We start from the raw sequence: 57,099 nt of genomic DNA on the forward strand, positions 1-57,099 counted from the left end.
GCGGGTGGCGGTCGAACGCTTCGCGGCCTGCACCAGCGGATCGGCGGGCCGCGAGGGCGCGCGCACCGGCTGTGTCGGCTTTTCCATCTTGCCGAAGAGGTCGTTGCTGTCGTCCATGCTGGGCCTAGCGTCCGGTAATGCGAATCATTCCTCGATACTGCCACGCTTTTGGCGGGCGAACGAGTTCCTGTTCCGTTCAGGGATCAAACTGTCTCTTATTCCAAAACCATTCGATAACCAAGCCGGCCGAAATAGGGCGATCGGCGGGTCGTGGGATTCCTGATTCTTTAACATTAACGCCTAGCGTGAGACCCAACTAACAAAAGGCCACGGGCGTCAGGGGTTTCGTTGTGAGGGGCAGGGCCATAACCATGATCGGCATCGCCGCCGTTTTCGGCGCGATCTCGATCTTTGCGGCGGATTTCTGGGTCAAGAGCCAGGCAAAGGCCCAGGCCGAGGTCAAGGTCGTCTCCGTCACGGCGCCGCAGCAGCCCAAGGTCGAGTTCAAGACCATCGTGGTGGCGCAAGCGCCGTTGCGTTACGGCATGGAGCTCGCACGGCCGCAGCTCGCCGAGATCCCGTGGCCGCAGGATTCCCTGCCGCAAGGCGCTTTCCCGACGATCGACAAGCTGCTCGCGGACGGCGGCCGGGTCGTGCTGTCGCCGATCGAGGTCAACGAACCGGTGCTGCTCACCAAACTGTCGGGACCGAACGGCCGCGCGACCCTTTCCAACATGCTGTCGCCGGGAATGCGGGCCGTCACCGTCCGCACCGACGAGATCGCCGGTGTCGGTGGCTTCATCACGCCGGGAGACCGCGTCGATGTCGTGCTGACGCGCGATGCCGGGGATATCCAGGAAGTGTCCAAGAATGCTCAAGGGGCCGCCGGCTCGACCGTCACGTCCGAGGTCGTCGTTGCCGACGTCAAGGTGCTTTCGGTCGGGCAGGGCGCCGACGAACGCAAGACCGAGCCGCAAGTCGCCAATTCGGTAACCATCGAGGTGACCAACGAAGGGGCGCAGAAAGTGGCGCTTGCCCGCACCGTCGGCACGCTGTCGTTGTCGCTGCGGTCGGCCGCCGACGCAACTGCCAGCAATGGCGGGCTTACGACCATCTCGTCCTTCGGCGGCTCGGTTGCCGCAAATGCGCAGGCGAGCGCCGCCTCGCTCGTCAATGCGGTGACGAAGGACCAGGACGAGCCGAAATTCAAGACGGTGATCGTGACGCGCGGCGACAAGGTCGAGGAATACAAGGTTCCTTCGCGGCAACCGCCGCAGGAACTGCAGCAATAGCCGGTGGGGACCGGCGGGACGGGGCAAGATGTTCGGGTTTGATGCATTTCGGACGACCGGGGGATGGCGTCTTCTCGGCGTGATCGCGCTGGCGGCGGCAATGCTTGCCGTCGCCGCGCCGGCAAGGGCTGGCAATGACGTCGTCTATGTCTCGGCGAACAAGAACGCCTCGATCAAGGTCGCCAAGGGCAAGCCGAAGACGATCATGACGAGCGCCGCCTTCTACCAGATCGTCATCGGCGATCCGGAGATCGCCAACGTCAACCCGCTGACCGACAAATCCTTCTATGTGCTGGGCAACAACCTGGGCACCACCGGCATCGCCCTGTTCGACCAGAACAAGCAGCTTGTCGGCACCATCGACATCGAGGTGACGCTGGATACCGATCAGCTGGCCAGCACCATCCGCGCCAGCGTGCCCGACGCCAAGATCAAGGTCGGCTCGGCGAACGGGCGCGTCGTGCTGTCGGGCGAAGCGGACGATGCGGTCGCCGCCGACAAGGCCAGCAAGATTGCGTCGCGCTTCTCCGGCAATGAGGAAGTCATCAATTCGGTCAATATCTCGTCCTCGCAGCAGGTTCAGCTCAACGTCCGTTTCGTCGAGATCAACCGCCAGGCCGGCCAGGACCTCGGCGCCAAATACGCCGCCAATTTCGCCTATGGCATCGGCAACCGCAAAGTCGTGCTGAACCCGGATGGAGGAGACCTGACGGCTGCGGGAACAGGCGAGATCATCGGCAGCCTGCTGTCGAACGGCGTTTCCATCGACATTGCCATCAAGGCGCTGGAGGAACGCGGCCTGGCGCGACGGCTGGCGGAGCCGAACCTGATCGCGCGTTCGGGCCAGACGGCGAGCTTCCTTGCCGGCGGCGAGTTCCCGATCCCGGTTTCCGAAGACAATGGCAAGATCAGCGTCACCTACAAGAAGTACGGCGTCGGCCTCGATTTTACGCCGACGGTGCTGAAGGACGGGCTGGTCAGCCTCGACATCGCGCCGGAAGTGTCCTCGATCGACGCGTCTGCTTCCATCCAGGTCAGCAGCGGCATTTCCATCCCGGCCTTCATCGTGCGACGCGCAAGGACATCGGTCGACCTCAAGAACGGCCAGAGCTTCATGATCGCCGGCCTCCTGCAATCGCAGAACGACATCACGACATCGCGGGTGCCGGGGATCGGCAAGCTGCCGGTGCTCGGCCCGCTGTTTTCCTCGAAGTCCTATCAGCGGCGCGAAACCGATCTGGTGATCATCGTCACACCCTACCTGGTCAAGCCCGTCGATCCCTCGAAGAAGATGGTCGAGCCGACCGACGGCACCCAGCCGGCAAGTCCCGCCGACTATTTCCTGAACAACACCGAGGAAGTGAACGCCTCGGCGTCAAAGCGTCCGGTGGCGCTGGCAGACGGCAGCGCCGCCCGCCCGGTGGCTGCCGCCACGTCCGGCCACTTCCTCGATCTGCCAAAGGATTAAGGCCATGCGCATCCCCGTTTGCATCGCTCTGCTGCTCGCCGGTTTCGCCGGCGGTTGCACCAGCGACGACTATGTACGCGCCGAAGGGGTGACCTTGGCGGCCGGCAACGCGCAGGCGTCCAACACCGCCATGCAGATGGTCGATCCCTGGAAGTACGGCGTCCAGAACACAAGGCTTCTGGTGCCGGCCCAGCGTCCGGGTTCCGAGAGCGCTGCCGTCGGTGCGAAGGCCGGCTCCGTGTCGTCACCGACGACATCATCAACAACATCGAATTGATGGGCTGGCGACGATGGCATCTGGTAGCAAGACCAAGAAGATCCTGCTCGTTTCGACGGACAGGACGTTCTTGCAAGATACGCGGACGGCTTTTGCGGCCTCCGAGGTCATCGAGCTCTTGACGCTGGAAAAGAGCGTCAACGAACTGCGCGGCGAGATCCTCGAGGCGGACTTTGGCACGGTCATCGTCGACATGGATGCAGCCAAGCTCGAGGAAATCGAGTCGCTGCAGCGCGTCATGCGGCGGCTGGAAGGTAGCATTCCTGTGGTCGTCGTCACCCAGGAATTCAACGCGGCGGCGGTGCGCATCCTGGTGCAGCTCAAGGTCGCCGATTTCCTGGTCAAGCCGATCACCACGGCCGACCTCGTGCGTTCCGTCATCCGTGCGCTGCAAGGACCGGGGCGGGAAGAGAACACCGAATCGCACATCTACACGTTCATGCCGGCAGCCGGCGGCGTCGGCACCACCACGCTCGCCTTGCAGACGGCTTTCCAACTGCATCATTCGGTGATGCGGGGCGCCTCGACCTGCGTCGTCGACCTCAATTTCCAGCAAGGCGCCTGCGCCGAATATCTCGACCTCGAACCGCGCTTCGACATCACCGAAATCGAGAACCAGCCGGAGCGCCTCGACCGGCAACTGCTTGACGTAATGCTGTCCAAGCATGCGAGCGGGCTGTGCGTGCTTGCCGCGCCGACGCGGCCCTCGGACATGCGCTCGTTCAAGACCGATGTCGTGGTGCGCATGCTCGACCTCGTGGCGGCCTATTTCGACAATGTCGTCATCGACATGCCGCGCACCTGGTTCCCCTGGACCGAGACGGTGCTGCTGGGTTCCAACAAGCTCTATATCGTCGCCGAGATGACGGTGCCCTGCCTGCGCCATACGCAGCGTCTCATCCAGGCCGTCTACGAGACCGCCGGCAAGGAAGTGAAGCCCAACGTCATCGTCAATCGCTTCGAGCAGAAGATGTTCGACAACGGCATCAAGCAGGCGGACGTCCAGGAGATACTCGGCGAGCATTTCGTCGGCGGCATCTCCAACAATTACCGGCTGGTGCGCGAGGCGGTCGACCGCGGCGTGCCGCTGCACGCCATCGACCCCAACGCCAATGTCGTCAACGACCTGAAGAAGATCATCCTGCCGGAGGAGGCCGTGCAGACGATGGCCAAGTCGAGGTCGCTGTTCGGCCTGGGCAAGGGCTTGCTGAAGAGGAAGGCAGGATGACCAGCCGTTTCTCCAACCTGCAGAGCCGCGACGTCCGCCCGCAGCGGGCGCCCGAACCCGCGCCGGTCACGCACAATGCAGTGATCATCCCGACGACCCGCAAACCGGCGCCGCCCAGGCCTGAGGCAGCCCCCGCAAAGAGCGCCAACAAGGTGCTGGACGCACGCGTGCGCATCCATCGCATGCTGCTCGAGGAGATCAACCTCGTGGCGCTGGAGCGGCTTCCCCGGGATGAAATGCGCCGGCAGGTGCATGATTTCGTCTCGGAAAAGACGCGCCAGGAGCGCATGGCGATCAACAATGCCGAGCTCGACGCCCTGGTCGACGACATCGTCGACGAGATGGTCGGCCTCGGCCCGCTGGAGCCGCTGCTCAAGGACCCCGAGATCAACGATATCCTGATCAATGGCCACCAGAACTGCTTCGTCGAAAAGCGCGGCAAGCTGCAGCAGGTCCACATCCCGTTCAAGGATGAGGCGCATCTGCTTAGAATCATTAATAAAATCGTCGCGGCGGTCGGCCGCCGCGTCGATGAATCGCAGCCCATGGTCGACGCCCGAATGCTCGACGGCTCGCGCTTCAACGCGGCGATCCGCCCCGTCGGCGTCGACGGCCCGCTGGTGTCGATCCGCAAGTTCTCCAAGAACAAGCTCGGCCTGCACAAGCTCGTCGAATTCGGCGCCATCACCCAGAACATGGCCGAAGTGCTGGCGGCGGCGGTGCATGCCCGCAAGACCACGATCATCTCCGGCGGCACCGGCACGGGCAAGACGACGATGCTCAACGCTTTGTCGGCCTTCATTCCGGAAGACGAGCGCCTGATCACCATCGAGGACGCGGCCGAGCTGCAATTGCAGCAGCCGCATGTCGCGCGCATGGAGACGCGTCCGGCCAACATCGAGGGCCACGGCGAATTGAAGCAGCGGGACCTGGTCAAGAATGCGCTGCGCATGCGCCCCGACCGCGTCATCCTCGGCGAATGTCGCGGCGAGGAAGCCTTCGACATGCTGCAGGCCATGAACACCGGTCATGAAGGCTCGATGGCCACCATCCATGCCAACACGCCGCGCGATGCCATCTCGCGTCTGGAGCAGATGCTCGGAATGACCGGCATGCCGATGACCGTGCAGTCGATCCGCAGCCAGATTTCCAGCGCCATCGACATCATCGTCCAGCTGACGCGCCTTTCCGACGGCAAGCGCAAGGTGACCAGCGTCGCCGAAGTGACCGGCATGGAAGGCGACGTCATCCAGATGCAGGAGATCTTCCGCTTCGTGCGCACCGGCATGGAGGCGGACGGAAAGATCCTCGGCCACTTCGAGGCGACCGGCATCCGCCCACGCTTCCTCGAGGACCTGCGCAACATGGGCATCGAATTCCCGGGCAAGTATTTCGAACCCGGCCGGCCGCAGGACTAGGCCGGTGTTCGAGGGATTCAGCCCGGTCTACGTCGTCTACGCCGCGGCGGCGCTCACCGGCATCATGATCGCCGAGGGCCTTTATCTGCTCTATGCCGGGCGCAGCGACAAGCGCACGGCCATCAACCGCCGCATGAAGCTCGCGGAGAATAAGATCAGCCAGGAGCAGGTGCTGATCCAACTGCGCAAGGAACGCGGGATCGACGGCGGCACCTCTGTCTTTTCTCTCGACCGCTTCCGTGCCCTGCGCACGCAGTCCGGCATAAGCACGCCGCTGCCGAAATTCCTGACGATCACATCGGGGATCGCTCTCGCCCTGGCGCTTGTGGCGATCTGGAAGGGCTTGCCGCTCCTGTTCGGCCTTATCCTGCTTCTCTTGCTGTTGCCGGTGCTGCCGGTCATGGCATTGCGCTGGATGCGCAAGCGCCGGCACAAACGCTTCGGGATGCAGCTGCCCGAGGCGCTTGAATTGATCACGCGCGGCCTGAAGGCAGGCCATCCGGTGCCGGTGGCGATTGCCATGGTGTCGCGCGAGATGGCAGATCCGATCGGCACCGAGTTCGGCGTCGTCGCCGACGAGGTGACCTATGGCTCCGACCTGGTCTCGGCGTTGAACAATCTTTTCGACCGGGTGGGGCATGAGGACCTGCCGCTGTTCGTCACGGCGGTGTCGATCCAGAGCAGTTCGGGCGGCAATCTGCGCGAGATCCTCGATGGTTTGTCGGCGACGATCCGCGACCGTGGCAAGCTGCGCCGCAAGGTGCGCGCCATTTCGACGGAAGGGCGCATGTCGGCCTACATCCTGACCGCGGTGCCGGTGCTTCTGTTCACCGCCATCATGGTGCTGATGCCGCAATTCTACCAGGATGTCTGGGACGTGCCGAAGACCTGGTACATGATGGGCGGCTCCATCATCTGGCTGCTGCTCGGCAACGCCATCATGTTCAAGATGTCGAATTTCAGGTTCTGAGATGGAAGACGTCATCCGCTTCCTCGCCTCGCTCGCGCCGACCTCGCTGGTGCCGGTCGCCATGCTGCTCCTTGTGCTGGGCGGGGGCGCCGTCGCCTGGCCGCTGGTGCTCGCCAAGGGGGATCGCGGCGAGGTCAAGCGCCGGCTGAAGGTGGAGACATCGCAGCCGGCCGAGCAGGCGGAGCCGGCACCCAAGAAGAGCACCAACGCCGTGCGCGAGAAGGCGGTGAAACGGGCGCAGGAGTTCTACGCCAAGAGCGATCCGGAAAATGTCGCGCGGCTGCGCCTGAAGCTCATCCAAGGCGGCTACATGGAACCGCGTGCCGTCGGCATGTTCTTCCTGATCCGTTTCGCCGCGCTGGTCGGCGCGGCGCTCGGCGCATTCCTGGTCAATCACTGGGCGGCAAGTGCGGAGTCGACCATGACCAGCCGCTGGACCTTCATCATCCTGTCGGCTGCCGGCGGCTATTTCCTGCCTGGCCTGGTGCTGACGCAGAAAATTCGGGAAAAGATGCGCGAATACCGCAACGGCTTTCCCGATTTCATGGATTTGATGATCGTCTGCTCCGATGCCGGCATGAGCATGGAGGCCGGCATCGAGCGGGTCTCCAGGGAGCTTGCCAGGACCTATCCGTCGCTCAGCCAAAACCTGATCCTGGTGTCGCTGGAGTTGCGGGCCGGGCGCAGTCTCGACGATGCGCTGAAGGCGCTTGCCGACCGCCTCAGCCTCGACGAGGTTCGCTCCTTCGCGACGCTGCTGCAGCAATCCAAGGAGCTCGGCACCAGCCTATCGGGCTCGCTGCGCGTCTTTTCCGACGAAATGCGGCACAAGCGCATGTCGCTGGCCGAGGAGAAGGCGCATGCCCTGCCGGCCAAGATGTCGGTCCCGGTGACGGTCTGCATCCTGCCGGTGGTGCTGATGATCGCGATCATTCCGATCATCGTGAAGCTGACCGCGCACTGAGTATTCAGGTGAGGCCGGCCTGCAAATGGCAGCTTCCTGCGCTCCGCCCCGGTGCTCGGAATCCGCCATTTTCGACTCGGCCTGACCTGAATCCAGGATATTGCCGTGGTTAACGCATCCTTGGCGCGCGACCGAATTTTATCTGCATTTCGGCACCGAAGCTTAATCGCTGTCCTGTATCGTTTTTCCTGAAGAACGACCCGGCAAATCGGGCGATGGGGCAGGGGCATGCGTCAGAGACTTCCCAGGGCAGCGGCGGCATTGGCGGCCGTCTTGATGATTACCGGCTGCACGACGAACAACAATGTCGACACGACCAAGACCACGGCGATCCAGCCGGTGGCCAAGGACGTCAGCGCCAACGACCTCGTTGAAGGCAAGGCGCAGTTCCGCGAGGCGAATTTCGGCCTTGCCGAACAGCATTTCCGCAAAGCGGTCGAGCTCAAGTCCGACAATGCCGAGGCCTGGATGGGGCTTGCCGCATCCTATGACGAGCTTGGCCGCTTCGACTTCGCCGATCGCGCCTATATGCAGCTGTTGAAGGTCGCCGGGCGCAAGCCGCAGATCGTCAACAATATGGGTTACTCGCAGCTTCTGCGCGGCAACAAGAAGAAGGCGCGCGCGCTGCTGCTCGAGGCGAAGGCCGGCATGGCCGACCAGACAGTGGTCAATGCCAATCTGGCGCTGCTCGACAAGGGCTGATCCTGCTCCCGGTTCGCGTATTCCGTGTGCCGTCATGGGATTTCGCCTCACATGTCGACGCTTTGTAAACCCTGTGTCGAGGTAGCGTTGGGTGTCCTCCGAAAACGGTTTGCGCCGAGCGCCGCCAGCCTACATTGAGGAGCGACGGGCACCCGCTAGAGGCAGTTCTTCAGGATGTTGGATTTCAGTTCGCTCCTGCTCGCGGCGGCGCTATCGGGCACATGCCTCAGCATCACCATGTTTGCGATCTGGCTCGCCACGCCGAGGGCTCGCTTCGTGCTCACGGTCGCTTGCGGCATCCTCGTGCTCGTCGCCCATGTCGTCGCGTTCTGGCGCTATACCAAGAATGCCGATCCATGGCTGTGCCAGGTCGTGCTCGCGCTGCTGACCCTGGGTTTCCTGGTCCTCTGCCTGTCGGCGATGCAGTATCTCGGCTTTCGCGACTACCGCCGCGCCATCGTGCCGACGCTGGCCGCGATAGCTGCCTGCGCGATCGTCACCTTTCTCGGTTTCGACGGCATCGGCTTTCAGATCACTTATGCGGCCGTGACGGCGTTGCTCGCGGCGATCGGGGCGATGTTCTGGATGAAGGGGGATCACGACCGCCGGATATTGCTCGTCGTTTCGTTCCTCAGCGGCGCCTGCGGCCTGTCTTTCGCGCTGTGCGGCCTGGCGTTGCTGACGCAAGAGCAATGGGTTCTCGGCGCCGCGCCCGACAATTGGGCGGAGCGATTGAACTCCGTCGTCGCGGTCGCCTGCATGACCGGCCTCGGCGCGCTGACGCTTTCACTGCACCATCTGCAGGCGCAGATCGAGCTCAAGGCCGAAACCATGACCGATCCGCTGACCGGCCTGATGAACCGCAGGGCGCTCACCGAGCTTTACGGCGAGCGCAGCTTCGGTCCGTTCATGGCGATCGCCATGTTCGATCTCGACCATTTCAAGATGACCAACGACCTCTTCGGTCATCCCGTCGGCGACCAGGTGCTTTGCCGCTTCGCGGCGGTGATCAGGAAATACGGCAGGACAGGGATCGACGCCTTCCGGCTGGGCGGCGAGGAATTCGCGCTCGTCATGTCGCGCGTGACACCGGAAAAGGCGCATGACATTGCAAGCCGGATCGGCGTCGCTTTCGGCACCGAGGTCGTCGCGACCCATCGCGGGCCGCTGCGCAGCAGCGTCAGCGGCGGCATGGGATTCGGCTCGATCGCGGGCTGTCCGCTCCATGAGGTGCTGGCGCAGGCCGACGCCGCGCTTTATGCGGCCAAGCGTGCCGGGCGCAACCGTGTCGTCGTTCAGGACAAAGCGGGCCAGCCCGATGCCGGGCCGGCCCTGAAGACTGCCTGAGCAGAGAGCAATTCCAGGAAAAGTGTGAACGGTTTTCCGTCCGGAATTGCGTTGAAACAAAGAGATAGAGCGGTTTGCCGTTTCCGTGAAACGGTGAACCGCTCTAGCGGTTACTCGGCGGCGCCGAGATATTCCGACAGCGGCGGGCAGGAGCAGACCAGATTGCGGTCGCCGGCGACGTTGTCGATGCGCGAGACCGGCGGCCAGTATTTCGCCGCCAGATCGGCGTCGCCCGCCGGATAGGCCGCCTCCAGCCGCGAATAGGGATGCTTCCACTCGCCGGCAAGCGCTTCCGCCGCGGTGTGCGGGGCATTGACCAGCGGGTTGTCGTTGGACGGCCACTCGCCCTTCGCCACTTTCGCCGCCTCGGCGGCGATGGCGATCATCGCCTCGCAAAACCGGTCGAGCTCACGCTTGGGCTCGGACTCGGTCGGCTCGACCATCAGCGTGCCGGCAACCGGGAACGACATGGTCGGCGCATGGAAGCCGTAGTCGATCAGGCGCTTGGCGATGTCATCGACGCTGATGCCGGCGCTTTCCTTGAGAACGCGCGTATCGAGGATGCATTCATGGGCGATGCGGTCGCTTCTGCCTTTGTAGAGCAGCGGGTAGTGCGGCGCGAGCCGCGTCGCCACATAGTTGGCCGAGACGATCGCCGTCTCCGTCGCCTGCTTCAGGCCGGTGCCGCCCATCATGCGGATATACATCCAGGTGATCGGCAGGATGGAGGCGCTGCCGAAGGGCGCCGCCGCCACGGCATGCGCCGAGCCTTCGGTGACGTGGCCTGGCAAATAGGGTTTCAGATGCGCCCTGACGCCGATCGGGCCGACGCCCGGACCGCCGCCGCCATGCGGGATGCAGAAGGTCTTGTGCAGGTTCATGTGGCAGACGTCGGCGCCGATGTCGCCGGGACGGGCGAGGCCGACCAGGGCGTTGAGGTTGGCGCCGTCGAAATAGACCTGGCCGCCATGCTCGTGGATCAGCGCGCAAAGATGACGCGCGCCTTCCTCGTAGACGCCATGCGTCGAAGGGTAGGTGAACATCAGCGCCGCGAGGTTCTTGGAATGCTCATTGGCCTTGGCGCGCAGATCGTCCATGTCGATATTGCCGTCGTCCAGGCAACGCACGACGACGACGCTCATGCCGGCCATCGCGGCGCTTGCCGGATTGGTGCCATGCGCGGAAGACGGGATCAGGCAGATCGTGCGGTGGCCTTCGCCGCGCGCGCGGTGATCGGCGCGGATGGCGAGCAGGCCGGCATATTCGCCTTGGCTGCCGGCATTGGGCTGCAGGCTGACGGCCTCGAAGCCGGTGATTTCCGACAGCCATGCCTCCAGGTCGGCGGCCATCTTGCGATAGCCCGCCGAATGGCCGGCCGGCGCGAAGGGATGCAGATTGGCGACGCTCGGCCAGCTCACCGGCATCATCTCGGCGGCGGCGTTGAGCTTCATGGTGCAGGAGCCGAGCGGGATCATGGTGCGGTCGAGCGCCAGGTCCTTGTCGGCCAGCCTGCGCAGGAAGCGCATCATCTCGGTTTCGGAATGATTGTCGTGGAAGACCGGCTGGGTGAGGAATTCCTTGCCGCGCGGCTTGCCCGGCATGGAGCTCCCTTCAGCCGCGCCGGGCTTGGCGCCAAACAGGGCCGCGATCGCCTCGAGATCGGCTTCCGTGGAGGTCTCGTCGAAGGCGATGCTGACATGGTCGGCATCGATGACGCGCAACAGCCGGCCGGTCTTCTCGGCGGCTTGCGCGATCGAAGCGGCCTTGCCCTTCACCTCGGCCGTGACCGTATCGAAGCGCCTCGCGCCGAGCACCGAAACGCCACTTGCCTTGAGGCCCGAGGCGAGGCGGCCGGCCAACGCGTGGATCTGCCCGGCAATCGCCTGCAGGCCGGCAGGGCCGTGCCAGATCGCATAGGCCGTCGCCATGTTGGCCAGCAGCGCCTGCGCGGTGCAGATGTTGGAGGTGGCCTTGTCGCGGCGGATATGCTGCTCGCGCGTCTGCAGCGCCAACCTGTAGCCCGGGCGGCCCTTGGTGTCGGTCGACTGGCCGACGAGGCGGCCGGGCATCAGGCGGGTCAGCTTGTCGGAAACGGCGCAATAGGCGGCGTGCGGGCCGCCGAATCCCATCGGCACGCCGAAGCGCTGCATCGGACCGACGGCGATGTCGGCGCCGAGCTTCGCCGGCGCATCCGTCAGCGTCAGCGCCAGCGGATCGGCGATGAAGACGACCAGCGCGCCGGCGGCGCGGGCCTTCTCGATCGCCGCCTTGTGGTCGCCATAGACGCCGAACGTGTCCGGCCAGGAGACGAGCAGGGCGGCGGTGTTGTCGTCGATCGTCTCGCCGTCGACCTCGATGTCGAGCGGCTCGGCGCGGGTGCGCACGACGTCCAGCGTCTGCGGATGCGGCGTGCCGGCAAGCGCCACCTTGGTGCGCTTGTCGCGGTGGTTGCGCAGCGCAATGCCGACGGCTTCGGCGACGGCGGTGGCTTCATCGAGCAGCGAGGCCGACGCCACCGGCAGGCCGGTGAGCTCGGCGACCAGGGTCTGGAAGTTGAACAGCATCTCCAGCCGGCCCTGGCTGATCTCGGCCTGGTATGGGGTGTAGGCCGTGTACCAGGCCGGGTTCTCGAACAGGTTGCGCTGGATGACCGGCGGCACGAAGACGCCGTGATAGCCGGCGCCGATGAAGCTCTTCAGCACCGTGTTCTTCGCCATGATCGCCGACAATTCGGCCAGCGCTTCGGCTTCGCTCGCCGGAGCGGGCAGGTTGAGCGGCAGGTCGAGGCGGATCGATCTCGGCACGGCCTGGCTGATCAACGTTTCGACGGATGGAACGCCGATGACGGCGAGCATTGCCCTGACGTCGTTGACGCTTGGGCCGATATGGCGGGCCGAGAAAGGAATAGGTGCTGCGGTCATTTCTAGGATCCTGATATCAGCCGATATGGGCTTTGTAGGCGGCTTCATCCATGAGGCTGTCGAGCTGGCTTTCGTTGGCCAGCCTCATCTTCCAGAGCCAGCCGTCGCCGGTCGCGGCCGAATTGACCAGCGAGGGGTCGGCCGACAGGGAGGCGTTGGCTTCGGTGATCTCGCCGTCGACCGGCGCGTAGACGTCCGAGGCCGCCTTGACGGATTCGACCACGACGGCGGTGTCGCCCTTGGCGAGCTTGCGGCCGATTTCCGGCAGCTCGACGAAAACGAGATCGCCGAGCTGTTCCTGGGCATAGTCGGTGATGCCGACCGTGGCGACGCCGCCGTCGACGCGCAGCCACTCATGGTCTTCCGTGAAATAGGTCTTTGCCATCTGGAAATCATCCTTTGCGGTAGCGGTGTGGGGTGAAGGGCAGGGGCGTAACGTCCACCGGGATTTTCGTCCCGCGGACATCGGCGAAGAGTTTCGTGCCGGCCTTGGCCAGCGCGGTGCTGACGTAGCCCATGGCGACCGGGTGGCCCGCCGAGGGGCCGAAGCCGCCCGAAGCGACATGACCGGCCGGATGGCCGCCGGCATCGATCAACGCGGCGCCCGCGCGCACCGGCTGGCGCCCGTCGGGCTTCAGGCCGACGCGCTTCTGCGGCGGCCCGCGCTCGATGATCGAGCGCAGCGCGTCGGCGCCGATGAAATTGCCGGAAGCGCGAACTTCCTTGGGAATTGCCCACATCAATCCCGCGCTTGCCGGGTCTATCTCGGGCGTCAGGTCCTGTCCGTGCAGGCAAAGCCCGGCCTCGAGCCGCAGGCTGTCGCGGGCGGCAAGGCCGATCCACTGCACGCGCTCGTCCCCCAGCAGCTTGGCGACCAGATCCCGCGCGTCCTTCTCCGGCAGGCCGATCTCGAAACCGTCCTCGCCGGTGTAGCCGGAGCGGCTCATGAACCAGTTTTGCCGGGGCTCGACCCCATGCATGAAGAGCAGCGAGCCGGTCTCGATGCCGGCCCGCGCCAAAGCCGCCCAGGCGTCCGGTCCCTGGATCGCCAGGAAAACCCGGTCGAGCGGCTCCACCCCGACGTCGAAAGCCGTGGCAAGCGCGCGCAGATGCTTCTCGTCCTCCACCGCGTTGCCGGCATTGGCCACCACCATGAACCTGTCATCGCCCAGGCGCGTCACGATGAGATCGTCGATGATGCCGGCAGCCTCGTTGAGGAAGAAGGTGTATTTGGACTGCGAGATTTCGAGCGCGCCGGCATCGAGCGGGCAGGCGCGGTTCAGCAATGCGGCGCTGCCCGGGCCAGCGACCTCGAACAGCTTCATATGCGAGATGTCGAACAGGCCGGCACGCTCGCGTGTGTGAAGATGCTCCTTCATCACGCCCGGCGGGTAGGTGAGCGGCATCGACCAGCCGGCGAAGGCGCCGAAACGCGCGCCCGCGGCCTGGTGCAAATCCTCAAGGGGCAAATGTCTGGTGTCGTCGCCTGTCATGTCTTCTCCAGAGTCGCACGCAATCGACCGCCATTCGCGGTCCAGTCCGTGCCCCTCTGTCTGAAGCCTGAGAGACTCGCGCCCCGCAACTCTGTCGGCAGCGCTTACACCTTCGGCGCGGGACGAATCCCGACTTTCCAGAGTTGTCTTTCCCGTCCACGGTTCTTTTGCCTGAGAGATTTCGGGCGATTTCCCCTTCGGCGACAGCTCGCGCTGCTCTCTCCCGCAAACAGGTAGGACTCAGTCGCCCGAGTCCTCGACATGTCATCCATAGCCCGTCGGCGACACCTTGTCACCTCCCAGCGACATTTTAGGCGCGCCCTGCTTTCGGCGACATGAATTGGCCGACAAGTCTTCGCTAACCACGCCGTTTGCCGGTTTCTCAAGACAATGCTGATAAAGCTCGGCGGGGTAATGCACGCAGCTCGCCGGCAACGTGGCGACGGACAGGGACGGCAAATGGGCGAATTGATCATGAGCGCTCCGGTCGCGGGGCTGACCTCGAAGAACAAGATCACGGCCGAAGACGTGACGATGCTGCGGCGCGACGTCTTCGCCGACGGCCTGGTAAGTCGCGGCGAGGCGGAGGCGCTGTTCGCGCTCGACCAGACGGCGCGCGACAAGTGCGGCGAATGGGCGCCGTTCTTCGTCGAGGCGGTGACCGACTACATCGTCCACCAGGAAAAGCCGGACGGCTATATCTCCGAGCAGAATGCCGATTGGCTGGTCCGCACCGTCTCGCGCGACGGCATAGTCGACGGCCGCACCGAGCTTGAACTGCTGGTGCATGTGCTGGAGGAAGCGAAGTCCTCGCCCAGCGAGCTCTCGGCCTATGCGCTGGAACAGGTCGCGCATGCGGTAATCGACGGCAAGGGTCCGCTGATGCATGGCGGCAGCCTGGTTCCCGGCCATATCGCGAAGGCCGAGGTCGATCTGCTGCGGCGCATCCTCCATGCCTATGGCGGCGACGGCAACATCGCCATCAGCAAGGCCGAGGCGGAGGTCCTGTTCAGGATCAACGACCGGACCGCGGCAGCTGACAACGATCCGTCCTGGAGCGACCTCTTCGTCAAGGCGATCGCCAACCACGTCATGTGCTCGACCGGCTACGAGCCGCCGACGCGGGAAGTGGCGCTGCGCCACGAGAACTTCCTCGACGAGGCAGCGCCGACGCTTGGCGGCTTCTTTAGCCGGATGGTCTCGGGTGGTTTCGCGGCGATCCTCGAAGCCTATCATTCGCCCGGCGATATCGAGGCCGAATGGGAAGCCAGGAACCGGGCCGCCGAAGCGCTTGCCCGCCGCGCCGAGACGATCGATGCCAGCGAGGCCGAATGGCTTGCCGAGCGCGTCGGCGGCGGCCAGCGGCCGCTGCGCGACAACGAGCGCGCGCTGCTGACGCTGATCAAGCATGCGGCGCCGGAAATCCATCCGACGCTGAAACCGCTGCTTGAGAAAGTGGCTTAGGCGTTTCCTGCAATCGTCTTGCAAAGAATGATGTTGGAATGGCCTTCGGGCCACCCGGCGAATTCGGCCATGCGCTCGAAACCGGCTTTTTCGTACAAGCCCGGCGCCTGGAAGTCGTGGGTCGAAACCCATATCCGCAGCGAGCCGCGCGCGGCAGCTTCCGCGACGAAGGCATCGAGCAGCTTCCTGCCGTGGCCGAGGCCCCGATAGGCTTCGTCGACCCACATCAGCGTGAGTTCGGCAATGCTCGCCCACGAATAGCCCGCGGCGACCCCGATGGCGCGGCCTTGCTCATCCCGCAGCGCAAAGACGATAGCGCGGTCGTCGCCACGACCGGTCAGCCGCCGGTTGTCTTTGTCGAGACGCTCCTCGATGACACCAAGCTCGGCGGCCGCTAGACCATGCTCGGCCTGCAGGCGAGGGCCGTCAAATCCCGCCATACCAGTCGTAGCCATTGTCCTCCCAATAGCCGCCGCGGCCGCCGCCGACATTGGCAAAACTGTCGACCAGCTCGATCTTGTAGATGTATTTCGGCATCTTGTAGCCGAGCTGGCGCTCGACCCGCACGCGCAGCGGCGCGCCGTTCTCGACCGGCAAGGGCTTGCCGTTCAGGCCGTAGGCCAGAATCGTCTGCGGGTGGCGGGCGTCGATCAGGTCGATGGTGCCGTAATATTTGATGTCGCCGGACAGGCTTTGCTCGATCGTGTCGAGGCAGTGGAACATGACATAGCGGGCCTGCGGCTTGACCATGGCCTGGTCGAGCACCAGCGACAGCGGCGTGCCGGTCCATTTGGCGATGCAGCTCCAGCCTTCGACGCAGTCATGACGGGTGATCTGCGTGCGGCTCGGCATGTTCTGCAACTGCTCGCGGGTCAGCGACAACGGTTTTTCGACGAGGCCGGCAACCTCCAGCCGCCAGTCCGCGAAATTGTTGGCGAGCAGACCCTTGTAGGTATCGTCGTCCGGCGCGGTAATGCCGTTCGGCCGTTGCGGCTGGCGGATGTCGGCCTCAGTGAATTCCGGCGCCAGCGCGTCCCGTCCGGCGAGCAGGCGCTGCGCGCGCCAGGTCAGGCCATTGGCGTTTTCGAGGAAGCTGCGCAGTCCGCCGCCGATGCCGAGACCGCTGTCGAAAACATCGCAGCCGGACAGCGCGATGCCGGACAGGCCGAGGCTGGCGGAGGTGAGGAATTTGCGGCGGCTGATCTGGAATTTTGCCATGTCAGGCGCTCCTCTCGGTCGGCTGGTCGTGCTTCGCAGGCGGGTCGGTGCGATACCAGCCGGTGATGATCGAGCGCAGCTCGTTGATCGGGCCGGCGGCGAGGATCATCAGGATGTGGACGATGAAGAAAAGCACGAGCAGCACCATGACGGTGAAGTGGATGGTGCGCGCCGTCTGCCTGCCGCCGAGGATTTCGTTGAGCCAGGGCAGCACCGAATTCATGCTCGGCGACATTGCGAGGCCTGTGACGATCATCAGCGGCAAAAGCACGAAGAGCACCCCGCCATAGGCCATTTTCTGCAGCGTGTTGTATTCGCGCGTGTGGTGGAACTTCAGCTTCGCGTGATCGACGATGTCGCGCGGCAGCTTGCGCAGGTCCGACACGCGAGGGGCGAGATCGCGATGGATATGGCCGTTGACCAGGCCGGCGATCAGCCAGATGAGCAGGGTCGTGGTCAGGATCCAGGCAAAGAAGAAATGCACGACACGGGCGGTGCCGAGGTCGTAATAGGACGGGATCGTCGCCCAGGAAGGGAAGGCGCGAGGCGTCTCTTGTCCCGGGGGACCCGACCAGCCGAGCACGCCGGTGGTGTCGAAGCGATGGCCGAAGATTTCAGTGAAGCCGCGCGGACCGTTGGCGGTGTTTTCGGCGCCGATCTGAAGGATCGTGTTGTTGAACTCGAAGCCGGACTGCTTGCCGACATAGAGCTGCGGCCGCGCGTTGAAGATCTGCAGGCCGGAAAGCAGCATGAAGAAGAGCGAGAAAGCCCAGATCCAATGGGTCAACCGCGTCCAGCGCGATTGCCGATAGATGAGGGTCGTGTCCTTGCCGTCCGCCTCGGCGGCGGAATGGTTGTTGGCAACAGTGTCCATCTTGCCTCCGGCCGCCTCAAGCAAGCGGCTTCTCAGGTCATTGTCTCCCCCTCAATACGTCGCCGCACAAGGCAATGTTTCATGCGATCACGGATTTATTACGGAGAGCCGAGGCTGACCGCGAGATTGACTGCCGCCGCGACGATCACCGTGTTGAAGAAAAAGGTCAGGATCGAATGAACAAGCACGACCAGCCGCATTTGCGAGGTGGTGACGGCCGTGTCCGCCGTCTGCGCCGTCATGCCGATGACCGTCGCGAAATAGAGGAAATCCCAGCCTTCCGGTCTTTTGCCGCCCGGAAAATCGAGGCCGCCGACCGGCACCTTCTTGTGGGTTTTCTCGTCGATGCCGTCGCCATCCTTCCAATAGACGTGCGCGTAGTGCAGCGACGCCATGGCGTGGATTGTGAACCAGCCGAGCGGGATCGACAGCATGGCGAAGGCGAGCTGCAGCGGATGCGCGGCATCCTTGCGGTTGATCAGCAGGAACAGCGAGACGATGGCCGCGCCGACGACAAAGAGCGTGATGGCAAAGATCAGCAGCACGGGCAGGTCGGTCGCGCGCGCATTCTTGCTGAGATAGCGGCCGGTAAGGCCCGGCATCAGGGTCAGCACCAGGGCGATATAGCTTGCAAAGAACACATTGGCGCCGATCGAGTAGGGGAGCGGCGCGCGCAGCAACAAGGCAAGCAGCAGTGCCACGATGCCGATGGCCGCGGCGAGGGCGAACTGGATGTGCCGATGCATCGGCGTCTTGAGATCGTCACCCATGGCCCGAGGCCCTTGAAGACGTTGGATCAGTCCGGTGTGACGGATTTGAGCGCGCGCCGCAAGATGCGGTCGAGCTCGCCGAGAAACTGCGAACGGTCCTTCGGTGTGAAGGAGGCATTGAAGCCCCGGCTTTCGCCGGTCTCGCGCAGATGCTGCTTCAAATCGCGCATCGCCACCGCCATGCCGATGGTTTCCGGGGTGAAGGGGCGGCCGGTAGGGCCGAGCACATGCGCGCCTAGCGCCACCGTGCGCGCGGCAAGCGGAATGTCGGCCGTCACCACGACGTCATTGGCCCTGGCGTTCTCGGCGATCCAGTCGTCGGCCGCATCCGCACCCTTGGAGACGACGACGTTGCGGATCATCGGATCGCGCGACGGCCGCAGGCCGCCATTGGAGACATAGGTGACGACGACGCCATGACGCTCCGCGACCTTCTCGACCTCGGCCTTGACCGGACAGGCATCCGCGTCGACGTAAATGATGGGGGCAGGCAACCTTATCTCCAAATGTACGAAAGGGCCGACATAGGCCGGCCCCTTCGCATGAAATGTCGCAATTGTCAGGCCGCCAAGGCTCCGGACTTCTTGGCGGTCCAGGTGGCCATATAGTCCATCAGGCCGGGATTGAGGCAGTCATAGGGCTCAAGCCCGATCGACTTCAGCTGGCCGCGGATGCCGTCCATGCGGCTCGGATCGACGCCGGATTCGATGATCGAGGAGACGAAGGCGGCGAAGCCCGGCGGCGACCAGCCATCCTCCTCGAAGCGCTCGGGATGGATGAAGGACAGGCCCTTGAAGGCATGGTCGCGCTCGACCGGGCCGTACATGTGGACGCCGCAGCCGGTGCAGGCATGGCGCTGGATCAGCGCCGCGGGGTCGACCACCTTCAGCTTGTCGCCATTCTCGGTGACGGTGACATCGCCAGTGCCGGCGACGGCCACGACCGAGAAGATAGCGCCGTCCGGCTTCCAGCATTTGGTGCAGCCGCAGGCATGGTTGTGGGCGATCTGGCCCTTGACCTTCACCTTCACCGGATTGCTGGTGCAGGCGCATACCAGCGTGCCGCCGGCAAAGCTCGCGCTCTCCTTCGGCAAGCCGTTGTCGATCTTCGGATGCAGTTTTTCAGGCATTGAGTTCCTCCCTTGTTGAACCTGTGCAACTTCAGTCGCTTGCCATAGGTCGGCGGCTTGTTTTCCTCAGTAAACCACGACGCTGCGGATCGACTTGCCCTCATGCATGAGGTCGAAGCCCTTGTTGATGTCCTCCAGCTTCAGCGTATGCGTGATCATCGGGTCGATCTGGATCTTGCCTTCCATGTACCAGTCGACGATCCTCGGCACGTCGGTGCGGCCGCGCGCGCCGCCGAAGGCGGTGCCCATCCAGGTGCGGCCGGTGACCAGCTGGAAGGGCCTCGTCGCAATCTCCTGGCCGGCGCCGGCGACGCCGATGATGACCGACTTGCCCCAGCCGCGATGCGAGGCCTCCAGCGCCTGGCGCATCACCTTGGTGTTGCCGGTGCAGTCGAAGGTGTAGTCGGCGCCGCCGATCTGGTCGGCGCCGCGCTTGGTCAGGTTGACCAGGTAAGGCACGATGTCGCCGTCGATCTCCTTCGGATTGACGAAATGCGTCATGCCGAACTTCTCGCCCCAGGCCTTCTTGTCGTTGTTGACGTCGACGCCGATGATCATGTCGGCACCGGCAAGGCGAAGACCCTGGATGACGTTCAAGCCAATGCCGCCGAGGCCGAAGACCACGGCGGTTGCGCCTTGCTCGACCTTGGCGGTGTTGATGACCGCGCCGATGCCGGTGGTCACCCCGCAGCCGATGTAGCAGATCTTGTCGAAGGGGGCGTCGGAATTGACCTTGGCCACCGCGATCTCGGGCAGCACGGTGAAGTTGGAGAAGGTCGAGCAGCCCATGTAATGAAACAGCTTGTCCTTGCCCATCGAGAAGCGCGAGGAGCCGTCCGGCATCAGGCCCTGTCCCTGCGTGGCGCGGATGGCGGTGCACAGGTTTGTCTTCCTCGACAGGCACGACGGGCACTGCCGGCATTCGGGCGTGTAGAGCGGGATGACATGGTCGCCCTTCTTGACCGAGGTAACGCCCTTGCCGACATCGACGACGACGCCGGCGCCCTCATGGCCGAGGATGGCCGGAAACAGCCCTTCCGGGTCGGCGCCCGACAGGGTGAACTCGTCGGTATGGCAGATGCCGGTCGCCTTGACCTCGACCAGCACCTCGCCTTCGCGCGGCCCCTCGAGGTCGACCTCCATGATCTCCAGCGGCTTTCCGGCGGCAACGGCGACTGCGGCGCGCGTTTTCATCAGGCACTCCTCCCAAGCGATCTGTCAGTTTCAGCTAACGGCAAGCTGTCAGTGGCGGATGCCCGCCTGCCATCCTTTTGGCTGACCTTAGCGAGTTCCGCGCTGGCGGCCAACGTCTCTTGCGACGTTTTTCGGCGCGGTTTCCGCAATCGGCATCAGTCCTGGGAGCCGGCCCGCGAGCACTTGAGGCGCGCCGGAATTGTCCATAGAACTGGACCGCTTCGCCGGAGGACGACATCCGAATGTTCAAGAAAATCCTGATCGCCAATCGCGGCGAGATCGCCTGCCGCGTGATCAAGACGGCGCGCAAGATGGGGATTGCCACCGTCGCGGTCTATTCGGATGCCGATCGCGATGCCGTGCATGTCGAGATGGCCGATGAAGCGGTGCATATCGGACCCTCGCCGGCGGCACAGAGCTATCTGCTGCCTGAGAAGATCATCGCCGCCTGCAAGCAAACCGGCGCGGAAGCCGTGCATCCGGGCTATGGTTTCCTGTCGGAGCGCGCCTCTTTCTGCGAGGCGCTGGAGAAGGAAGGCATCGTCTTCATCGGGCCGAAGCCCAAGGCCATCAAGGCGATGGGCGACAAGATCGAATCGAAGAAGTTCGCCAACGAGGCCAAGGTCTCGACCGTGCCCGGATGGCTGGGCGTCATCGAAGACGCCGACCATGCCGAAAGGATCGCCGGCGAGATCGGCTATCCGGTCATGATCAAGGCCTCGGCCGGCGGCGGCGGCAAGGGAATGCGCATCGCCTGGAGCAAATCGGAGGTGCGCGACGGCTTCGAGCGGGCGCGTTCGGAAGCGAAAAGCTCCTTCGGCGACGACCGCGTCTTCATCGAAAAGTTCGTCGTCGATCCCCGCCATATCGAAATCCAGGTGCTGGCCGACGCGCATGGCACGGCACTTTATCTCGGCGAGCGCGAATGCTCGATCCAGCGCCGCAACCAGAAAGTGGTGGAAGAAGCGCCGTCGCCATTCCTCGATGCTAAGACCAGAAAGGCGATGGGCGAGCAGGCGTTGGCCCTGGCCAAGGCCGTCGACTACCAGAGCGCCGGCACCGTCGAGTTCATCGTCGACAAGGACAAGAATTTCTATTTCCTTGAAATGAATACGCGATTGCAGGTCGAGCACCCGGTGACCGAGCTGGTCACTGGCATCGATTTGGTCGAACAGATGATCCGCGTTGCCGCCGGCGAGAAGCTCGGCATCAGGCAGAGCGACGTGAAGCTCAACGGCTGGGCAGTGGAAAGCCGCCTTTACGCGGAGGATCCCTTCCGCAATTTCCTGCCGTCGATCGGCCGGCTGACGCGATACCGGCCGCCGGAAGAAGGCAGGTTCGGCGATGTCGTGGTCCGCAACGATACCGGCGTCGCCGAAGGGTCGGAAATCTCGATGTTCTACGATCCCATGGTGGCCAAGCTCTGCACCTGGGCGCCGACAAGGCTCGAGGCGATCGACGCCATGTCGGAGGCGCTGGACAGCTTCGTCGTCGACGGCATCGAGCACAACATACCGTTCCTTTCGGCGCTGATGCAGCACCCGCGCTGGCGCGAGGGGCGTCTGTCGACCGGTTTTATCGCCGAGGAATATCCGGACGGTTTTGCGCCGGTTGGGCCGGATGGCGGGGAGAGGGCGGTGTTCGCCGCCGTCGCAACGGCGATCGAGCTGCTGCGCCGCGACCGGCTCGACCGCCTCAGCGGCAGGCTGGCGCCGCATTCCGGCCATCTCAAGCGCGACTGGGTAGTGAAGATCGGCGCGGACTATCTTCCGGTCGAGATCGTCGACGGCATGATTTCCATCCCTATGGAGGTCGATTTGTCGATCGACGGCGGCAAGCCGCTGACCGTCGCCTCGGACTGGCGGCCGGGCGACGCGATCTGGCAGGGCACGGTCGGCGCCGACAAGATCGCGGCGCAGATCCGTCCGACGCTGAACGGTTTGCGCATCGCCTGGAAAGGCATGTCGGTGACGGCGCGCGCCATGCTGCCGCGCATCGCGGAGCTCGAAAGGCTGATGCCGGAGAAGCTGCCGCCCGACACCTCGAAGATGCTGCTTTGCCCGATGCCTGGCCTCGTCGTCTCGATCGCCGTCGCCGAGGGCCAAGAGGTCAAGGCCGGCGAGACGCTGGCCGTGGTCGAGGCGATGAAGATGGAAAACGTGCTGCGCGCCGAACGCGACCTCACGATTGCCAAGCTCAACGCGAAGCCCGGCGACAGCCTGGCGGTCGATGCGGTGATCATGGAGTTTGCCTGAGAAAGGGCGTTGCGGGACGCAAAGCCTCTGGTCGCGGTCGATTGTGCTGGACTGGCATGGCCCCGTCCGGGACAATACATCTGCACCGATGAGTCTTGGCACAGCGTGAAAAAACATGGCGGATGAACGACTTCCACGCGATCCTTTGCAGCGCGAAGCGGCAGTGAAGGCCAGCCGGCCCGAAACGCCGGTGCGTAGGTTCATCCATCTGCGCGTGCATTCGGCCTATTCGCTGCTCGAGGGGGCCTTGCAGCTTGGCGCGATCGTCGGCCATGCCGTCAAGGACGAGGCGCCGGCGATCGCCGTCACCGACACCAACAATCTGTTCGGCGCGCTGGAATTCGCCCAGAAGGCGGTCAAGGACGGCATCCAGCCGATCATCGGCTGCCAGATCGACCTGGCCTTTTCCGGCGAGTCGAGCGACGGCCAGCGCGATCGCCGCCGCCACGGCCCGGAGATGTCGCCGGTCGTGCTGATCGCCGCCAGCGAGGACGGCTACAGCAATCTCGTGCGGCTGATCAGCAAGGTCTATCTGGAGACGCCGCCAGGCGAGCCGGTGCATCTGACCAGCGCTATGCTGGAAGATCGGTGCGACGGGCTGATCTGTCTGACCGGTGGGCCGCGCGGTCCGATCGGCAGTGCGCTCAAAGCGGACCGGCGCGACCTCGCCGAACAGCGGTTGCTGTTCCTCAAAGGCCTGTTCGGCGACAGGCTTTATGTCGAGCTGGAGCGGGTCGCAGGCTACGACCGCATGGTCGAGAAATCGACCGTCGATCTCGCCTATACGCATGACCTGCCCCTGGTCGCCACCAACGAGGCCTTCTTCTCCAAACGCGAGGATTACGAGGCGCATGACGCGCTGATTGCGATTGCCGAAGGCTCGGTGGTCGCCGCCGACAACCGCCGGCGGCTTTCGCCCGACAATTTTCTGCGCGGCCAGGCCGAGATGGCGCGGCTCTTTTCCGACTTGCCCGAAGCGATCGACAACACGGTCGAAATCGCGATGCGCTGCTCCTACTATCCGAAGACCCGCAGCCCGATCCTGCCGCGCTTCACCGGCGCCGACGCCGCCGACAAGGACGCGGCCGAGAAGGCGGAGGCGGCCGAGCTTGCCCGCCAGGCGCGCGAAGGCCTGGAGACGCGGCTGGCCGCGCACGGGCCGACGCCGGGCTACACGGTCGAGCAATATCGCGAGCGGCTCGAATTCGAGCTCGGCATCATCGAGAAGATGAAGTTCCCGGGCTACTTCCTGATCGTTGCCGACTTCATCAAATGGGCGAAGGCGCAAGGCATTCCCGTCGGGCCGGGGCGCGGTTCGGGCGCCGGCTCGCTGGTCGCCTATTCGACCACCATCACCGACATCGACCCGCTGCGTTTCTCACTGCTGTTCGAGCGCTTCCTCAATCCGGACCGGGTGTCGATGCCGGACTTCGACATCGACTTCTGCCAGGACCGGCGCGAGGAAGTGATCCGCTACGTCCAGCAGAAATACGGCCGCGACCAAGTCGGGCAGATCATCACCTTCGGAACGCTGCAGGCGCGCGCCGTGCTGCGCGATGTCGGCCGCGTGCTGCAGATGCCTTACGGCCAGGTCGACAAGCTCTCCAAGATGGTGCCGCAGAATCCGGCCAACCCGGTCAAGCTGGCGGACGCCATCGCCAACGAGCCGCGCTTCGCCGAGGAGGCGGAGAAGGAGCCGATCGTGCAGACGCTGCTCGACACGGCGCAGAAGCTCGAAGGGCTCTATCGCCATGCCTCGACGCACGCCGCGGGCATCGTCATCGGCGACCGTCCGCTGTCCGAGCTGGTGCCGATGTACCGCGATCCGCGCTCGGACATGCCGGTCACCCAGTTCAACATGAAATATGTCGAGCAGGCGGGGCTGGTGAAGTTCGACTTCCTCGGCCTGAAGACGCTGACGGTGCTGGAAACGGCGGTGAAGCTGATCCGCCGGCGCGGCGTCGACATCGATCTCGCCACGATCCCGCTCGACGACCCCGACACCTACGCGATGCTGTCGCGCGGCGAGGTGGTCGGCGTGTTCCAGGTTGAAAGTGCCGGCATGCGCAAGGCGCTGATCGGCATGCGGCCGGATTGCATCGAGGACATCATCGCGCTGGTGGCGCTCTATCGGCCCGGCCCGATGGAGAACATCCCGACCTACAACGCAAGAAAGCATGGCGAGGAGGAGATGGCCTCGATCCATCCCAAGATCGACCATCTGGTCAAAGAGACCCAAGGCGTCATCGTCTACCAGGAACAGGTGATGCAGATCGCGCAGGAGCTTTCCGGCTATTCGCTCGGCGAAGCCGACCTCCTGCGCCGCGCCATGGGCAAGAAGATCCGCGCCGAGATGGACAAGCAGCGAGAGCGCTTCGTCACGGGCGCGGTCGACCGCGGCGTCTCAAAGCCGCAGGCCGATTTCATCTTCGACCTCCTGGCCAAGTTCGCCGACTACGGCTTCAACAAGTCGCACGCAGCCGCCTACGCGGTCGTTTCCTACCAGACCGCCTATCTCAAGGCGCATTACCCGGTCGAGTTCCTTGCGGCGTCGATGACGCTCGACATGAGCAATACCGACAAGCTGGCCGATTTCCGCCAGGACGCCATGCGCCTCGGCATCGAGGTGGTGGCGCCGTCGGTGATGTCGAGCTTCCGTCCCTTCGAGGTCGGCGAGAATAAGATCTTCTATTCGCTGGCGGCGCTGAAAGGCGTCGGCGACGCGGCGGTCGAGCACATCGTCGAGAAACGCGGCGAGAAGCCGTTCAAGAACCTTGCCGATTTCTGCGAGCGGGTCGATCCGAAGATCGTCGGCAAGCGCGTCTTCGAAAGCCTGATCATGGCGGGCGCGCTCGATTGCTTCGGCCACGACCGCGCGCAGATGATGGCCGGCGTCGAGCGGATGATGGGCCTTGCCTCGCTGGCGCAGCAAAACGCCATTTCCGGCCAGGCCGACATTTTCGGCGCTTCGCTTGGGAGCCAGTCGCAGGCGCTCAACCTGCCGGCGACCGATCCGTGGCTTGCCGCCGACAAGCTGCACCGTGAATTCCAGATCGTCGGCTTCTATCTTTCGGCGCATCCGCTCGACGAGTACAAGGCAGCGCTGCAAAAGATGCGGGTGCAGAACTGGGCGGAATTCTCGGCTGCGGTCAAACGCGGCGCCGCCGCCGGGCGCCTCGCCGGCACAGTCACCTCCAAGCAGGAGCGCAAGACCCGTACCGGCAACAAGATGGGCGTCGTGCAGTTTTCCGACACGACGGGACAGTATGAGGCCGTACTGTTTTCCGAAGGCCTGGCGCAGTATCGCGACATGCTGGAGCCCGGCAGTTCGGTGGTGATTATGGTTGCGGCCGAAGACAGGCCTGAGGGCGTAAACCTGCGCATCAACTCGGTGCAATCACTGGACGATGAAGCCAGCCGCATCCAGAAAGCGCTGCGCATCTTCGTCAGGGACGATGGACCATCGTCGATCATTCAATCGCAGCTCAAACAGCGTGGCGACAGTCAAGTCAGCATCATCGTTCTCAAGGGAGAGGCGCAGGGCGAGATTGAGATCGGCCTGGGTAATTATCGTGTCTCGCCGCAGATCGCCTCCGCCATGCGCGCGGTGCAGGGCGTGGTGGACGTGGAGTTGGTCTAGGGTGTGTTGATATTCAGGTGATGCCAGCCTGCAAATGATGGCTTTCTGCGCTTCCGGTGCTCACGGACCCGAATGTCCGCTCCGCTCCGGCCTTCGCCGGCCGAAGCCCTCATAAGTTAAGTGTCTCCGCTCAATGAAGGCTACGGCCGGCGTAGGCCGGTTCTCGAAAGCCAGCATTTTCGGCTTGGCCTGACCTGAATATCAACACACCCGAGCTCAGGGCGTTGCCGCTTCCGCCTCCACCACCCGAGGCGTCTTCTTCTGCAGGTTGAGCAAATTGCCGGCGAGAATCAGAGCAGCACCGCCGGCGGTGAAGACGTCGATCTGCTCATGGTATAGCAGCCAGCCGACCAGCGCCGTCAGCGGCACGCGCAGGAAATCCATCGGCGAGATGATCGTGGCATCGGCATGGACCAGCGCACGGGCCAGGCAGAAATGCGACGACATGCCGGTGAACGCGATGACGAAGATCCACGGCCAGAGCCCTGGCGAAGGGTTTTGCCAGCTATAGAGAGCCGGGATCAGGCCAACCACCGACTGGATGATCAGCATCCAGAAGATGATGCGCACCACGCTTTCGGTTTTGGTCATCGACTTGACCAACACCATCGAGATGCCGAAACAGACCGCGGCGCCCAGGACGACGAGGTGGCCCGGGTCCATCGAGCCGGCGCTGGGGCGCACGATGACAACCACGCCGATCAGGCCAAGCACGATCGCCGTGAGCTTCGACCGAGACAGCCTTTCCCCCAGAAAGCTGACCGCCAGGATCGCCGTCCAGATCGGCGTGGTGAACTCGATGGAGATCAGCACGGCGAGCGGAATGAGCGTCAGCGCGTAGAGCCAGGCGGCCTGGCCGGTATAGTGGATCATGTTGCGGGCGATATGAGCGAACGGGCGCTCACTGCGCATCGCGGCAAAACCGCCGCTCATCATCACCAGCGGCAAAAGGATGAAGAAACCGATCACCGAGCGCAGCTCCAGCACCTGGAAGACGTTGAGCTCGGCCGTCGTCTCGCGGCCGGCAACCGACATCGCCAGCATCGAGGCGATTGACAGAGCCATCCAGAACGCGGCTTTGGGGATTGAGGGAGCGGGCGCCATTTGGGGCCCTATGTCGCAAGCCCGGACCCGGGCCGCAACCGTTAGCGGCGTCATTCCGCTGGGCCAGCGGAGCGGGCGTCAAAAAACCGTCATCGCCGCGGCGGAACCTGGTGGCTGGGCATCCGTTAAGTCCACGCCTTCCGTCGGAGGGCGCATAAATCGCGAGAGGGAACGTCTTGATGAAATCGACCGCCGCTTTGCTGGCCGCCGCCTGTCTTTCCTGCGCGACCGGCGCGCATGCCGACGAGGCGGCTTTCCTGCGATCGCTGCAGGGAAAGTTCGCCGGTAAGGGGACGGTCAGGATCAGAACGAACACGCCGGTGATGAACATCAACTGCAACTTCAGCTCGGACGCGACGGCGGACTCGCTCTCGCTTGACGGCACCTGTCGTGCGTTGTTGATCATGTCGCGGGAAATCCGCGCCGACCTGAAAGTCGACGGGGCGACCTACACCGGCACTTACATAGGTTCGCGCAGCGGACCTGCCGGGCTCAGCGGAAGCCGCAAGGGCGACGCAATCAACCTCGACATCCACTGGGCGAAAGTCGTCAATGGCGACCGCAATGCGGAGCTGACCGTAGAAAAGATCGGGCCGGACAATATGCGCATGACGGTGACCGACATGGATCCGGCAACCGGCAAGATGGTGGTGACGAGCCGGATCGACCTCAAGCGCACCTGACGCTTCAATCTTCCAGCGGCTCGGGCGGATTGGCGGCGCGGCCCTTGCCGAATGTATAGCCGGTCTCGACGGCTTTCCTGCCGAACTTGTCGCGCAGCGTGTCCATCGCGCCTTCGGCAAGCGCGCGCTTGCGCGACTGCACGTCGACCAGATCCGGCGGATCGGCCTTTTCGTCGTCGGAGAGGTCGCTGACGCCGATGCCGAGCAGGCGGAATTTTGTGCCGTCGGCCTCGCGGCGCAATAGGTCGAGCCCGGTCTGGAAAATGCGGTCGGCGAGGCGCGTCGGGTCGCCGAGCTGGCGGTTGCGGGTGCGGGTCTTGAAATCCTGGGTCTTCAGCTTCAGCACCACGGTGCGGCCGGCGATGCCGGATTTCTTCAGCCGCGCCGAGACCTTTTCCGAGAGCCCGCGCAGCACCGGCATCAGCTCCGCCAGAACTCCGATGTCGTTGTCGAAGGTGGTTTCGGCCGAGACGCTCTTGGCATCGCCGTCGGGATCGACCGGGCGGTCATCCTCGCCGCGCGACAGGCGGTAGAGCCGGTCGCCCATCACGCCATAGCGGCGCATCAGGTCGCCGCGCTCCATGCGCTGCAGCTGCGCGATCATGCGGATGCCGTCGCGCTCCAGTGTCGCGGCCAGCGCCTTGCCGACACCCCAGATCATCGTCACCGGCTGCGCGGCGAGGAAGCTTGGCGCCTCGGCTTCGCCGATCACGGAAAAGCCGCGCGGCTTGCGGAAGTCCGAGGCAATTTTCGCCAGGAACTTGCAGTAGGAGAGGCCGGCCGAAACGGTGATGCCGAGCTCCTTTTCGACCGTCTGCGCGAAGCGCCCCAGCACCAGCGCCGGCGGCATGCCGTGCAGCCGCTCGGTACCGGCGAGGTCGAGAAAGGCCTCGTCGATCGACAGCGGTTCGACCTGCGGCGTCAGCGCCTGCATCAACGCGCGCACCTGGCGGCCGACGCCGACATATTTCTCCATGTTGGGCGGGACCACCACCGCTTCGGGGCACAATTCGAGCGCCTTGAACATCGGCATGGCCGAGCGGACGCCCTGGATGCGGGCGATATAGCAGGCGGTGGAAACGACGCCGCGCCGGCCGCCGCCGATGATGACCGGCCTGTCCTTCAGCGCCGGATTGTCACGCTTTTCGACCGCCGCGTAGAAGGCGTCGCAATCGATGTGGGCGATCCGCAGCCGGTAGAGCTCGGCGTGACGGACGAGGCGCGGGCTGCCGCAGCGATCGCAGCGACGCGTCTCGCCGCGCTGGAAAGCCAGGCAGTCACGGCAAAAACCGTGTTCGGGATTGTTGACAGGAGCCGCCATCGCTGCGAACATAAAGAGAACAAATGCAATGGTACGACAGCGCAAGGCTGGCAACAAGCTTGGCCTGGGGAGAACGCATGAGCACGACCATAGCACCGCTGACTCCTGAACGCTGGCCCGATTTCGAGGACCTGTTCGGCAAGCAGGGCGCCTGCTACGGCTGCTGGTGCACGCATTTCCGGTTGTCGCCGGCGGAGCGCCGCGTCAGCGACAAGGAGCGCAACAAGGATCTCATCAAGGCGCGAATCGAAACGGGCCCGCCGCCGGGACTCTTGGCACTCGAGGAGGGCAAGGCCGTCGGCTGGATGCAGGTCGGCCCGCGCGCCGACATCCCCGAATGGAACAATCAGGGCAGGGGCTCGGCGCCGGTCGATCCCGCCGATGCCGGCGACCCGGCCGTCTGGGCGATCTCCTGCTTCTTCATCCGCGCCAGGGCGAGGGGCCGGGGCATCACGCATCGCCTTGTCGAGGGCGGCATCGCTTTCGCCCGCCAAAATAAAGCGAGGCTGCTGGAAGCCTGTCCGATCGACCTGTCGCGCGATTCGCGCTCGATCGGGCTTTTCGTCGGCTCGTCGCGGGTATTCGAGAAAGCCGGTTTCGAGAGGCTGGTGGAGCGCAAGCCCGGCCGGCCGCTGATGCGCCTTGTGCTTTAGGCGGCTGATGCGTCTGGTGCTTTAGCCGGATGAGCTTTTGGCCTACAGTCGGCGTCTTGCGGCTGTTACGCTTCTTGCCTACCAGAAGCATGAATATTTCGTCTTCCGAAATCACGGAGAACTGACGTGAAGCGTATTTTGCCATTTGCCTTTGCCCTTGCGCTCAGCGCGCCGGCTTTTGCCCAGACCGTCGACAATCAAGGCGCCAAAGATTTGTCCGACAATCTGGCGCGCTATTTCGGCAAGCAGGCGTTCGATAAAGGCGTGCTCAAGGTTTCGGTCGAGGGCGACGCCTACAAGATCGCGCTTGACGTCAAGGCGCTCGTCAATGCGCTGCCGGAACAGAAGCTCGTTAAATTCGACATGGCGCCATACGCGCTGATGGTGAAGCCGCGCAGCGACGGGTCCTGGGATGTCTCGTCGAATTTCTCGCAAGGCGCATCCTTCGAGTTCGAAGGACCGGAAGGCCGTCAGAGCATGGAGTTCACGATCAAGGACGGCAAGCTGACCAGCGTCTACGATCCGGCCCTTGCCGCCTTCACCAGCGCGACCAGCTCATTGGCCGGAATGACCATGACGTCGCGGCAAGCCAAGCAGCAGGCAGATGTCTCGACCGGCGCCGGCACCGCCAACGTTACCGCGACCAAATCCGCCAATGGCGGCGTCGACTTCACGGCTACGCAGAAAGTCTCGGACTTCGTCGAGATGATCAAGGTGAACGACCCCGACAGCGGGATGAACTTTCCGCTCACCTTGAAGACGCCGGAACTTTCGGTGGACGCACACGGCAAAGGCCTGCGGACGAAGCCGCTGCTCGACCTGCTTGCCTTTGCCGTGGCCAATGAAGACGAAGCCAAGCTGAAGGCCAGCCAGGCCGAGCTCAAATCGTTGATGCTGGCCGCGCTGCCCATCTGGGAAAGGGTCGACGGCAATTACGGCTTCAAGAATTTCGAGGTGGACAGCCCGGTCGGCAAGTTCGGCGCCACGCAATTCAGCACCGCATTCGGCATGGATGGCGTCTCCCAGAACGGCAAGGTCGATTACGCGATCAAGGCTGCCGGCCTGACGATCCCGCATCAGACCCTGCCGGAATGGACCACCCCATTGCTGCCCACGGACATCGATCTGAACTTCGGCGGCGCGAATATCGATCTCGATACAATGGCGAAAAAGGCGATCGAAGCCTTTGATCTCAATAAGAATCCGCCGCTGTCGGACGAATTCGGCAAAGCTTTGGTCGCTGATTTCAAGGCCAAGAATCCGAAGGTCGTGATAGGGCACAGCACGGTGAAGAACGGCAATATCGAGGTTGCGCTGGAAGGCGAGATGACCTTTCCCGGCGAGAAACCCGATGCGACCGTGACCGTCGATGTCGCTGGCTATGACAAGATCGTCGATGCCTTGAAGGAAGCCGCCAAAAGCGATGAGCAGATGGCGCAGGCCTTCCCATTTGCGTTGGCCGTCAAAGGTTTTGGCAAGACGCTGCCGGACGGCCGGCTGGAGTGGATGATCAACACCAAGGCCGATGGATCAGTCACGGTCAACGGCGCCATGCTGAAGGGACCGGACGCCGCCCAGGACGACAGCGCGGGCCAGGATGACAACTCAGGCGATGACGGCGCGGACGGAACGGATGATTCCACCGGCGGCGATGATTCGGACGGCGGTGACAATGGGGGGGCCGGAGCGAAGCTGAAGCCCTGAGCACTTGGCTTAAAGCCCGAGCGCGGCTGCGATCTTTGGCGCCGCATCGCGCCAGTCGTCGACCGAGATGATGTCTTCCGGCGTCGGCGGCAGGAAGGCGCGCAGCGAGTTGTCAGCCATCAAATGGAAGAGGTGGGCATCGGCCACGGAATTGCGCGCCGAAACCAGGTTGGAAGGCTGGTCGTCGACGAAGGCGACGGGCCGGCCCTTGACGCCGCGCAGTTTCGCGATGGCAGGTCCCTTGGCCATTTCCGTCGTCAGCAGCGGATAATTGAGTCCCAGCGCATCGAGATGCGCGCGGCGCACGGCGCGGTGCTTGTGCGGCATGGCCGTCAGCAGGACGATCTCGGCGCTTCGGCCGAGCATCGCCAGCGCGTCCGCCGCACCCTCTGCGATGCTTTGCCAATCCGCCTGGGCGTCGAAGAAATCGCCGAGCAGCGCCGTCACTTCCGGCTGCTCGATCAACCGTCCGCTCGCCGTCTCGGCGATGTTGCCGGTGAGGCGGAAGGAAGCCAGCGTCAGCCCGAAGCCGCGCGACTTCAGGAAATGCGGGAAAGGCCGGACGAATTCGAGCACGACATCGTCGACATCGAGCACCAGCAGCGGCCGGTCATCGGCGGCAAGCTCTTCGATCTGCCGCGCCGTCTCGGGATCGTCGCTCATGTCGAGCGCTCGTGAGCGTCGTCGCCCAGCGGAAGGGCGCGCAGCGCCTTGCCGACGGCGGCTGGCGGCGTGCCGGTTTCCTCGGCGAAGCGCAGAAGCGTCGGCTCGTGCGCCAGGACGAATTGCAGAACGCCGGCAAGGAAGCCTGGCTCAGCTGCCGCCCTGCGGATCGAATTCGCCTCGATGCCGGTGATCGCCAGGAAGCGGGGCAGAAGCTCCGGGTCGGCGGCGACGAAGGCCAGGGCCTTGACGGCAATGGTTTCCGCTTCCTCGCGCATTGACGCTGCGTTCGCCATCGTTACCTTTGCAATGGTGGATTTTTTCGAGTCTCCTTCCGCAGTAACGGCAAGCGTCGCTTGCGGCAAGCCTCCGCTCTTTCCCACGCAACGTCCGAAGGTGGAATTGGTGCAGCTTTCCAACCTCCGGTTTCCGTTTCGTCAATCATATTGGGCTAGAGTGAAAATGGGTTGGGTGCGGTCCGAAGGGGACGCATTGCGACGGCCTTCGGCTTCGAGGGCGGTCGGGACGGGAAACTGATGGCTAAGAAGGTGATGATCGTCGAGGACAATGAGCTTAACATGAAGCTCTTTCGGGACCTCATCGAAGCCAGCGGTTACGACACGGTTCGCACGCGCAATGGCCTGGAGGCGCTCGATCTCGCGCGCCAGCACCGGCCGGACCTCATCCTGATGGACATCCAGCTGCCGGAAGTGTCCGGCCTGGAAGTGACCAAATGGCTGAAGGAAGACGACGAATTGCATTCGATCCCCGTCATCGCCGTCACCGCCTTCGCCATGAAGGGCGATGAGGAGCGCATCCGCCAGGGCGGCTGCGAGGCCTATATCTCCAAGCCGATCTCGGTGCCGCGCTTCATCGAGACGATCAAATCCTATCTGGGCGACGCCTGATGCCCGAGACCAGCAGAACCGGAGTTTTGAGATGACCGCGCGGATCCTCGTCGTCGACGATATCCCCGCCAATGTGCGGCTGCTGGAGGTTCGGCTGCTTGCCGAGTATTTCGAGGTGCTGACGGCCAATAACGGCCCGGATGCGATCGAGACCTGCGAGAACGGCAAGGTCGACGTCGTGCTGCTCGATGTGATGATGCCGGACATGGACGGGTTCGAAGTCTGCAAGCGCCTGAAGAGCGATCCGGCGACCTCGCATATCCCTGTCGTCATGATCACCGCGCTCGACCAGGTGTCGGACCGGGTGCGCGGCCTCGAGGCGGGCGCTGACGATTTCCTGACCAAGCCGGTCAACGACCTGCAGCTGATGACACGCGTCAAGAGCCTGGTCAGGCTGAAGTCGCTGACCGACGAGCTCAGGCTGCGCGCCTCGACCACGCGCAATATCGGCATCGAGGAGCTTCTGAGCCGCGATTTCGCGACCGAAGACGCCAAGCCGCGGGTGCTTCTCATCGATGAGCGCAAAACTTCCGTCGAACGCATCCAGAAGATGCTTCGCAACACCGCCGAGCTCGATGTCGCGACCGACCCGAATGCGGGGTTCTTCCAGGCGGCCGAGACGGCGTATGAATGCGTGCTGATCTCGACTGCCTTCTCCGACTTCGATGCGCTGAGACTCTGCTCGCAGCTGCGTTCGCTCGACCGCACCCGCTTCCTGCCGATCATGCTGCTCGCCGACGAGGGCGAGGAGGGCCGCATCTTGCGTGGCCTGGAACTTGGCATCAATGACTACCTGATCCGGCCGATCGACCAGCACGAGCTGACGGCGCGCCTGCGCACACAGGTGCGGCGCAAGCGCTACAACGACCAATTGCGCGCCAGCGTCGCCCAGACGATCGAGATGGCGGTGATCGACGGGCTGACCGGGCTGCACAACCGCCGCTACCTCGACAGCCATCTGCAGACGCTGTTCGATCGCGCCGTGGCGCGGCGGCGGCCCCTGTCGGTGATGATCACCGATCTCGATCGCTTCAAGTCGATCAACGACACCCATGGCCATGACGGTGGTGACGACGTTCTGCGCGAGTTCGCCCGGCGGCTGCGCAAGAATGTGCGCGGCATCGATCTCGCCTGCCGCTTCGGCGGCGAGGAGTTCGTCGTGGTTATGCCGGACACCGACGGCGCGGTCGCCGAGAAGGTGGCCGAACGCATTCGCGCCGAGATCGCGCAAGCGCCTTTTGCTATCGGTGCCGACGGCAAGGCGATCGAGGTCACGGTCAGCGTCGGCGTGTCGTCTCTCCTGAAAGGGACCGATAGCGTCGCCGCCCTGATGAAGCGCGCCGACCTGGCGCTCTATGAGGCCAAAAGCGGCGGCCGCAACAGGGTGGTCGCCAAGGCTGCCTAAAACGCGTCGCGATCTTTCAGATCCCGCACGCGCCTGTCTTTATCCCGAAACCGGTTTCCACTTTCGGAGACATGCTCCGGCAAAAAGGCGACGATTCCCGGCCGTCCCAACAGGGTTACGAATTTACCTTAACCCAAGCGATTCGTGAGCGGTGGTTAAGAAATGGTTGATTTTTATAAGGTCTTGCGCAAATCTGCGACGCATAGACAGAAGACGAGGCCGGCGCGAGGGTAGAGTAGCCGGCTCGATCCAAAAATACCCCATGATGCTCAGGTCCGCCGCATCTCCTGGGTCCGTGGGGTCGGCCGGCCGGCGCTGGCACATAGTGGCCTCCTCGTACCGCTGCCAACCGCCGACCGGCCCCCTTTTCTCAAAAACCGACATCGGGACCCCGTGCTTGATCGTGGCACGGCTCCTTTGTCGTCCGGGCGTGCCTAAAACAAAAACGCCGCCCCTCTGGGCGGCGTTTTTGGTTTCTCAGGATAACCAGATTACTTGATCTTGGTTTCCTTGAACTCGACGTGCTTCTTGGCGACCGGATCGTACTTGCGGAACGAGAGCTTGTCCGTCTTGGTACGGCTGTTCTTGCTGGTGACGTAGAAGAACCCGGTGTCGGCGGTCGACAGAAGCTTGATCTTGATGTTTGCGGCTTTGGCCATGATTTTCGTCCGTTAATGTTCGTGGAGTTTTGGCCGCTGAAGCACGGGGAAAACACCCGGACGCGGGAAACTTGGCGCGACACATAAAGAACGCGCCTGGAAAGTCAAGCCCGAGCGCCCTCCGAGCCCGCGAGCGTCCGAGGATCGTTCCGGATACGACGATGAGTCACGGCTCATGGAAGGATGGATGGCTGGTCGATCACCCAGAGCCATGTGCCGTCGCCTTGCCTGCGGGCGATTTCCGCGGTCACCGTGCCATCGGGAAGGCGCGTGGAGGTGAGAGCCAAATCTCCGTTGATCATAGCCGCACGCTGATCTCCAAGTTCAAACTTTGGCCCCGCCACCACCAACTTGGCGTAGAACGCGCGGATGGCGTCCCTGCCGCGCGCCAACTGCCCGCTGCCGATATCGAGGATGGCATCGGGCGCGTAGAGAGCGGCCATTCCTTCAGCGTCTCCCGCCTGCTGGCGCGCAACCAAAAGCCGCGCCAGGTCCTGAGGATCGCGTGCGGGCATGCGGGTTGCGTCGTCCTTCATCGGCGATTTCCAAGCGCTGCAAGGCTCCGGCTTTACTCCGCCGCGACCGATTCCGGGCGTGTCGCCTTGCCGAGTCGATCCTCTCCCGCCTTTTTCCAGTCGCCCGTGGTGTTCCACCAGCGGTTGGGATTGGCACGGTCGTCAAGGCCCTTGGAACGGCTGGCGAGCAGCGGCTGGATGCGGATGACGGGCTCCTGATAGGAATGGGCCTGGAATATCGCCTCGGCGACACGGGCGGCGAGCACCTGGTCGTCGGCGATCTCGAACGACACTTCGACGGTGCCGGGCCGTCGGCGCAGTTCGGTCTCAGCGCCGGCCGCGGCGCCTTCGAGCGGCCGGTAATGCTCGATGCCTTGCGCCGATTGATAGGCGTTGGCGTCATACGTGCCCATACGCAGCGGCGTGATCGCCACCACTGCCTCCATGATGCGCTCGACATCGGCGGCCGGCGCCTGGAACGTGACGAGCAGAAGCAGTTCCATCCTGAGGGACCTGGTTTCAAAGCCGCTGTCGACCATCGCAATTCTCCTACCTCGCGTCGGAGGCAGGTTATAGCAGGGGTGCTGCTGACACGGTGATGTCAGGATGCCCGACGCTTCAGCGGCATTGCCTAGAGAATCTTGCGCACTAGCCTGACCAGGATCAGAGCCATGTAGGCGGCGAAGAAGAAGGCCAGCGACCAGCCAAAGCCGGATGGGCCGAAGGCATCCATGCCGATGCCGATCGCCTGCGGACCCAGCACCATGCCGACGCCATAGCAAAGCACGAAGGCAGCGTTGGCGGATGCCAGTTCATGGCCGGACAGCTGCGAGCCGAGATGGGCAAGGCCGATCGTGTACATGGCGGCGACGACGCCGCCCCAGACGAACAGGAGGGCCGCCATCAGATGCCAGCTCTGTGCGAAGAACGGCATGAAGACCGTGCCGATGAGGCCGACCGTGGCGCAGGCCAGCAGCAGGTAGCGGCGGTCGGAAACGCGGTCGCTGATCATGCCGATCGGGATCTGCAGCAGCACATTGCCGAGTCCGATCATTGTCAGGAGCAGCGCGGCGTCGGCTTCCGAATAGCCGATGCGATTGCCGTAGACGGGGAAGAGCGAGAAACCGCCGGTCTCGACGGCGCCGAAAACAAGCACGGCGAAGGTCGCGGTCGGCACCAGCCAGATATAGCGCAGGAAGTGGCTGGTCTCGCTGTCGGCGACGATGGTAGGGCTCTCGTTGCGGGCGGCCAGCACCGGAATGGCAGCAAGCGTCACCAGCGCTATGGTGACGCCGAACGGCAGGAAGCCCGTGCTGCCTAGATGGGCGAACAGCCATGGTCCGGCGGCGAAGCCGAGCGACAGCACGGTGGCGTAGATGCCAAGCACAAGGCCGCGCCGGTTCGGCGGGGCGGAGGTGCTGATCCAGAATTCCGACAGGATGAACAAGACCGTCAGGGAGATATGCAGGGCGACGCGGAGCGGAAACCACATCCAGAAATCCGGCGCGAAATGGAAGCCGACGAAGGCGAGCGCGCCGATCGCAATCATCAACAGCATGGTCCAGGCGACGCCCAGCCGCATGGCAAGCGGCGTTGCAAGCGGCGCGCCGGCAATCGAGGCGAGACCGGCGACAGCGGTGTTGAGACCGATCATCGAAGCGGAATGGCCGCGGCTTTCCAGAATGACGCTGAGCAGCGGCATGCCTAAGCCTATGGCGATGCCGACGACGCTGATCGAAGAGATCGCCGCGACCATCGGCAGCCAGTGTACGCGTTCGTCGCCCTGTTGTTGGGTATCGACCGTCATGAGATCAAAATGCTCTGCTTCTAAAGGACTTCGCGGACGAAGCGGTTGCGGACGAGCCGGAAGAACGGCACGGCGCCCCCCGGCCGCAGCAATGGATCTTCGGCAAGCCGACTTTCCAGTTCTTCCAGGATCATGCCGGTGATGTCGGGGATGTCGGCCTTGCGGGCATCGGCAAGCGGCAGCCAGACGAGTTCTTCGAGTTCGTTCGTTGGACCGCCGCCGGGCAATTCCACGGCAACGTCGTGGCGCCAGGCGCTGAAAAAACGCGTGTCGAAACGGCGCACGCGATTGGGCGGAGTGATGGCGCGGGCGACGAAGCGGAGCACGTCCAGCGAGGGGACCACGCCATGTTCGGCGAAACCCTGCCAGTCGCGCTTTGCGGTCGAGAAGGCGCCCTTGCGGCCGATCAGCAGGCCGGCTTCCTCATAGGTCTCGCGAATCGCCGACAGGGCGATTGCGCGGGCCCGCGCCGCGCTCGCGCCGCCGGGGCCAGCGGCCAGCTTGCCTTCTTCTTCACCACGCAGAGGGGCAGCGACGGGAACGCGGCTGTCGGCGGGATCGGTGCGGCCGCCGGGGAAGACGAATTTTCCGGGCATGAAGGCGTGCCCGGCATGGCGCCGGCCCATCAGCACCAGAACGTCCTTGCCCCGTCGATCGAGCAGAATGAGGGTCGCGGCGTCACGCGGACGCAACGCCCGGCCGCTGCGTACGGCCAGGCCCTTATCGAGCTTGTCGACATCCGCCTTGGTCATTCCTTCCATGCGCTCGACCTAGCGGAAACTTCCTTGATGCGAAAGTGGCTTGCGCGTCGCGGCCTTTGCACCAGGGCCGACCGCGGTGCGGCCTGGCTTATCAATGGCTCTCGAATTCGTCCTTCTCGTCGCCGAAGCCGTGCATATAAAGCGCCCATTGCAGGCCGATGACAGCGCCCTTGACCGGCTGCAGCAGCGCAACGGCCAGAATGATGGTTAGCGGCACCCAGATCAGCGCGTGCTGCAAGGTCGACAGTGTGGTGGTCGCCTCAACCGCCATGAAGGAGCCGACCACGATGTGACCGACGATGACGATGACCAGATAGGCAGGCAGGTCGTCGGCGCGATGGTGGTGCAGCTCCTCGCCACAGACCTCGCACTTGTCCACGGGCTTCACGAAAGCGCGGAACAGCTTTCCCTTGCCGCAATGCGGGCAGCGGCCGAGTATCCCGCGCTTGATCGCCGTCCACAGCGGACGCGCGACGCGGCCCGAATGATGCTCGCCGCCGAAAACCTGTTCTTGCACTTGGACGTTACCTGGCATTATCGTCTCCTGCCGCGCGGACCGACGCGCGATTGCGACGCGCGGGCGCGGCCCTTGGCCTTGTGGAACGACCGCCTCGAGCCGGGCAGGGGCTTCGGGTCGGTCAGCATCTCGAAACGCATCGCACCGGCCATTGGCGCGACCTCGACCAGCCGGACTTCGACGCGATCGGCAAGCTGATAGCCCTTGCCGGTGCGTTCCCCGAACAGCGATCGGGCGGTTTCGTCGTAGATATAGTAGTCGCCGCCCAGAGTTGACACCGGAATAAAGCCGTCGGCGCCATACTGCGGCAATTGGACAAAGAGTCCCGCTTTGGTGACGCCGGAGATGCGCGCGTCGAACGTGTCATTGACGCGCTCGGCGAGATAAGCGGCTATCAGCCGGTCGACCGTATCGCGCTCGGCCGCCATGGCGCGTCGCTCGGTTGCCGAGATCAGCGCGGCGACCTCTTCCAGCCGGTCCGCCTCCTGCTGCGCCAGGCCGCCGGGCCCGAGGCCAAGCGCCGCGATCAGTCCACGGTGCACGATCAGATCGGCGTAGCGGCGGATCGGCGAGGTGAAATGGGCGTAGCGCCTGAGGTTGAGGCCGAAATGGCCGATGTTCTTGGGCGAGTACTCCGCCTGGCTCTGCGAGCGCAGCACCACTTCGTTGACCAGCGCCTCGTTGTCGGCGCCGCGCACCCGCTCCAGAATGCCGTTGAACTGGCTCGGCCGCATCTGCGCGCCGCGCGCCAACGACAGGCTGAGCGTCGCCAGGAACTCGCGCAGCGATTCCTGCTTGGCGAGCGACGGCGCGTCATGGATGCGGTAGACGAGCGGCTCTTTTTTGCCCTCCAATGTCTCGGCGGCCGCGACATTGGCCTGGATCATGAATTCCTCAATGAGCTTATGCGCGTCGAGGCGCTCCGGCACGACGACGCGGTCGACCGTGCCGTCGGGTTTCAGCAGGATCTTGCGCTCGGGCAGGTCGAGCTCAAGCGGCTGGCGGGACTGGCGGCCGCGCCTGAGCACGGCGTAGGCGTCCCACAGCGGCTTCAAAGCGCTGTCGAGGATCGGCCGTGTCTTGTCGTCGGGCGCGCCGCCGTCGATCGCGGCCTGCGCCTGCGGGTAGGCGAGCTTGGCGGCCGACTTCATCATGACGCGGTGGAAGGAATGCCTGAGCTTGCGGCCTTCCGAGGAGAAGGTCATGCGCACGGCGATTGCCGGCCTGTCTTCGCCCTCGCGCAGCGAGCACAGATCGTTGGAGATGCGTTCAGGAAGCATGGGCACGACGCGGTCTGGAAAATAGACCGAATTGCCGCGCTTCAAGGCTTCGCGGTCGAGCGGAGTGCCGTAGCGAACATAGGTTGCGACATCGGCGATCGCCACGGTGATGACAACGCCGCCGGGATTCTTCTCGTCCGTGTCGGGCGTGGCGAAGACCGCGTCGTCATGGTCCTTGGCATCGGCCGGATCGATGGTCACCAGCGGCAGACTGCGCCAGTCCTCGCGGTGATCGAGCGTCGCCGGCTTCACCGCTTCGGCCTCGGCAATCACGTCCGCAGGAAAGACATGGGGAATGTCGTGGGCGTGAATGGCGATCATCGAGACCGCCTTCTCGCTGCTCAGCGAGCCCAGCACCGCCAGCACCTTTGCCCGGGGCAGTCCGTAACGGGATGCCCGCGCCGGCTCCACCTCCACCAGATCGCCATTCCTGGCGCCGTTCTGGAATTCCTTGTCGACGATCAGTTCCGGCTGGCGCCGTTCGACAGGCTCGATGCGGAACGTTCCATCCTTCAGCACGCGGAAGACGCCGAGCACGGCGTCGCTGCGCTTCTCGAAGATCTTCATCACCCGCCCGGTATAGGCAGGGCCTGACGGATCGTCGGTCGGGAAAGTCTTGGCAAGCACGCGGTCGCCAATGCCGGGGACCGGGCCGCCGGCGGCGCGCGAGATGCGGATGGCGATGACGGGGGGCGAGCCGGCGCCGGTGTATTCGCTCGGATTCGCCAGAAGCACGCCGTCATCGTCGCGGCCAAAAATGTCGAGCACCGCGACATGAGGCACGGCGCCCGCGCGGGTGAGGCGCTTGCGCTCCTTGTTGAGGAGGCCTTCCTCCTGAAGGTCGCGCAACAGGTCTTTCAGCCAGATGCGGTCCTCGCCGCGCAGCGCGAAGGCCTTGGCGATCTCGCGCTTTCCGGAGCGATCGGGATTTTCGGCGATATAGCGCAGGACCTCGTCACGCGACGGACGATAGTCGTCCTTGACCTTGGCCCTGGTGTCGGCATTGCGCGGATCGCCGTGGCTTCTTCCGGAGATCCTGCGCGCCACGTCCTGCTATCCCTTCTTTGCCGCCCTGCGGAAGGGCTTCTTGCCGCCTCCGCCCTTGGCTTCCTTCTCGGCAATCAGGGCTAGCGCGTCTTCCATCGTCACCGATTGCGGATCCTTGCCCTTGGGCAGGGTCGCATTGACCTTGCCGTAGTTGACGTACGGACCATATTTGCCGTCGCGCACGACGATCTTGCCGCCGCCATCGGGATGGTCGCCCAATTCCTTGAGCGCCGCCGGCGTGGCGCCGTTGCGGCCACCCTTGCCCTTCTGCTGCTTCTCGGCGATCACCGACACGGCGCGGTTCAGGCCGATCGAGAACACGTCCTCGATGCTTTCCAGATTGGCATAGGTGCCATCATGCAGCACGAACGGGCCGTAGCGTCCGAGGCCGGCCGAGATCATCTTGCCGGTTTCCGGGTGCTTGCCGACGTCGCGCGGCAGCCCCAGCAGCGCCAGCGCCTTCTCGTGGTCGATCGAGTCGGGCGTCCAGCCCTTGGGCAGGCTCGAGCGCTTGGCCTCCTTGCCTTCGCCGCGCTGGATGTACGGGCCGAAACGGCCGCTGCGCAGCGTAATTTCCTCGGCGGTGTAAGGATCCTTGCCGAGCAGCTTGACGCCGTCCTCGCCATTGCCGTTCTCGCCATTGGGATTGGCGGCGTCGCCGAGCTGGCGGGTGTAGGAGCATTCGGGATAGTTCGAGCAACCGACGAAGGCGCCGAACTTGCCGAGCTTCAGCGACAGATTGCCGGTGCCGCATTTCGGGCAGATGCGCGGATTGGAGCCGTCCTCGCGCTCCGGGAAGACCAGCGGCGCGAGTTCTTCGTTGAGCGCATCGAGCACGTCCGTGACGCGCAGTTCCTTGATGTCGTCGACGGCGCCGGAGAAATCCTTCCAGAAGTCGCGCAGGACGTCCTTCCAGGCGAGCTTGCCATCGGAAATCTCGTCTAGCTTCTCCTCGAGCGAAGCGGTGAAGTCATATTCGACGTAACGTTCGAAGAAGCTTTCGAGGAAGGCCGACAGCAGCCGGCCCTTTGCCTGCGGCACCAGCCGGCGTCTGTCGATGGTGACGTAGTCGCGGTCCTCGAGCGTCTTCAGGATCGCGGTGTAGGTCGATGGCCGGCCGATGCCGAGCTCTTCCAGCTTCTTGATCAGCGACGCCTCGGAATAACGCGGCGGCGGCTCGGTGGTGTGCTGGGTGGCGTTGATTGCCTGGCGGGCGAGCTGCTCGCCGGAGCGGATCTCGGGCAGGCGGCGGCTTTCCTCGTCCTCGGCGTCCTCGTCCTTCTGGTCGGTATAGGCGGCGATGAAGCCATCGAAGCGGATAACCGAACCGACGGCGCGAAGCTCGGCAGCGCGAGCGCCGTTGACCGCCTCGATCTCGACCGTGGTGCGTTCGATCTCGGCCGGCTGCATCTGGCTGGCGATGGCACGCTTCCAAATCAGCTCGTAGAGGCGCGCCTGGTCGGCGTCGAGATACTGCCTGACCGATTGAGGCGTGCGCCCGAAATCGGTCGGGCGGATCGCCTCATGCGCTTCCTGGGCGTTCTTCGCCTTGGTGGTGTAGAAACGCGGCTTCTCCGGCAGGTATTTCGCGCCGAACTCGCTGACTATGGCGCTGCGGGCAGCCTCGATCGCCTCCGGCGCCATTTGCACGCCGTCGGTACGCATATAGGTGATGAGGCCGGCGGTCTCGCCGCCGATGTCCATGCCTTCATAGAGCTTTTGCGCGACCTGCATGGTGCGCGTGGCCGAGAAACCGAGGCCTGACGAGGCGGCCTGCTGCAGCGTCGAGGTGGTGAAGGGCGGGCCGGGATTGCGCTTGGTGGGCTTGGCCTCGACCGACAATGCCTTGAAGGTCGCGCCTTCGAGCATCGCCTTGATGTCGTCGGCCTGCGCCTTGTTGGCGATGTCGAGTTTTTGCAGCTTCTTGCCGGCAAAGGCGGTCAGCCGCGCCTCGAAACTGTCGTTGCGCGGGGTGCCGAGGATGGCTGCGATCTGCCAGTATTCCTCGCGGATGAAGCGCTCGATCTCGGATTCGCGGTCGCAGACCAGGCGCAACGCCACCGACTGCACGCGGCCGGCGGAGCGGGCGCCCGGCAGCTTGCGCCACAACACCGGCGACAGCGTGAAGCCGACGAGATAATCGAGCGCGCGGCGGGCCAGATAGGCGTCGACAAGCGGCGCGTCGATCTGGCGCGGATTGGCCATGGCATCCAGCACCGAGGCCTTGGTGATGGCGTTGAAGACGACGCGGCTGACCGGCTTGTCCTTCAGCGCGCGCTTCTGCTTCAGGACTTCGAGCACGTGCCAGGAAATCGCCTCGCCCTCGCGATCCGGGTCGGTGGCGAGGATCAGCCCATCGGCATCCTTGACCGCCTTGGCGATGTCGGCGAGGCGCTTGCCCGATGCGGTGTCGACCGACCAGGACATGGCGAAGTCCTCGTCAGGGCGCACCGAGCCATCCTTGGCCGGCAGATCGCGGACATGGCCGAACGAGGCCAGAACCTTATAGTTCTTGCCGAGATATTTGTTGATTGTCTTCGCCTTGGCCGGCGATTCGACGACGACGACGTCCATGAGGTCTCTTAATCAGCTGTGAGGTGGCGGAAGAACTCCGCGACGCGCGACGAAATCCCACTCTTTTCGTCGCTCACATGGCCGTGCTTTTGCGATCGGTCAAGGGGAAGCGGCCAATTTGGGAAGCGGCCGCTGGCAATACACTCTTAGAGTGTATGGCAAAGATCACATTTTTGGGGATGGAGGCATGCACGCCTCGAACCGGGCGGACGACCGGTAAAAGACGACCGGCTGCCGGATCAAGGGAACCGGCAGCCGGGGCATTCAACAGCGTTGCCTCAGTCGGCCTTGACCATGTGCCAGGCGCCGGCGACGCCTTCGCCGGTCATGTCGCCGGCCTTCTCGTCCTTGACGAAGGTATAGACCGGCTTGCCGTCATAGGCCCACATCTTGCTGCCGTCGGTGCGGTCAACGATCGTCCATTCATCGTCGGCCTTGGCCCCGGCCTCGGCCTTCAGCGGCGGCCAGTTGGCGGCGCATTTGTCGTAGCAATTGGATTTGCCCTTCTCGTCCTTGTCGAAGATATAGAGCGTCATGCCCTTGGCGTCGGTATAGATCTTGGTGCCGCCCACTTCGGCTTCCTTCCAGGCTTCGGCGGCCTGGGATGCGGCGGTGCCCAGCAGTAGCGCGGCAAACCCGAGTGCGATTGCTTTCACGGTAGTCTCCCTGAAACAAGCGCGCGGCAGTCGCGCGCTTGTTCGGTCAACGCGTCGGGATGCCTGTTTCTTCCTGCGGCGAAGCGGCGACGTCCCACACAATGGTGATTGGCAGGGGCGTGCCCGCATCGCTATATCGACGCCAGCACAATCGGGACTCATTGGATGGCATTGGACATCGGCTATGTCAGCGCGGTCGGGGCAGGGGCGATCTCGTTCCTGTCGCCTTGCGTGCTGCCGCTGGTGCCGCCCTATCTCTGCTACATGGCGGGCGTTTCGGTCGACGATTTCCGCGGCAATCAGAGCGTGACGGCAAAGGAAGGCGCGCGCGGCGCGCTGCTTTACGCTTCCGTGGCCTTCGTGCTCGGCTTTTCCACCGTCTTCGTGGCGCTTGGGGCCGGCGCCTCGACCATCGGCCGCCTGCTGCGCGTCTGGCAGGAACCGCTGGCGATGGCGGCGGGCGTGCTGATCATCATCATGGGCCTCAACTTCCTCGGTATCCTGCGCATTCCGCTTTTGTCGCGCGAGGCGCGCTTCCAGTCGCAGGGCAAGCCGGCCAGCATGATCGCGGCCTATGTCATGGGGCTGGCCTTCGCCTTCGGCTGGACGCCTTGCATCGGCCCGGTGCTGGGGCCGATCCTGACTTTGGCCGGTGGGCGCGAGACCGTTGGCGAAGGCGCGCTGCTGCTTGCCGCCTATTCGCTGGGCCTCGGCATCCCGTTCCTGATCGCTGCGCTGTTTTCCGGCGCCTTCATGCGCTTCCTCGGCAAATTCCGCGTCCATCTCGGCCGCGTCGAGAAGGCGATCGGCGCGCTGCTGGTCGTCGCCGGCGTGTTTTTCCTCACTGGCGGCGTGCAGAGCGCGTCCTACTGGCTCTTGGAGAATTTCCCGGTTCTGGGAAGGCTGGGATAGGCGCCACCGCCGACCCGGAACGATGGCTGAGAGCCGGTGTTACAAGCTTGTACGCAAGCAGTTGCAACGAGGCGGAAATGATAGCCGAGGCGGATGTGCAGACGTTCTTCAAGGCCTATGAGAAGGTCTACAACGATGCGATCGCCGATAGCGTCGATATGGACGATGTTGGCGCACTGTATTCGACCGGCTTCGTCTCGGTGACGCCGGCCGGTGTCATGGCCGGCGAGAACGGCCAGCAGCTGAAAGACACCATGAAGAAGGGTTTTGAGGCCTATCGCGCGCTGGGCAGCAAGAGGATGACCTGCAACGATGTCTCGGTGATCCCAATCGACCAGGACCATTGCGTGGCCAAGGTGCAATGGTCGGGCGACTATGAGCGCAAGGACAAAAGTTCGGTCACCATCGATTTCGAAGTCGACTATCTCGTCGAACGGCGCGATGGCAGCTTAAAGGTGTTCGGCTGGATTTCGGGCGATGAACAGGCGGAGTTCAAGAAACACGGGCTAATATAAGGACAATGTGGTTTCGATTCTCGTAGACCCGCTGATTAAGAATCAGCTGCTCCACCATCTCACCGGAATTTAACCGCATTGGTGCAGCATGGCCTGCGCTGCTAGCATGCATTGATTCAAACCTTTTTCATACGGTCGCCCATCCATGAGCCAGAGAACCTGCCTGTCCGTCATCCTCGCCGCCGGCGAAGGCACGCGCATGAAAAGCGCGACGCCCAAGGTGCTGCATGCCATTGCCGGCCTGCCGATGGTTGCGCACGTCGTGAAAGCCGCTGAGGCTGCCGGCGCGACCGGCGTGGCGCTGGTGATCGGCCACGGCGCAGATGAGATGCGCAAGGCGGTGCAGAAATTCGCGCCAAAGGCGGAGACTTTCGTGCAGGAGAAGCGGCTTGGCACCGGGCATGCGGTTCTTGCCGCGCGCGAAGCGATATCAAAGGGTTATGACGATATTCTCGTGATGTTCGGCGACACGCCGCTAATCGATGCGCAGGCGCTGTCCGCCGCGCGGCAGAAGCTGGCGGAGGGTGCCGCCGTCGCGGTGATCGGCTTCCGTCCGCCAAGCCCAATCGGCTACGGCCGGTTGATCGAAAAGGACGGTCATCTCATCGCCATCCGCGAGGAGAAGGACTGCTCGGAGGAAGAGAAAAAGATCGGCTTCTGCAATGCCGGCATGATGGCGGTTGCGGCCAAGCATGCGCTGCGGCTGCTCGACAAGGTCGGCAACAAGAACGCGAAGGGCGAATTTTACCTCACCGACATCGTCGAGATCGCCGGCGCGGAAGGGCTCGACGTGGTGGCGACGGAAGCGAGTTTCGAAAGCGCGCTCGGCATCAACAACCGGGCCGAGCTCGCCGAGGCGGAAGCCATCTGGCAGGGGCGCCGGCGGCGCGAGGCGATGCTGTCTGGGGTCACGCTGATCGCGCCCGAAACCGTCTATTTCTCGCACGATACCGAGATCGGCACCGACACGATCGTCGAGCCGAATGTCTGGTTCGGGCCGGGCGTCAAGATCGCATCGGGTGCCAAGATCCATGCTTTCAGCCATATCGAGGGCGCCACAATCGGGTCGAATTGCGAGGTCGGGCCGTTCGCGCGGCTGCGGCCCGGCGCCGATCTTCGAAACAAGGCAAAAGTCGGCAATTTCTGCGAGGTCAAGCAGGCGACGATCGAGGAGGGCGCCAAGGTCAACCACCTGACCTATATCGGCGACGCACGCGTGGGTGCCGCGGCCAATATCGGCGCCGGCGCCATCACCTGCAATTATGACGGCTACTCGAAATTCTTCACCGACATCGGCGAGGGGGCCTTTGTCGGTTCGAATTCCTCGCTTGTGGCGCCGGTCTCGATCGGCAAGGGCGGCTATATCGCTTCCGGCAGCGTGATCACCGAGAGCGTGCCCGACGACGCGCTGGCCTTCGGCCGCGCCCGCCAGAAGACGATTCCCGGCAAGGGCAAGGAGTTGCGCGAGCGCTTCGCCTCGGCCGCCGCGGCGAAGAAGAAGGCTGCGGCGGAATAGCGAGCAGGGACTGAGGATCAGGAAGAACGGCGGCAGCGCGGGCCGCGTCTCAAAGCCGGCTTGCGCGATGCAGCGTGGATCGTCATTTGGAGGATGACGCACCGCCGCGGCAAATGATATTCGCCACCGCAGCAGCATCTGGCAGCGGAGACGAACGGCAATGTGCGTGCACGCATCGGCGCTGAAGCGGCTGAAAAACCGAGCAATTGCGGTAACTGGATCGCAATGGCCCTCTGCAATGATGTTCCTTGAACAGGGTTCCGGTTGACACGGAACGAAACGCAAAGTGACTTTTACGGCAGACCGGCAATCCATAGATAGCGCGGGTTTTCTGCTGGGAATCGGGGGCAAGCGCCATGTGCGGTATCGTTGGAATCGTTGGCCGAAGCCAAGTCGCGCCGCTCATCGTCGATGCGCTGAAGCGGCTTGAATATCGCGGCTACGACTCGGCCGGCGTCGCCACCATCGAAAGGGGCGAGCTCGGCCGCCGCCGCGCCGAGGGCAAGCTGGTCAATCTCGAACGCCGGCTGAAGGACGAGCCGCTCGACGGCACGATCGGCATCGGCCACACCCGCTGGGCAACGCATGGCGTGCCCAACGAGACCAATGCGCATCCGCATTTTTCCGAAGGCGTCGCCATCGTCCACAACGGCATCATCGAGAATTTCGCCGAGCTGCGCAACGAACTCACCCGCGACGGTTATTCTTTCTCGTCGCAGACCGACACCGAAGTCGTCGCGCATCTGGTGGCGCGCGAGCTCGCCAAGGGGCTGAAGCCGGTGGAAGCCGCGCATGCGGCGCTGAAGCGGCTTTCCGGCGCCTTTGCCCTGGCAATCATGTTCAAGGGCGACGAGGACCTGATCGTCGGCGCCCGCAACGGACCGCCTTTGGCCGTCGGCCATGGCGAGGGCGAGATGTTTTTGGGGTCTGACGCCATCGCGCTGGCGCCTTTCACCAATGCGGTCACATATCTGGAAGACGGCGACTGGGCGGTCGTGCGTCGCGAAAGTGTGACCATCTACGACATCGACGGCAGACAAGTCGACCGCAAGCGCCAGCAGTCGCTGTCGACCAGCTTCATGGTCGACAAGGGAAACCGCCGCCATTTCATGGAAAAGGAAATCCATGAGCAGCCGGAGGTGATCTCGCACACGCTGGCGCATTACGTGGATTTCGCATCGGGGGTATCGAAGCCGCTCGACCTGCCGTTCGATTTCGCCAAGATCGGCCGCCTGGCGCTTTCGGCCTGCGGCACCGCCTATCTCGCCGGGCTGATCAGCAAATACTGGTTCGAGCGCTATGCGCGACTGCCGATCGACATCGATGTCGCCTCCGAGTTCCGCTATCGCGAGATGCCGCTTTCGGCCGATGACGCGGCGTTCTTCATCTCGCAGTCGGGCGAGACCGCCGACACGCTTGCTTCGCTGCGCTATTGCCGCAAGGCCGGCATGAAAATCGGCGCTGTCGTCAATGTGCGGGAATCGACCATGGCGCGCGAATCAGACGTCGTGCTGCCGACGCTTGCCGGGCCGGAGATCGGCGTCGCCTCGACCAAGGCTTTCACCTGCCAGCTATCCGTCTTGGCTGCGCTCGCGGTCCGCGCGGGCGTGGCGCGCGGCACGATCTCGCCCGATCAGGAAAAGCAGCTGGTGCGCGAGCTTTCCGAGGCACCGCGCTACGCCACCCAGGTGCTGAAGCTCGATGAGCAGATCGAGCGCATCTCGCGCGAGCTCTCGCGCTACAAGGACGTGCTCTATCTCGGCCGCGACACCAATTTCCCGCTGGCCATGGAAGGCGCGCTGAAACTCAAGGAGATCTCCTATATCCACGCCGAAGGCTATGCCGGCGGCGAGCTGAAGCACGGTCCGATCGCGCTGATCGACGAGAACATGCCGGTGATCGTGATTGCGCCGCATGACCGCATCTTCGAAAAGACCGTGTCGAACATGCAGGAAGTGGCGGCGCGCGGCGGCAAGATCATCCTGATCACCGACAAAAAGGGCTCCGCGCAGGCCGGCATCAAGACGATGGAGACGATCATCCTGCCCGAGGTGCCGGAGATCATCTCGCCGATCATCTACGCGCTGCCGATCCAGATGCTGGCCTATTTCACCGCCGTCTTCATGGGCACCGACGTCGACCAGCCGCGCAATCTGGCGAAATCGGTGACGGTGGAGTAACGCCACATCCCACACGAGCGATCTGTACCAATCCATGATACATAGTCTTGCGGCTAAATGTGTATCAGAGTATGATACGGCGCGTGGGGATTGGCTGTTGATTGTTTCATTCAAAGGCAAGACGGTCGAAGAGGTAGCGGCTGGCAGGGCACCTAAGGGATTTCCGCCGGATCTGGTCGCCCGTGCTGAAAGGCGGCTCCGGGCGATTGATAATGCCGTCCAACTGAATGACCTTCGGTCGCCACCTGGAAACCACCTGGAGGCTCTGAAGCGGGATCGTGTCGGGCAACATTCCATACGCATCAACGACCAATGGCGCATCTGTTTCAGATGGACAGCCGCCGGAGCCGAAGATGTGGAAATTGTCGACTACCATTGAACGGCACTCGCCCTAACCCTTTGAGGATACGGAGTTATGCTCAAGTTTGCACGTCCCATTCATCCGGGAGAATTCCTGCGCGAGGAGTATCTGGTGCCGCTCGGCATGAGTGCCGGCGTGCTTGCAAAGAAGCTTAATCTTCCGCGCACCCGGATCGAGCGCATCGTCAAGGAGGAAGTCGGTCTTACTCCGGATACGGCGCTTCGCCTCGCCAGGTTCTTCAACACCACGCCCGAGTTCTGGATGAACTTCCAGAAGGCCTACGAGTTGGAGATCGAAACGAGCAAAATAGCGTCGGAACTCGAGAAGATCGTGCCGCTGGATACAGCAGCCTGACGATCGCTCTTTAAAAACTTCGCAGTTCCAAACCGGCTCGCGGTTCACTAATCTCAGCGTTGCAACCTGTGCCGCGGTGAACCCATGTCCGACGCCCTGAAGACCTCTGGCATGACCCGGCTGAGGAACTATTTCCTGACCGGCTTCATCGTCTGCGCGCCGCTGGCGATCACGGTCTATATCGCCTGGTCGCTGATCGGCTGGGTCGATTCCTGGGTAAAACCCTATATTCCAGCCCGCTACAACCCCGATACCTATCTGCCGTTCCCGGTTCCGGGCTTCGGGCTGATCGTGGCGCTGGTGCTGATCACGCTGATCGGCTTCCTGACGGCGAATATCGTCGGCCGCGCCATCGTCAATTTCGGCGAGCGGCTGCTTGGCCGCATGCCGCTGGTGCGTGGCATCTATGGCTCACTGAAGCAGATTTTCGAGACGGTGCTGTCGAACAAGGGTGACATGTTCCGCCAGGTGGGGCTGGTGGAATATCCGCGCAAAGGCGTCTGGTCGCTGGTCTTCGTCGCCAACGACAAGGAAACGGAGATCAACCAGAAGCTGGATCAGGAAGGCGATCCGCTGATTGCGGTGTTCATGCCCTGCACGCCAAACCCGACCACCGGTTTCCTGATGTATGTGCACAAATCCGAGATCGTGCCGCTCGACATGTCGATCGAGGACGGCGCCAAGCTGATCGTTTCGGCCGGCATGGTGGCGCCGGAGGTCAAGGCCAAGCTGGTGACGTTGAATGGCGAGCCCGTCGAAGGCGGCCTCGCCAACCCGGCGATTGGCGCCGCTCAGCCGGCGCGCAGCAGCCGCACCGCCTCGTCGCGGCCGAACAGATAAAGCAGCAGCCGTAGCGCCTCACCGCGTTCGGATTGCAATTCCGGGTCGCGCGACAGGATCAGGCGCGCGTCGTCACGCGCGGCTTCGAGCAGATCGGCATGGAACTCGAGGCGTGCCACCTGGAAGCCGGGCGTGCCTGACTGGCGGGTGCCCAGCAACTCGCCTTCGCCGCGCAGTTTCAGGTCCTCCTCGGCGATCTTGAAGCCGTCCTCGGTCTCGCGCATCACCGAGAGCCGGCGTTTGGCCGTCTCGCCGAGCGGTTCCTTGTAGAGCAGGACGCAGGAGGAGGGCTTGTCGCCGCGCCCGACCCGGCCGCGCAGCTGGTGCAACTGGGCAAGGCCGAAGCGTTCGGCATGTTCGATGACCATGATCGTGGCGTCGGGCACGTCGACGCCGACCTCGATCACGGTGGTGGCGATGAGGATGCGCGTTTCGCCCTGCTTGAAGGCGCGCATCGCCTCGTCTTTCTCCGCACCCTTCATGCGACCGTGCACCAGGCCGATCCGGTCGCCGAAGAGCGGTTTCAGCGAGGCGAAACGATCTTCCGCCGACATCAGCTTGATCTCTTCGGATTCCTCGACCAGCGGGCAGATCCAGTAGATCTTTTGGCCATCGGCGACGGCGTCAAGCATGCGGCCGACCAGCTCATCCAGCCGTTCCATCGGCAAGGTGACGGTGCGGATCGGCTGCCGGCCGGCCAGTTTTTCGGTGAGCTTCGAGACATCCATGTCGCCGAAGGCGGTCAGCACCAGCGTGCGCGGGATGGGGGTCGCCGTCATCACCAGCATGTCCGGCGCGTCACCCTTGGCGGTGATGGCGAGGCGCTGGTGGACGCCGAAGCGATGCTGCTCGTCGACGACGGCCAGCACCAGGTCGTGAAACGCCACGCTTTCCTGGAACAGCGCATGGGTGCCGACGACGATGTCGATTTCGCCGCCGGCAAGACCTGCAAGCGTCTCGGCACGCTCGCGGCCCTTCTCGCGCCCGGTCAGGATAGCGAGGCGCAGGCCGGCTTTTTCCGCCAGCGGCGCGATCGTCGCCAGATGCTGGCGCGCCAGGATCTCGGTCGGCGCCATCAGCGCCGCCTGGCCGCCGGCCTCGACGGCGCGCGCCATGGCGAGCAGCGCCACCACCGTCTTGCCGGAGCCGACGTCGCCCTGCAGCAGGCGCAGCATGCGTTCGGGATCGGCGAGGTCGGCGTTGATCTCGCCGAGCGCGAATTCCTGGCTGGCAGTGAGCTTGTAGGGCAGGGCAGCGCGCAGCTTCTCGACGATGCTGCCGTCGCCGGTAAGCGGCCGGCCCGAGAGACGGCGGATTCTGGAACGGACCAGCGCCAGCGAAACCTGCCCGGCCAGCAATTCGTCATAGGCGAGGCGTCGCCAGGCCGAGCCTTCGACGGCAACGTCGATCGGGTCCTTCGGATAATGGATGCGCGCAAGCGCATCGCCGAAGGACGGGAAGGTGTGGCGGCGCATGAAGGCGTCGTCCTGCCACTCAGGCAGCTCCGGCAGGCGTCCAAGTGCCTGGCCGATGGCGCGGCGCAGCACCTTGGACGACAGGCCGGCGGTGAGCGGATAGACCGGTTCGACCAACGGTAGGCCCTCGGCCTCGTCGATCGGTGCGATATGGTCGGGATGGACCATCGTCGGGCGGCCGTTGAACCATTCCATGCGACCCGAGATCACCACACGCTCGCCTTCGGGAAGCATCTTCTGCAGATAGGCGGCATGGGCATGGAAGAAGGTCAGCGCGACCTCGCCGGTGTCGTCATGGGCGTAAACCCTGTACGGCACCGATCTGTTGCCGCGCGGCGGCGGCTGGTGGCGGTCGACGCGCACTTCGAGCGTGACGATCTGTCCCTCGGCCGACAGCGCGATGCCGGGCCGGTTGCGGCGGTCGATGACGGTGTTGGGCAGCACGAACAGAAGGTCGGCCGCGCGCGCAGCGCGATCGCCGAGGTCGGCCGGCACGACACGCTCGATCAGCAATCCGACCTTCGGGCCGACGCCGGCAAGCGAAGTGATCGGAACGAACAAGGGATCGAGGACGGTGGGACGCATCAGCGTGGCGTCGGTTTGGAAACTGGATAGGTCGCGTTCCTTCGCGCCCCCCTCTGTCCTGCCGGACATCTCCCCCACAAGGGGGGAGATTGGCAGTTTTTGCGCCGGCGCACTCTTGCAACCTTGGAGATTGGCGAAAGCCGACATGACATCCAATCTCCCCCCAAGTGGGGGAGATGTCCGGCAGGACAGAGGGGGGCGCGAAGGAATGCAATCATCTCAGGTAGATTGTCGGGCGTCTCACTTTGCCTTGCAAGGCTGACACCGCTCTCTATCCACGCTATATGCGCCGCTTTGGACAGGGATGCGGCGCCATGACCGGAACACAGCGATCAAGCGAGGGGTTGGACGCGCGCCGCCGCAAGCTCCTGTTCCGCTCCTGGCATCGCGGCATGCGCGAGATGGACCTGATCCTCGGTTCCTTCGCCGACGCCGAGATCGGTGCCTTGACCGGCGATGAAATCGACCAATATGAGAGACTTCTCGAAATTCCCGACACTGAATTTTTCCCGATGATCACCGGCGAGCGCCCGGTTTCGCCTGATATCGATTGCGCGGTGCTGCAAAAGATCCTGGCGTCGCGCCGGACCCTGACATTTTGAAAAACGCATATCCATGACCCTCATTCCTTCCATCGGCTTGCCCAAGGGCCGCGCCGGCCAGTTCATCGTCGACGGCATCGCCGACGGCTACGAAGCCTTCGCCCTGGTGCGGACGGCGCAGGAGATCGCGCCCGACAAGCCGGTGCTGTTCGTCGCGCGTGACGGCCAGCGGCTGCCGGCGATCATCGAAGCGCTCGCCTTTGCCGCGCCCGGCCTGCCGGTGCTGGAGCTGCCGGCCTGGGACTGCCTGCCTTACGACCGCGTCTCGCCCGGCGCAGATGCGGCGGCGCGGCGGCTCGACGCGCTTTCGGCCATGATCGCGCTGGCCAAGAAACCGCATCGCGCGGTGATCCTCACCACCGCCAATGCGTTGCTGCAGCGCATCCCGCCGGCCGAGCTGATCGAAGCTCAGACTTTCCACGCCAAGCCGGGAAACCAGATCGACATGAACGCGCTGATCGCGAGGCTGGAGACATCCGGCTTCGAGCGCGTGCCGACCGTTCGCGGGCTTGGTGAATTCGCGGTGCGCGGCGGCATCCTCGACCTTTTCGCGCCCGGCTGGAGCGAGGCGCTCAGGCTCGACTTCTTCGGCGACACGCTGGAATCGATCCGCGTCTTTGACGTCGCGACGCAGCGCACCACCGGGCAGCGCAAGTCGATGTCGCTGCAAGCGATGAGCGAGGTGGCGCTGACACCGGAAACGATCAGCCGCTTTCGCCGGTCCTATATCGAGGCCTTCGGCGCGCCGTCGCGCGACGACGCGCTCTACGCGGCGGTCAGCGAAGGCCGCCGCTTCGCCGGCATGGAGCACTGGCTGCCCTTCTTCTACGAGCGGCTGGCGACCGTGTTCGACTATCTGCCGGACGCGCCTGTCGTGTTCGACCATCTGGCACATGAGGCCTTGGCCGAGCGCCACACGCTGATCCTCGACCACTACGAGGCACGCCGCAAGCAGGCTGACAGCGCGCTCAAGGATGCCGTCCCTTACAAGCCGGTGGCGCCGGATCTGCTGTATCTCTCGCCCGAAAACCTCAAGGCGTCGCTCGGACCGCGCGAGGACATAGACTTCAGCGTCTTCGACGCCCCTGATGTCGGCGGCAAAAAGGTCTTCCATGGCGGCTCGCGGCAAGGCCGCAGCTTTGCCGAGGAGCGCGCCGATCCCAACATCAACGTCTTCGACGTCGTCGTGAAGCACATTGCCGACGAGCGCGCGGCGCGTCGCCGCGTCATCGTCGCCGGCTGGACTGAAGGCTCGCTCGACCGGCTCGGGCAAATTCTCGCGGAGCACCATCTCGGTAATCTGAAACCTGTCGCGACGCTGGCCGAGGTCGAAAAGCTGGAGCCGGGGCAGGCGGGCCTTGCCGTGCTGCCGCTCGAATCCGGCTTTGAGACCGACGATCTGGTCGTCGTCGCCGAGCAGGACATCCTCGGCGACAGGCTCATTCGGCGTTCCAAGCGCAAGAAGAAGGCCTCCGATTTCATAGCCGAAGCCTCGTCGCTGTCGGCAGGCGACATCGTCGTCCATGCCGACCATGGCATAGGCCGCTTCATCGGCTTGCGCACCATCGAGGCGCTCGGCGCGCCGCATGACTGTCTCGAAATCCACTATGCCGGCGACGATCGCCTGTTCCTGCCGGTGGAAAACATCGAGCTTCTGTCGCGCTATGGCTCGGATTCGACTGAGGCGACGCTCGACAAGCTGGGCGGCGGCGCCTGGCAGGCGCGCAAGGCACGGCTGAAGCGGCGCCTGCTCGATATGGCCGGGCAATTGATCCGCATCGCCGCCGAGCGGCAGATGCGTGCAGCGCCCTCCATGATCCCGGCGGAAGGGCTTTATGGCGAGTTCGCCGCACGTTTCCCCTATGAGGAGACCGACGACCAGCAGACGGCGATCGATTCCGTCCTGGATGATCTCGGCGCCGGCAAACCGATGGACCGGCTGATCTGCGGCGACGTCGGCTTCGGCAAGACGGAAGTTGCGTTGCGCGCCGCCTTCATCGCGGCCATGGAAGGGTTCCAGGTCGCGGTCGTGGTGCCGACGACGTTGTTGTCGCGGCAGCACTTCAAAACCTTCTCGCAGCGCTTTTCGGGCCTGCCGATCCGCATCGCGCAGGCGTCGCGCCTGGTTGGTTCAAAAGAATTGGCGGAGACCAAGAAGGGCATCGCCGAAGGCACGGTCGACATCGTCGTCGGCACGCACGCGCTGCTCGGCAGCTCGATCTCGTTCAAGCGCCTCGGCCTGCTGATCATCGACGAGGAGCAACATTTCGGCGTCAAGCACAAGGAACGGCTGAAGGATCTCAAGTCCGACGTGCATGTGCTGACGCTGTCGGCGACGCCGATCCCGCGCACGCTGCAACTGGCGCTGACCGGCGTGCGCGAGCTCTCGCTTATCGCCACGCCGCCGGTCGACCGCATGGCGGTGCGCACCTTCATCTCACCCTTCGATCCGCTGGTCATCCGCGAGACACTGCTGCGCGAGCGCTATCGCGGCGGCCATTCCTTCTATGTCGTGCCGCGTATCAGCGACCTGGCCGAAATCCATGATTTCCTGAGGGAATCCGTGCCGGAGCTGAAAGTGGCGGTGGCGCATGGCCAGATGCCGCCGGGCGAGCTCGACGACATCATGAACGCTTTCTACGACGGTCAGTACGACGTGCTCCTGTCGACGACCATCGTCGAATCCGGGCTCGATATCCCGACCGCAAACACGCTGATCATCCATCGCGCCGACATGTTCGGCCTGGCGCAGCTCTATCAGTTGCGCGGCCGCGTCGGCCGTTCGAAGGTGCGCGCCTATGCGCTGTTCACGCTGCCGGCGAACCGCAAGCTCACCGATACGGCCGAGCGCAGGCTGAAGGTGCTGCAGTCGCTCGAC

Annotated in this window: 51 protein-coding genes and 1 riboswitch (2 of these 52 running past the window's edge); of the genes, 26 read left to right on the forward strand and 25 right to left on the reverse strand. The window is 64.0% G+C overall.

The window, feature by feature from the left end:
• Positions 1-117 carry the start of a DNA topoisomerase IV subunit B gene (gene parE, locus FJ419_RS10240; RefSeq protein ID WP_140690566.1) on the reverse strand. Its footprint begins 1,938 nt before the window's first position, so the window shows 117 of its 2,055 coding nt (coding positions 1-117); it begins with the start codon at positions 115-117; its stop codon lies beyond the left edge, outside the window.
• 254 nt (positions 118-371) lie between these two features.
• Between parE and cpaB the strand changes: the two genes are divergently transcribed.
• The 9 genes from cpaB to FJ419_RS10285 all read left to right on the forward strand — a co-directional run bounded on the left by cpaB (position 372) and on the right by FJ419_RS10285 (position 9,666).
• A complete protein-coding gene (cpaB, locus tag FJ419_RS10245) occupies positions 372-1,292 on the forward strand; it encodes a Flp pilus assembly protein CpaB (protein WP_140690569.1) in 921 nt (306 codons plus the stop codon).
• A 100-nt stretch (positions 1,293-1,392) separates the two neighbouring features.
• Positions 1,393-2,760, forward strand: a complete 1,368-nt coding sequence (locus FJ419_RS10250) for a type II and III secretion system protein family protein (protein ID WP_246679173.1) — start codon at positions 1,393-1,395, stop codon at positions 2,758-2,760.
• Between the two features lie 4 nt (positions 2,761-2,764).
• A complete protein-coding gene (locus FJ419_RS10255) occupies positions 2,765-3,037 on the forward strand; it encodes a hypothetical protein (RefSeq protein ID WP_140690575.1) in 273 nt (90 codons plus the stop codon).
• Between the two features lie 13 nt (positions 3,038-3,050).
• The gene (locus FJ419_RS10260; protein WP_140690586.1) at positions 3,051-4,265 is read left to right on the forward strand and encodes a response regulator/pilus assembly protein; all 1,215 of its coding nucleotides are present in this window, start codon (positions 3,051-3,053) and stop codon (positions 4,263-4,265) included.
• On the forward strand, positions 4,262-5,683 hold the full coding sequence (locus FJ419_RS10265; protein WP_140542188.1) for a CpaF family protein: 1,422 nt from the start codon (positions 4,262-4,264) through the stop codon (positions 5,681-5,683). The genes FJ419_RS10260 and FJ419_RS10265 overlap by 4 nt, the downstream gene beginning before the upstream one ends.
• 4 nt (positions 5,684-5,687) lie before the next feature.
• Positions 5,688-6,653 carry a type II secretion system F family protein gene (locus FJ419_RS10270; protein ID WP_140690592.1) on the forward strand — a complete coding sequence of 322 codons (966 nt, stop codon included), beginning with the start codon at positions 5,688-5,690 and terminating at the stop codon, positions 6,651-6,653.
• A gap of 1 nt (position 6,654) precedes the next feature.
• The gene (locus FJ419_RS10275; protein WP_140690595.1) at positions 6,655-7,617 is read left to right on the forward strand and encodes a type II secretion system F family protein; all 963 of its coding nucleotides are present in this window, start codon (positions 6,655-6,657) and stop codon (positions 7,615-7,617) included.
• 228 nt (positions 7,618-7,845) lie between these two features.
• On the forward strand, positions 7,846-8,319 hold the full coding sequence (locus tag FJ419_RS10280) for a hypothetical protein (RefSeq protein ID WP_140542191.1): 474 nt from the start codon (positions 7,846-7,848) through the stop codon (positions 8,317-8,319).
• A gap of 174 nt (positions 8,320-8,493) precedes the next feature.
• Positions 8,494-9,666 (forward strand): GGDEF domain-containing protein, encoded by a 1,173-nt coding sequence (locus FJ419_RS10285; protein WP_140690607.1) that lies wholly within the window; start codon positions 8,494-8,496, stop codon positions 9,664-9,666.
• Between the two features lie 110 nt (positions 9,667-9,776).
• On the opposite strand, the gene gcvP is transcribed toward FJ419_RS10285, so the two are convergent.
• The 3 genes from gcvP to gcvT are packed head-to-tail and all read right to left on the reverse strand — an operon-like array spanning position 9,777 to position 14,080.
• On the reverse strand, positions 9,777-12,587 hold the full coding sequence (gene gcvP, locus FJ419_RS10290) for an aminomethyl-transferring glycine dehydrogenase (RefSeq protein ID WP_140690691.1): 2,811 nt from the start codon (positions 12,585-12,587) through the stop codon (positions 9,777-9,779).
• A gap of 16 nt (positions 12,588-12,603) precedes the next feature.
• Positions 12,604-12,972, reverse strand: a complete 369-nt coding sequence (gene gcvH, locus FJ419_RS10295) for a glycine cleavage system protein GcvH (RefSeq protein WP_095765085.1) — start codon at positions 12,970-12,972, stop codon at positions 12,604-12,606.
• Between the two features lie 7 nt (positions 12,973-12,979).
• Positions 12,980-14,080: a glycine cleavage system aminomethyltransferase GcvT gene (gene gcvT, locus FJ419_RS10300; protein ID WP_140690708.1), complete on the reverse strand. Its 1,101-nt coding sequence runs from the start codon at positions 14,078-14,080 to the stop codon at positions 12,980-12,982.
• A gap of 149 nt (positions 14,081-14,229) precedes the next feature.
• Positions 14,230-14,316, reverse strand: a riboswitch (glycine riboswitch).
• Between the two features lie 223 nt (positions 14,317-14,539).
• Between gcvT and FJ419_RS10305 the strand changes: the two genes are divergently transcribed.
• A complete protein-coding gene (locus tag FJ419_RS10305) occupies positions 14,540-15,544 on the forward strand; it encodes a hypothetical protein (protein ID WP_140690719.1) in 1,005 nt (334 codons plus the stop codon).
• Here FJ419_RS10305 and FJ419_RS10310 read toward each other — a convergent pair.
• The 7 genes from FJ419_RS10310 to FJ419_RS10340 all read right to left on the reverse strand — a co-directional run bounded on the left by FJ419_RS10310 (position 15,541) and on the right by FJ419_RS10340 (position 20,729).
• Complete coding sequence (locus FJ419_RS10310; protein ID WP_246679167.1) at positions 15,541-15,999, reverse strand: GNAT family N-acetyltransferase; 459 nt, start codon at positions 15,997-15,999, stop codon at positions 15,541-15,543. The genes FJ419_RS10305 and FJ419_RS10310 overlap by 4 nt on opposite strands.
• Positions 15,971-16,762 (reverse strand): molybdopterin-binding protein, encoded by a 792-nt coding sequence (locus tag FJ419_RS10315; protein ID WP_140690722.1) that lies wholly within the window; start codon positions 16,760-16,762, stop codon positions 15,971-15,973. The genes FJ419_RS10310 and FJ419_RS10315 overlap by 29 nt, the downstream gene beginning before the upstream one ends.
• Before the next feature lies 1 nt (position 16,763).
• Positions 16,764-17,636 carry a cytochrome b/b6 domain-containing protein gene (locus tag FJ419_RS10320; RefSeq protein ID WP_140690731.1) on the reverse strand — a complete coding sequence of 291 codons (873 nt, stop codon included), beginning with the start codon at positions 17,634-17,636 and terminating at the stop codon, positions 16,764-16,766.
• 98 nt (positions 17,637-17,734) lie between these two features.
• Positions 17,735-18,406 (reverse strand): DUF1345 domain-containing protein, encoded by a 672-nt coding sequence (locus FJ419_RS10325; protein ID WP_140690741.1) that lies wholly within the window; start codon positions 18,404-18,406, stop codon positions 17,735-17,737.
• Between the two features lie 26 nt (positions 18,407-18,432).
• Positions 18,433-18,900, reverse strand: coding sequence for a YaiI/YqxD family protein (locus FJ419_RS10330; RefSeq protein ID WP_140690756.1), 468 nt, complete (start codon positions 18,898-18,900; stop codon positions 18,433-18,435).
• A 65-nt stretch (positions 18,901-18,965) separates the two neighbouring features.
• Entirely contained in the window at positions 18,966-19,535 is a 570-nt protein-coding gene (gfa, locus tag FJ419_RS10335; protein WP_140690771.1) for an S-(hydroxymethyl)glutathione synthase, read from the reverse strand.
• Between the two features lie 66 nt (positions 19,536-19,601).
• Complete coding sequence (locus FJ419_RS10340) at positions 19,602-20,729, reverse strand: S-(hydroxymethyl)glutathione dehydrogenase/class III alcohol dehydrogenase (protein WP_140690787.1); 1,128 nt, start codon at positions 20,727-20,729, stop codon at positions 19,602-19,604.
• Positions 20,730-20,971: 242 nt separating this feature from the next.
• Between FJ419_RS10340 and FJ419_RS10345 the strand changes: the two genes are divergently transcribed.
• The gene (locus FJ419_RS10345; RefSeq protein WP_140690802.1) at positions 20,972-22,984 is read left to right on the forward strand and encodes an acetyl/propionyl/methylcrotonyl-CoA carboxylase subunit alpha; all 2,013 of its coding nucleotides are present in this window, start codon (positions 20,972-20,974) and stop codon (positions 22,982-22,984) included.
• A 115-nt stretch (positions 22,985-23,099) separates the two neighbouring features.
• Positions 23,100-26,624 carry a DNA polymerase III subunit alpha gene (gene dnaE / locus FJ419_RS10350; RefSeq protein WP_140690814.1) on the forward strand — a complete coding sequence of 1,175 codons (3,525 nt, stop codon included), beginning with the start codon at positions 23,100-23,102 and terminating at the stop codon, positions 26,622-26,624.
• Between the two features lie 216 nt (positions 26,625-26,840).
• Here the strand turns inward: dnaE and FJ419_RS10355 are convergent, their stop codons facing one another.
• A complete protein-coding gene (locus tag FJ419_RS10355) occupies positions 26,841-27,728 on the reverse strand; it encodes a DMT family transporter (RefSeq protein WP_140690817.1) in 888 nt (295 codons plus the stop codon).
• A 179-nt stretch (positions 27,729-27,907) separates the two neighbouring features.
• Here FJ419_RS10355 and FJ419_RS10360 point away from each other — a divergent pair, with 179 nt between their 5' ends.
• A complete protein-coding gene (locus FJ419_RS10360; protein WP_140690820.1) occupies positions 27,908-28,411 on the forward strand; it encodes a hypothetical protein in 504 nt (167 codons plus the stop codon).
• A 4-nt stretch (positions 28,412-28,415) separates the two neighbouring features.
• Here the strand turns inward: FJ419_RS10360 and FJ419_RS10365 are convergent, their stop codons facing one another.
• A complete protein-coding gene (locus tag FJ419_RS10365) occupies positions 28,416-29,744 on the reverse strand; it encodes a DNA polymerase IV (RefSeq protein ID WP_140690823.1) in 1,329 nt (442 codons plus the stop codon).
• A gap of 65 nt (positions 29,745-29,809) precedes the next feature.
• On the opposite strand from FJ419_RS10365, the gene FJ419_RS10370 reads away from it, so the two are divergent.
• Both FJ419_RS10370 and FJ419_RS10375 read left to right on the forward strand, forming a co-directional pair.
• On the forward strand, positions 29,810-30,385 hold the full coding sequence (locus tag FJ419_RS10370; RefSeq protein ID WP_140690826.1) for a GNAT family N-acetyltransferase: 576 nt from the start codon (positions 29,810-29,812) through the stop codon (positions 30,383-30,385).
• A 126-nt stretch (positions 30,386-30,511) separates the two neighbouring features.
• A complete protein-coding gene (locus tag FJ419_RS10375) occupies positions 30,512-32,089 on the forward strand; it encodes a hypothetical protein (protein ID WP_140690829.1) in 1,578 nt (525 codons plus the stop codon).
• 9 nt (positions 32,090-32,098) lie between these two features.
• On the opposite strand, the gene FJ419_RS10380 is transcribed toward FJ419_RS10375, so the two are convergent.
• On the reverse strand, positions 32,099-32,752 hold the full coding sequence (locus tag FJ419_RS10380) for a hypothetical protein (protein WP_140690833.1): 654 nt from the start codon (positions 32,750-32,752) through the stop codon (positions 32,099-32,101).
• Entirely contained in the window at positions 32,749-33,048 is a 300-nt protein-coding gene (locus tag FJ419_RS10385; RefSeq protein WP_140690836.1) for a DUF3572 domain-containing protein, read from the reverse strand. Before FJ419_RS10385 ends, FJ419_RS10380 begins: the two co-directional genes overlap by 4 nt.
• Positions 33,049-33,288: 240 nt before the next feature.
• On the opposite strand from FJ419_RS10385, the gene FJ419_RS10390 reads away from it, so the two are divergent.
• Both FJ419_RS10390 and FJ419_RS10395 read left to right on the forward strand, forming a co-directional pair.
• Positions 33,289-33,660 (forward strand): response regulator, encoded by a 372-nt coding sequence (locus FJ419_RS10390; RefSeq protein WP_040995610.1) that lies wholly within the window; start codon positions 33,289-33,291, stop codon positions 33,658-33,660.
• A 31-nt stretch (positions 33,661-33,691) separates the two neighbouring features.
• The gene (locus FJ419_RS10395; RefSeq protein ID WP_140627402.1) at positions 33,692-35,065 is read left to right on the forward strand and encodes a PleD family two-component system response regulator; all 1,374 of its coding nucleotides are present in this window, start codon (positions 33,692-33,694) and stop codon (positions 35,063-35,065) included.
• A 491-nt stretch (positions 35,066-35,556) separates the two neighbouring features.
• Here FJ419_RS10395 and rpmG read toward each other — a convergent pair whose 3' ends face one another.
• The 9 genes from rpmG to FJ419_RS10445 all read right to left on the reverse strand — a co-directional run bounded on the left by rpmG (position 35,557) and on the right by FJ419_RS10445 (position 44,881).
• Complete coding sequence (gene rpmG / locus FJ419_RS10405) at positions 35,557-35,724, reverse strand: 50S ribosomal protein L33 (RefSeq protein ID WP_006201775.1); 168 nt, start codon at positions 35,722-35,724, stop codon at positions 35,557-35,559.
• A 173-nt stretch (positions 35,725-35,897) separates the two neighbouring features.
• Complete coding sequence (locus tag FJ419_RS10410; protein ID WP_140690840.1) at positions 35,898-36,260, reverse strand: SgcJ/EcaC family oxidoreductase; 363 nt, start codon at positions 36,258-36,260, stop codon at positions 35,898-35,900.
• A gap of 32 nt (positions 36,261-36,292) precedes the next feature.
• Positions 36,293-36,778 (reverse strand): hypothetical protein, encoded by a 486-nt coding sequence (locus tag FJ419_RS10415; protein WP_140690844.1) that lies wholly within the window; start codon positions 36,776-36,778, stop codon positions 36,293-36,295.
• 92 nt (positions 36,779-36,870) lie between these two features.
• Positions 36,871-38,046: an MFS transporter gene (locus tag FJ419_RS10420; protein ID WP_140690848.1), complete on the reverse strand. Its 1,176-nt coding sequence runs from the start codon at positions 38,044-38,046 to the stop codon at positions 36,871-36,873.
• Positions 38,047-38,066: 20 nt separating this feature from the next.
• Positions 38,067-38,807, reverse strand: coding sequence for an NUDIX domain-containing protein (locus tag FJ419_RS10425; protein WP_140542217.1), 741 nt, complete (start codon positions 38,805-38,807; stop codon positions 38,067-38,069).
• A 91-nt stretch (positions 38,808-38,898) separates the two neighbouring features.
• The gene (locus FJ419_RS10430; RefSeq protein ID WP_140690851.1) at positions 38,899-39,342 is read right to left on the reverse strand and encodes a DUF983 domain-containing protein; all 444 of its coding nucleotides are present in this window, start codon (positions 39,340-39,342) and stop codon (positions 38,899-38,901) included.
• Entirely contained in the window at positions 39,342-41,651 is a 2,310-nt protein-coding gene (gene rnr, locus FJ419_RS10435; protein WP_140690854.1) for a ribonuclease R, read from the reverse strand. Before rnr ends, FJ419_RS10430 begins: the two co-directional genes overlap by 1 nt.
• A 6-nt stretch (positions 41,652-41,657) precedes the next feature.
• Positions 41,658-44,225, reverse strand: a complete 2,568-nt coding sequence (gene topA / locus FJ419_RS10440; protein ID WP_140690869.1) for a type I DNA topoisomerase — start codon at positions 44,223-44,225, stop codon at positions 41,658-41,660.
• A gap of 278 nt (positions 44,226-44,503) precedes the next feature.
• The gene (locus tag FJ419_RS10445) at positions 44,504-44,881 is read right to left on the reverse strand and encodes a hypothetical protein (protein WP_140690882.1); all 378 of its coding nucleotides are present in this window, start codon (positions 44,879-44,881) and stop codon (positions 44,504-44,506) included.
• Between the two features lie 165 nt (positions 44,882-45,046).
• On the opposite strand from FJ419_RS10445, the gene FJ419_RS10450 reads away from it, so the two are divergent.
• From FJ419_RS10450 to FJ419_RS10480, 7 genes are all read left to right on the forward strand, one after another.
• Positions 45,047-45,793, forward strand: a complete 747-nt coding sequence (locus FJ419_RS10450) for a cytochrome c biogenesis CcdA family protein (protein ID WP_095765112.1) — start codon at positions 45,047-45,049, stop codon at positions 45,791-45,793.
• A gap of 77 nt (positions 45,794-45,870) precedes the next feature.
• Positions 45,871-46,308, forward strand: coding sequence for a nuclear transport factor 2 family protein (locus tag FJ419_RS10455; RefSeq protein WP_140690896.1), 438 nt, complete (start codon positions 45,871-45,873; stop codon positions 46,306-46,308).
• A 145-nt stretch (positions 46,309-46,453) separates the two neighbouring features.
• The gene (gene glmU, locus FJ419_RS10460) at positions 46,454-47,824 is read left to right on the forward strand and encodes a bifunctional UDP-N-acetylglucosamine diphosphorylase/glucosamine-1-phosphate N-acetyltransferase GlmU (RefSeq protein WP_140690912.1); all 1,371 of its coding nucleotides are present in this window, start codon (positions 46,454-46,456) and stop codon (positions 47,822-47,824) included.
• 356 nt (positions 47,825-48,180) lie between these two features.
• Positions 48,181-50,004 carry a glutamine--fructose-6-phosphate transaminase (isomerizing) gene (gene glmS, locus FJ419_RS10465; protein ID WP_140690927.1) on the forward strand — a complete coding sequence of 608 codons (1,824 nt, stop codon included), beginning with the start codon at positions 48,181-48,183 and terminating at the stop codon, positions 50,002-50,004.
• A gap of 97 nt (positions 50,005-50,101) precedes the next feature.
• Entirely contained in the window at positions 50,102-50,383 is a 282-nt protein-coding gene (locus FJ419_RS10470; protein ID WP_140542225.1) for a type II toxin-antitoxin system RelE/ParE family toxin, read from the forward strand.
• A 36-nt stretch (positions 50,384-50,419) separates the two neighbouring features.
• Positions 50,420-50,719 (forward strand): HigA family addiction module antitoxin, encoded by a 300-nt coding sequence (locus FJ419_RS10475; RefSeq protein WP_140690941.1) that lies wholly within the window; start codon positions 50,420-50,422, stop codon positions 50,717-50,719.
• 84 nt (positions 50,720-50,803) lie between these two features.
• Positions 50,804-51,559: a DUF502 domain-containing protein gene (locus FJ419_RS10480; RefSeq protein WP_140690955.1), complete on the forward strand. Its 756-nt coding sequence runs from the start codon at positions 50,804-50,806 to the stop codon at positions 51,557-51,559.
• Here FJ419_RS10480 and recG read toward each other — a convergent pair.
• Positions 51,511-53,619, reverse strand: coding sequence for an ATP-dependent DNA helicase RecG (gene recG, locus FJ419_RS10485; protein WP_140690968.1), 2,109 nt, complete (start codon positions 53,617-53,619; stop codon positions 51,511-51,513). The two genes, FJ419_RS10480 and recG, sit on opposite strands and share 49 nt — an antisense overlap.
• Before the next feature lie 314 nt (positions 53,620-53,933).
• On the opposite strand from recG, the gene FJ419_RS10495 reads away from it, so the two are divergent.
• Together FJ419_RS10495 and mfd are read left to right on the forward strand one after the other, a co-directional pair.
• Positions 53,934-54,221, forward strand: coding sequence for a succinate dehydrogenase assembly factor 2 (locus FJ419_RS10495; RefSeq protein WP_140690982.1), 288 nt, complete (start codon positions 53,934-53,936; stop codon positions 54,219-54,221).
• A 13-nt stretch (positions 54,222-54,234) separates the two neighbouring features.
• Positions 54,235-57,099, forward strand: partial view of a transcription-repair coupling factor gene (gene mfd / locus FJ419_RS10500; protein ID WP_140690989.1) — the 5' portion only. 633 nt of this gene lie beyond the right edge of the window; 2,865 of the gene's 3,498 nt are visible here — the first part of the coding sequence; it begins with the start codon at positions 54,235-54,237; its stop codon lies off the right edge, out of view.

The organism is Mesorhizobium sp. B2-6-2 (assembly GCF_006440615.1).
In the GTDB taxonomy this organism is placed as follows: domain Bacteria; phylum Pseudomonadota; class Alphaproteobacteria; order Rhizobiales; family Rhizobiaceae; genus Mesorhizobium.

Excerpts from the sequence above, each read along its gene's own strand:
- cpaB (WP_140690569.1), top strand. The coding sequence starts at position 372 with ATGATCGGCATCGCCGCCGTTTTCGGCGCGATCTCGATCTTTGCGGCG.
- FJ419_RS10250 (WP_246679173.1), top strand. The coding sequence starts at position 1,393 with ATGCTTGCCGTCGCCGCGCCGGCAAGGGCTGGCAATGACGTCGTCTAT.
- FJ419_RS10255 (WP_140690575.1), top strand. The coding sequence starts at position 2,765 with ATGCGCATCCCCGTTTGCATCGCTCTGCTGCTCGCCGGTTTCGCCGGC.
- FJ419_RS10260 (WP_140690586.1), top strand. The coding sequence starts at position 3,051 with ATGGCATCTGGTAGCAAGACCAAGAAGATCCTGCTCGTTTCGACGGAC.
- FJ419_RS10265 (WP_140542188.1), top strand. The coding sequence starts at position 4,262 with ATGACCAGCCGTTTCTCCAACCTGCAGAGCCGCGACGTCCGCCCGCAG.
- FJ419_RS10275 (WP_140690595.1), top strand. The coding sequence starts at position 6,655 with ATGGAAGACGTCATCCGCTTCCTCGCCTCGCTCGCGCCGACCTCGCTG.
- FJ419_RS10280 (WP_140542191.1), top strand. The coding sequence starts at position 7,846 with ATGCGTCAGAGACTTCCCAGGGCAGCGGCGGCATTGGCGGCCGTCTTG.
- FJ419_RS10285 (WP_140690607.1), top strand. The coding sequence starts at position 8,494 with ATGTTGGATTTCAGTTCGCTCCTGCTCGCGGCGGCGCTATCGGGCACA.
- gcvP (WP_140690691.1), bottom strand. The coding sequence starts at position 12,587 with ATGACCGCAGCACCTATTCCTTTCTCGGCCCGCCATATCGGCCCAAGC.
- gcvH (WP_095765085.1), bottom strand. The coding sequence starts at position 12,972 with ATGGCAAAGACCTATTTCACGGAAGACCATGAGTGGCTGCGCGTCGAC.
- gcvT (WP_140690708.1), bottom strand. The coding sequence starts at position 14,080 with ATGACAGGCGACGACACCAGACATTTGCCCCTTGAGGATTTGCACCAG.
- FJ419_RS10305 (WP_140690719.1), top strand. The coding sequence starts at position 14,540 with ATGGGCGAATTGATCATGAGCGCTCCGGTCGCGGGGCTGACCTCGAAG.
- FJ419_RS10310 (WP_246679167.1), bottom strand. The coding sequence starts at position 15,999 with ATGGCTACGACTGGTATGGCGGGATTTGACGGCCCTCGCCTGCAGGCC.
- FJ419_RS10315 (WP_140690722.1), bottom strand. The coding sequence starts at position 16,762 with ATGGCAAAATTCCAGATCAGCCGCCGCAAATTCCTCACCTCCGCCAGC.
- FJ419_RS10320 (WP_140690731.1), bottom strand. The coding sequence starts at position 17,636 with ATGGACACTGTTGCCAACAACCATTCCGCCGCCGAGGCGGACGGCAAG.
- FJ419_RS10325 (WP_140690741.1), bottom strand. The coding sequence starts at position 18,406 with ATGGGTGACGATCTCAAGACGCCGATGCATCGGCACATCCAGTTCGCC.
- gfa (WP_140690771.1), bottom strand. The coding sequence starts at position 19,535 with ATGCCTGAAAAACTGCATCCGAAGATCGACAACGGCTTGCCGAAGGAG.
- FJ419_RS10340 (WP_140690787.1), bottom strand. The coding sequence starts at position 20,729 with ATGAAAACGCGCGCCGCAGTCGCCGTTGCCGCCGGAAAGCCGCTGGAG.
- FJ419_RS10345 (WP_140690802.1), top strand. The coding sequence starts at position 20,972 with ATGTTCAAGAAAATCCTGATCGCCAATCGCGGCGAGATCGCCTGCCGC.
- dnaE (WP_140690814.1), top strand. The coding sequence starts at position 23,100 with ATGGCGGATGAACGACTTCCACGCGATCCTTTGCAGCGCGAAGCGGCA.
- FJ419_RS10355 (WP_140690817.1), bottom strand. The coding sequence starts at position 27,728 with ATGGCGCCCGCTCCCTCAATCCCCAAAGCCGCGTTCTGGATGGCTCTG.
- FJ419_RS10360 (WP_140690820.1), top strand. The coding sequence starts at position 27,908 with ATGAAATCGACCGCCGCTTTGCTGGCCGCCGCCTGTCTTTCCTGCGCG.
- FJ419_RS10365 (WP_140690823.1), bottom strand. The coding sequence starts at position 29,744 with ATGTTCGCAGCGATGGCGGCTCCTGTCAACAATCCCGAACACGGTTTT.
- FJ419_RS10370 (WP_140690826.1), top strand. The coding sequence starts at position 29,810 with ATGAGCACGACCATAGCACCGCTGACTCCTGAACGCTGGCCCGATTTC.
- FJ419_RS10380 (WP_140690833.1), bottom strand. The coding sequence starts at position 32,752 with ATGAGCGACGATCCCGAGACGGCGCGGCAGATCGAAGAGCTTGCCGCC.
- FJ419_RS10385 (WP_140690836.1), bottom strand. The coding sequence starts at position 33,048 with ATGGCGAACGCAGCGTCAATGCGCGAGGAAGCGGAAACCATTGCCGTC.
- FJ419_RS10390 (WP_040995610.1), top strand. The coding sequence starts at position 33,289 with ATGGCTAAGAAGGTGATGATCGTCGAGGACAATGAGCTTAACATGAAG.
- FJ419_RS10395 (WP_140627402.1), top strand. The coding sequence starts at position 33,692 with ATGACCGCGCGGATCCTCGTCGTCGACGATATCCCCGCCAATGTGCGG.
- rpmG (WP_006201775.1), bottom strand. The coding sequence starts at position 35,724 with ATGGCCAAAGCCGCAAACATCAAGATCAAGCTTCTGTCGACCGCCGAC.
- FJ419_RS10410 (WP_140690840.1), bottom strand. The coding sequence starts at position 36,260 with ATGAAGGACGACGCAACCCGCATGCCCGCACGCGATCCTCAGGACCTG.
- FJ419_RS10415 (WP_140690844.1), bottom strand. The coding sequence starts at position 36,778 with ATGGTCGACAGCGGCTTTGAAACCAGGTCCCTCAGGATGGAACTGCTT.
- FJ419_RS10420 (WP_140690848.1), bottom strand. The coding sequence starts at position 38,046 with ATGACGGTCGATACCCAACAACAGGGCGACGAACGCGTACACTGGCTG.
- FJ419_RS10425 (WP_140542217.1), bottom strand. The coding sequence starts at position 38,807 with ATGGAAGGAATGACCAAGGCGGATGTCGACAAGCTCGATAAGGGCCTG.
- FJ419_RS10430 (WP_140690851.1), bottom strand. The coding sequence starts at position 39,342 with ATGCCAGGTAACGTCCAAGTGCAAGAACAGGTTTTCGGCGGCGAGCAT.
- topA (WP_140690869.1), bottom strand. The coding sequence starts at position 44,225 with ATGGACGTCGTCGTCGTCGAATCGCCGGCCAAGGCGAAGACAATCAAC.
- FJ419_RS10450 (WP_095765112.1), top strand. The coding sequence starts at position 45,047 with ATGGCATTGGACATCGGCTATGTCAGCGCGGTCGGGGCAGGGGCGATC.
- FJ419_RS10455 (WP_140690896.1), top strand. The coding sequence starts at position 45,871 with ATGATAGCCGAGGCGGATGTGCAGACGTTCTTCAAGGCCTATGAGAAG.
- glmU (WP_140690912.1), top strand. The coding sequence starts at position 46,454 with ATGAGCCAGAGAACCTGCCTGTCCGTCATCCTCGCCGCCGGCGAAGGC.
- glmS (WP_140690927.1), top strand. The coding sequence starts at position 48,181 with ATGTGCGGTATCGTTGGAATCGTTGGCCGAAGCCAAGTCGCGCCGCTC.
- FJ419_RS10475 (WP_140690941.1), top strand. The coding sequence starts at position 50,420 with ATGCTCAAGTTTGCACGTCCCATTCATCCGGGAGAATTCCTGCGCGAG.
- FJ419_RS10480 (WP_140690955.1), top strand. The coding sequence starts at position 50,804 with ATGTCCGACGCCCTGAAGACCTCTGGCATGACCCGGCTGAGGAACTAT.
- recG (WP_140690968.1), bottom strand. The coding sequence starts at position 53,619 with ATGCGTCCCACCGTCCTCGATCCCTTGTTCGTTCCGATCACTTCGCTT.
- FJ419_RS10495 (WP_140690982.1), top strand. The coding sequence starts at position 53,934 with ATGACCGGAACACAGCGATCAAGCGAGGGGTTGGACGCGCGCCGCCGC.